The organism is Brevundimonas sp. Root608, assembly GCF_001427825.1.
In the GTDB taxonomy this organism is placed as follows: domain Bacteria; phylum Pseudomonadota; class Alphaproteobacteria; order Caulobacterales; family Caulobacteraceae; genus Brevundimonas.
Window position 1 is genome coordinate 53,592 of sequence record NZ_LMGT01000005.1, and the last position, 55,298, is coordinate 108,889.

General features: G+C 69.4%; 57 protein-coding genes (2 of these 57 cut by a window edge). 24 read left to right on the plus strand and 33 right to left on the minus strand.

Features of this window, described 5'->3' with window-relative positions:
- Together ASD59_RS08535 and ASD59_RS08540 are read left to right on the plus strand one after the other, a co-directional pair.
- Positions 1-80: the end of an extensin-like domain-containing protein gene (locus ASD59_RS08535; protein ID WP_055830851.1), read on the plus strand. The gene continues 679 nt to the left of window position 1, outside the view; the window shows 80 of its 759 coding nt (coding positions 680-759); its start codon lies off the left edge, out of view; its stop codon occupies positions 78-80.
- A 191-nt stretch (positions 81-271) separates the two neighbouring features.
- On the plus strand, positions 272-475 hold the full coding sequence (locus ASD59_RS08540) for a cold-shock protein (protein WP_055830853.1): 204 nt from the start codon (positions 272-274) through the stop codon (positions 473-475).
- A gap of 16 nt (positions 476-491) precedes the next feature.
- Here ASD59_RS08540 and ASD59_RS08545 read toward each other — a convergent pair whose 3' ends face one another.
- The 8 genes from ASD59_RS08545 to uvrB form a co-directional block, all read right to left on the minus strand.
- Positions 492-1,391: a DMT family transporter gene (locus tag ASD59_RS08545; RefSeq protein WP_055830855.1), complete on the minus strand. Its 900-nt coding sequence runs from the start codon at positions 1,389-1,391 to the stop codon at positions 492-494.
- A 174-nt stretch (positions 1,392-1,565) separates the two neighbouring features.
- Positions 1,566-1,760 (minus strand): KGG domain-containing protein, encoded by a 195-nt coding sequence (locus ASD59_RS08550; RefSeq protein ID WP_055830857.1) that lies wholly within the window; start codon positions 1,758-1,760, stop codon positions 1,566-1,568.
- 147 nt (positions 1,761-1,907) lie between these two features.
- Positions 1,908-2,552, minus strand: coding sequence for a hypothetical protein (locus ASD59_RS08555; protein WP_055830859.1), 645 nt, complete (start codon positions 2,550-2,552; stop codon positions 1,908-1,910).
- A 330-nt stretch (positions 2,553-2,882) separates the two neighbouring features.
- The gene (locus ASD59_RS14430) at positions 2,883-3,536 is read right to left on the minus strand and encodes an HNH endonuclease (RefSeq protein WP_200947907.1); all 654 of its coding nucleotides are present in this window, start codon (positions 3,534-3,536) and stop codon (positions 2,883-2,885) included.
- Between the two features lie 139 nt (positions 3,537-3,675).
- Entirely contained in the window at positions 3,676-3,894 is a 219-nt protein-coding gene (locus ASD59_RS08565) for a hypothetical protein (protein WP_055830863.1), read from the minus strand.
- A gap of 61 nt (positions 3,895-3,955) precedes the next feature.
- A complete protein-coding gene (locus ASD59_RS14240; RefSeq protein ID WP_156376981.1) occupies positions 3,956-4,615 on the minus strand; it encodes a hypothetical protein in 660 nt (219 codons plus the stop codon).
- A complete protein-coding gene (locus ASD59_RS14245) occupies positions 4,599-5,546 on the minus strand; it encodes a hypothetical protein (protein WP_156376982.1) in 948 nt (315 codons plus the stop codon). Before ASD59_RS14245 ends, ASD59_RS14240 begins: the two co-directional genes overlap by 17 nt.
- Before the next feature lie 182 nt (positions 5,547-5,728).
- Positions 5,729-7,957 (minus strand): excinuclease ABC subunit UvrB, encoded by a 2,229-nt coding sequence (uvrB, locus tag ASD59_RS08580; protein ID WP_156376994.1) that lies wholly within the window; start codon positions 7,955-7,957, stop codon positions 5,729-5,731.
- Between the two features lie 359 nt (positions 7,958-8,316).
- Here uvrB and ASD59_RS08585 point away from each other — a divergent pair, with 359 nt between their 5' ends.
- Entirely contained in the window at positions 8,317-11,589 is a 3,273-nt protein-coding gene (locus ASD59_RS08585) for a TonB-dependent receptor domain-containing protein (RefSeq protein ID WP_055830871.1), read from the plus strand.
- Positions 11,590-11,658: 69 nt separating this feature from the next.
- Here ASD59_RS08585 and ASD59_RS08590 read toward each other — a convergent pair whose 3' ends face one another.
- Positions 11,659-11,856, minus strand: coding sequence for a hypothetical protein (locus ASD59_RS08590; RefSeq protein ID WP_055830873.1), 198 nt, complete (start codon positions 11,854-11,856; stop codon positions 11,659-11,661).
- A gap of 152 nt (positions 11,857-12,008) precedes the next feature.
- On the opposite strand from ASD59_RS08590, the gene ASD59_RS08595 reads away from it, so the two are divergent.
- The 3 genes from ASD59_RS08595 (at position 12,009) to ASD59_RS08605 (ending at position 14,162) form a co-directional block, all read left to right on the plus strand.
- Entirely contained in the window at positions 12,009-12,788 is a 780-nt protein-coding gene (locus tag ASD59_RS08595) for a hypothetical protein (protein ID WP_055830876.1), read from the plus strand.
- A gap of 70 nt (positions 12,789-12,858) precedes the next feature.
- Positions 12,859-13,647: an isocitrate lyase/PEP mutase family protein gene (locus ASD59_RS08600; RefSeq protein ID WP_055830878.1), complete on the plus strand. Its 789-nt coding sequence runs from the start codon at positions 12,859-12,861 to the stop codon at positions 13,645-13,647.
- The gene (locus tag ASD59_RS08605) at positions 13,644-14,162 is read left to right on the plus strand and encodes a methylated-DNA--[protein]-cysteine S-methyltransferase (protein WP_055830880.1); all 519 of its coding nucleotides are present in this window, start codon (positions 13,644-13,646) and stop codon (positions 14,160-14,162) included. Before ASD59_RS08600 ends, ASD59_RS08605 begins: the two co-directional genes overlap by 4 nt.
- Before the next feature lie 20 nt (positions 14,163-14,182).
- Here the strand turns inward: ASD59_RS08605 and ASD59_RS08610 are convergent, their stop codons facing one another.
- A complete protein-coding gene (locus tag ASD59_RS08610) occupies positions 14,183-15,049 on the minus strand; it encodes a hypothetical protein (RefSeq protein ID WP_055830882.1) in 867 nt (288 codons plus the stop codon).
- Positions 15,050-15,161: 112 nt separating this feature from the next.
- On the opposite strand from ASD59_RS08610, the gene ASD59_RS08615 reads away from it, so the two are divergent.
- Entirely contained in the window at positions 15,162-15,986 is an 825-nt protein-coding gene (locus ASD59_RS08615; protein WP_055830884.1) for a sulfite exporter TauE/SafE family protein, read from the plus strand.
- On the opposite strand, the gene ASD59_RS08620 is transcribed toward ASD59_RS08615, so the two are convergent.
- Both ASD59_RS08620 and ASD59_RS08625 read right to left on the minus strand, forming a co-directional pair.
- A complete protein-coding gene (locus ASD59_RS08620) occupies positions 15,983-16,498 on the minus strand; it encodes a retropepsin-like aspartic protease family protein (protein ID WP_055830886.1) in 516 nt (171 codons plus the stop codon). The two genes, ASD59_RS08615 and ASD59_RS08620, sit on opposite strands and share 4 nt — an antisense overlap.
- Positions 16,499-16,602: 104 nt before the next feature.
- Positions 16,603-16,833 carry a DUF1289 domain-containing protein gene (locus ASD59_RS08625; protein ID WP_055830888.1) on the minus strand — a complete coding sequence of 77 codons (231 nt, stop codon included), beginning with the start codon at positions 16,831-16,833 and terminating at the stop codon, positions 16,603-16,605.
- Between the two features lie 154 nt (positions 16,834-16,987).
- Here ASD59_RS08625 and ASD59_RS14435 point away from each other — a divergent pair, with 154 nt between their 5' ends.
- The 3 genes from ASD59_RS14435 (at position 16,988) to ASD59_RS08640 (ending at position 18,438) form a co-directional block, all read left to right on the plus strand.
- The gene (locus ASD59_RS14435) at positions 16,988-17,143 is read left to right on the plus strand and encodes a hypothetical protein (RefSeq protein WP_200943601.1); all 156 of its coding nucleotides are present in this window, start codon (positions 16,988-16,990) and stop codon (positions 17,141-17,143) included.
- A gap of 127 nt (positions 17,144-17,270) precedes the next feature.
- On the plus strand, positions 17,271-17,603 hold the full coding sequence (locus tag ASD59_RS08635; RefSeq protein WP_055830894.1) for a hypothetical protein: 333 nt from the start codon (positions 17,271-17,273) through the stop codon (positions 17,601-17,603).
- 37 nt (positions 17,604-17,640) lie between these two features.
- The gene (locus ASD59_RS08640; RefSeq protein WP_055830895.1) at positions 17,641-18,438 is read left to right on the plus strand and encodes a crotonase/enoyl-CoA hydratase family protein; all 798 of its coding nucleotides are present in this window, start codon (positions 17,641-17,643) and stop codon (positions 18,436-18,438) included.
- A 9-nt stretch (positions 18,439-18,447) separates the two neighbouring features.
- Here the strand turns inward: ASD59_RS08640 and ASD59_RS08645 are convergent, their stop codons facing one another.
- The 3 genes from ASD59_RS08645 to ASD59_RS08655 are packed head-to-tail and all read right to left on the minus strand — an operon-like array spanning position 18,448 to position 21,409.
- Positions 18,448-19,467 carry an HlyD family secretion protein gene (locus ASD59_RS08645; protein ID WP_055830899.1) on the minus strand — a complete coding sequence of 340 codons (1,020 nt, stop codon included), beginning with the start codon at positions 19,465-19,467 and terminating at the stop codon, positions 18,448-18,450.
- 20 nt (positions 19,468-19,487) lie between these two features.
- Positions 19,488-20,240: an ABC transporter ATP-binding protein gene (locus tag ASD59_RS08650; protein ID WP_055830902.1), complete on the minus strand. Its 753-nt coding sequence runs from the start codon at positions 20,238-20,240 to the stop codon at positions 19,488-19,490.
- Positions 20,237-21,409, minus strand: coding sequence for an ABC transporter permease (locus tag ASD59_RS08655; protein WP_055830904.1), 1,173 nt, complete (start codon positions 21,407-21,409; stop codon positions 20,237-20,239). The genes ASD59_RS08650 and ASD59_RS08655 overlap by 4 nt, the downstream gene beginning before the upstream one ends.
- 193 nt (positions 21,410-21,602) lie before the next feature.
- Between ASD59_RS08655 and ASD59_RS08660 the strand changes: the two genes are divergently transcribed.
- On the plus strand, positions 21,603-23,672 hold the full coding sequence (locus tag ASD59_RS08660; protein WP_055830906.1) for a S46 family peptidase: 2,070 nt from the start codon (positions 21,603-21,605) through the stop codon (positions 23,670-23,672).
- Positions 23,673-23,889: 217 nt separating this feature from the next.
- Positions 23,890-25,968: a S46 family peptidase gene (locus tag ASD59_RS08665; protein ID WP_055830908.1), complete on the plus strand. Its 2,079-nt coding sequence runs from the start codon at positions 23,890-23,892 to the stop codon at positions 25,966-25,968.
- 63 nt (positions 25,969-26,031) lie between these two features.
- On the opposite strand, the gene pgsA is transcribed toward ASD59_RS08665, so the two are convergent.
- The 5 genes from pgsA to ASD59_RS08690 all read right to left on the minus strand — a co-directional run bounded on the left by pgsA (position 26,032) and on the right by ASD59_RS08690 (position 30,660).
- Positions 26,032-26,667 (minus strand): CDP-diacylglycerol--glycerol-3-phosphate 3-phosphatidyltransferase, encoded by a 636-nt coding sequence (gene pgsA, locus ASD59_RS08670; RefSeq protein ID WP_055830909.1) that lies wholly within the window; start codon positions 26,665-26,667, stop codon positions 26,032-26,034.
- A gap of 71 nt (positions 26,668-26,738) precedes the next feature.
- Positions 26,739-27,362: a carbonic anhydrase gene (locus tag ASD59_RS08675; protein ID WP_055830911.1), complete on the minus strand. Its 624-nt coding sequence runs from the start codon at positions 27,360-27,362 to the stop codon at positions 26,739-26,741.
- 64 nt (positions 27,363-27,426) lie between these two features.
- Positions 27,427-28,239 carry a class I SAM-dependent methyltransferase gene (locus ASD59_RS08680; protein ID WP_055830912.1) on the minus strand — a complete coding sequence of 271 codons (813 nt, stop codon included), beginning with the start codon at positions 28,237-28,239 and terminating at the stop codon, positions 27,427-27,429.
- A 65-nt stretch (positions 28,240-28,304) separates the two neighbouring features.
- Positions 28,305-30,197 (minus strand): excinuclease ABC subunit UvrC, encoded by a 1,893-nt coding sequence (gene uvrC / locus ASD59_RS08685; protein ID WP_156376983.1) that lies wholly within the window; start codon positions 30,195-30,197, stop codon positions 28,305-28,307.
- A 16-nt stretch (positions 30,198-30,213) separates the two neighbouring features.
- On the minus strand, positions 30,214-30,660 hold the full coding sequence (locus ASD59_RS08690) for a DMT family transporter (RefSeq protein WP_055830915.1): 447 nt from the start codon (positions 30,658-30,660) through the stop codon (positions 30,214-30,216).
- A 205-nt stretch (positions 30,661-30,865) separates the two neighbouring features.
- On the opposite strand from ASD59_RS08690, the gene ASD59_RS08695 reads away from it, so the two are divergent.
- The 6 genes from ASD59_RS08695 to ASD59_RS08720 all read left to right on the plus strand — a co-directional run bounded on the left by ASD59_RS08695 (position 30,866) and on the right by ASD59_RS08720 (position 34,447).
- Complete coding sequence (locus ASD59_RS08695; RefSeq protein WP_055830917.1) at positions 30,866-31,624, plus strand: SDR family oxidoreductase; 759 nt, start codon at positions 30,866-30,868, stop codon at positions 31,622-31,624.
- A 3-nt stretch (positions 31,625-31,627) separates the two neighbouring features.
- Positions 31,628-32,020 carry a dihydroneopterin aldolase gene (folB, locus tag ASD59_RS08700; protein ID WP_235561776.1) on the plus strand — a complete coding sequence of 131 codons (393 nt, stop codon included), beginning with the start codon at positions 31,628-31,630 and terminating at the stop codon, positions 32,018-32,020.
- A 66-nt stretch (positions 32,021-32,086) separates the two neighbouring features.
- Positions 32,087-32,857, plus strand: a complete 771-nt coding sequence (locus tag ASD59_RS14580) for a hypothetical protein (RefSeq protein ID WP_235561777.1) — start codon at positions 32,087-32,089, stop codon at positions 32,855-32,857.
- Positions 32,858-32,871: 14 nt separating this feature from the next.
- The gene (locus ASD59_RS08710; RefSeq protein WP_200943603.1) at positions 32,872-33,291 is read left to right on the plus strand and encodes a hypothetical protein; all 420 of its coding nucleotides are present in this window, start codon (positions 32,872-32,874) and stop codon (positions 33,289-33,291) included.
- A gap of 85 nt (positions 33,292-33,376) precedes the next feature.
- Complete coding sequence (locus ASD59_RS08715) at positions 33,377-33,664, plus strand: GNAT family N-acetyltransferase (protein ID WP_055830919.1); 288 nt, start codon at positions 33,377-33,379, stop codon at positions 33,662-33,664.
- Positions 33,665-33,820: 156 nt separating this feature from the next.
- Complete coding sequence (locus ASD59_RS08720; protein ID WP_200943604.1) at positions 33,821-34,447, plus strand: DUF4126 domain-containing protein; 627 nt, start codon at positions 33,821-33,823, stop codon at positions 34,445-34,447.
- Here the strand turns inward: ASD59_RS08720 and ASD59_RS08725 are convergent.
- Positions 34,444-34,758, minus strand: a complete 315-nt coding sequence (locus tag ASD59_RS08725; RefSeq protein WP_055830921.1) for a hypothetical protein — start codon at positions 34,756-34,758, stop codon at positions 34,444-34,446. The genes ASD59_RS08720 and ASD59_RS08725 overlap by 4 nt on opposite strands.
- A gap of 101 nt (positions 34,759-34,859) precedes the next feature.
- Entirely contained in the window at positions 34,860-35,876 is a 1,017-nt protein-coding gene (gene dusA / locus ASD59_RS08730) for a tRNA dihydrouridine(20/20a) synthase DusA (protein ID WP_055830923.1), read from the minus strand.
- Between the two features lie 91 nt (positions 35,877-35,967).
- Here dusA and ASD59_RS08735 point away from each other — a divergent pair, with 91 nt between their 5' ends.
- Entirely contained in the window at positions 35,968-36,537 is a 570-nt protein-coding gene (locus ASD59_RS08735) for a DUF4142 domain-containing protein (RefSeq protein WP_055831264.1), read from the plus strand.
- A gap of 42 nt (positions 36,538-36,579) precedes the next feature.
- On the opposite strand, the gene ASD59_RS08740 is transcribed toward ASD59_RS08735, so the two are convergent.
- Complete coding sequence (locus ASD59_RS08740) at positions 36,580-38,436, minus strand: monovalent cation:proton antiporter-2 (CPA2) family protein (RefSeq protein WP_055830925.1); 1,857 nt, start codon at positions 38,434-38,436, stop codon at positions 36,580-36,582.
- A 152-nt stretch (positions 38,437-38,588) separates the two neighbouring features.
- On the opposite strand from ASD59_RS08740, the gene ASD59_RS08745 reads away from it, so the two are divergent.
- On the plus strand, positions 38,589-40,424 hold the full coding sequence (locus tag ASD59_RS08745; RefSeq protein WP_055830927.1) for a vWA domain-containing protein: 1,836 nt from the start codon (positions 38,589-38,591) through the stop codon (positions 40,422-40,424).
- A gap of 68 nt (positions 40,425-40,492) precedes the next feature.
- Positions 40,493-41,689, plus strand: a complete 1,197-nt coding sequence (locus ASD59_RS08750; protein WP_055830929.1) for a winged helix-turn-helix domain-containing protein — start codon at positions 40,493-40,495, stop codon at positions 41,687-41,689.
- 234 nt (positions 41,690-41,923) lie between these two features.
- On the opposite strand, the gene amaB is transcribed toward ASD59_RS08750, so the two are convergent.
- Both amaB and ASD59_RS14440 read right to left on the minus strand, forming a co-directional pair.
- On the minus strand, positions 41,924-43,435 hold the full coding sequence (gene amaB, locus ASD59_RS08755; RefSeq protein WP_055830931.1) for an L-piperidine-6-carboxylate dehydrogenase: 1,512 nt from the start codon (positions 43,433-43,435) through the stop codon (positions 41,924-41,926).
- A 97-nt stretch (positions 43,436-43,532) separates the two neighbouring features.
- Positions 43,533-43,961: a hypothetical protein gene (locus tag ASD59_RS14440; RefSeq protein ID WP_055830933.1), complete on the minus strand. Its 429-nt coding sequence runs from the start codon at positions 43,959-43,961 to the stop codon at positions 43,533-43,535.
- A gap of 168 nt (positions 43,962-44,129) precedes the next feature.
- Here ASD59_RS14440 and ASD59_RS08765 point away from each other — a divergent pair, with 168 nt between their 5' ends.
- The 3 genes from ASD59_RS08765 (at position 44,130) to ASD59_RS08775 (ending at position 47,725) form a co-directional block, all read left to right on the plus strand.
- Entirely contained in the window at positions 44,130-44,540 is a 411-nt protein-coding gene (locus ASD59_RS08765) for a CBS domain-containing protein (protein ID WP_055830936.1), read from the plus strand.
- 103 nt (positions 44,541-44,643) lie between these two features.
- Complete coding sequence (locus ASD59_RS08770) at positions 44,644-45,222, plus strand: hypothetical protein (RefSeq protein ID WP_055830938.1); 579 nt, start codon at positions 44,644-44,646, stop codon at positions 45,220-45,222.
- A gap of 91 nt (positions 45,223-45,313) precedes the next feature.
- Positions 45,314-47,725, plus strand: coding sequence for a PAS domain-containing sensor histidine kinase (locus ASD59_RS08775; protein ID WP_055830940.1), 2,412 nt, complete (start codon positions 45,314-45,316; stop codon positions 47,723-47,725).
- Positions 47,726-47,727: 2 nt separating this feature from the next.
- Here ASD59_RS08775 and ASD59_RS08780 read toward each other — a convergent pair whose 3' ends face one another.
- The 8 genes from ASD59_RS08780 to ASD59_RS08815 form a co-directional block, all read right to left on the minus strand.
- Positions 47,728-48,240, minus strand: a complete 513-nt coding sequence (locus tag ASD59_RS08780; protein WP_055830942.1) for a periplasmic heavy metal sensor — start codon at positions 48,238-48,240, stop codon at positions 47,728-47,730.
- Positions 48,237-48,665 (minus strand): hypothetical protein, encoded by a 429-nt coding sequence (locus ASD59_RS08785; protein ID WP_055831266.1) that lies wholly within the window; start codon positions 48,663-48,665, stop codon positions 48,237-48,239. Before ASD59_RS08785 ends, ASD59_RS08780 begins: the two co-directional genes overlap by 4 nt.
- A 5-nt stretch (positions 48,666-48,670) precedes the next feature.
- The gene (locus ASD59_RS08790) at positions 48,671-49,234 is read right to left on the minus strand and encodes an RNA polymerase sigma factor (RefSeq protein WP_156376984.1); all 564 of its coding nucleotides are present in this window, start codon (positions 49,232-49,234) and stop codon (positions 48,671-48,673) included.
- A 66-nt stretch (positions 49,235-49,300) separates the two neighbouring features.
- On the minus strand, positions 49,301-49,924 hold the full coding sequence (locus ASD59_RS08795; RefSeq protein ID WP_055830945.1) for an EF-hand domain-containing protein: 624 nt from the start codon (positions 49,922-49,924) through the stop codon (positions 49,301-49,303).
- Positions 49,925-49,992: 68 nt separating this feature from the next.
- Positions 49,993-52,881 carry a bifunctional [glutamine synthetase] adenylyltransferase/[glutamine synthetase]-adenylyl-L-tyrosine phosphorylase gene (locus ASD59_RS08800; protein ID WP_055830947.1) on the minus strand — a complete coding sequence of 963 codons (2,889 nt, stop codon included), beginning with the start codon at positions 52,879-52,881 and terminating at the stop codon, positions 49,993-49,995.
- On the minus strand, positions 52,878-54,284 hold the full coding sequence (locus tag ASD59_RS08805) for a sensor histidine kinase (protein WP_055830949.1): 1,407 nt from the start codon (positions 54,282-54,284) through the stop codon (positions 52,878-52,880). The genes ASD59_RS08800 and ASD59_RS08805 overlap by 4 nt, the downstream gene beginning before the upstream one ends.
- Before the next feature lie 9 nt (positions 54,285-54,293).
- Positions 54,294-54,965 carry a response regulator transcription factor gene (locus tag ASD59_RS08810; protein ID WP_055830951.1) on the minus strand — a complete coding sequence of 224 codons (672 nt, stop codon included), beginning with the start codon at positions 54,963-54,965 and terminating at the stop codon, positions 54,294-54,296.
- 85 nt (positions 54,966-55,050) lie between these two features.
- On the minus strand, positions 55,051-55,298 hold the end of the coding sequence (locus ASD59_RS08815; RefSeq protein WP_055830954.1) for a Do family serine endopeptidase. It continues 1,315 nt past the right edge of the window; the window shows 248 of its 1,563 coding nt (coding positions 1,316-1,563); the start codon falls outside the window, past its right edge — the gene reads right to left on this strand; the stop codon is at positions 55,051-55,053.

A 55,298-nucleotide genomic window follows, 5' to 3' on the forward strand; every position in this document is an offset into this window, starting at 1 on the left:
CGGTCCTGACGCCGGACTACAACGAGGCGCACCGCAACCACCTGCATCTGGACGGGGCCCCGCGCAGTCTTTGCGCCTGATCCGCCGAACCGCGTTCGCGAAACAGGCGGTTGACCGGCCCGGTTTTGCGGGAGAAAAAGTCGCCGCAGTCCGGATTTCGCGCGGCCTCCACACCCGTGCCCGCTCCTTCGCTGAATGAGCTCGTCCAGATGGGCTGACGGGCGCTCCCCCGGGGGCGTCTGCCTGGCAAGCGCGTTCACGGAGACGCAACATGGCGACCGGTACGGTCAAGTGGTTCAACCCGACCAAGGGTTTCGGCTTCATCCAGCCTGACGGCGGCGGACAGGACGTTTTCGTCCACATCACCGCGGTCCAGAAGGCGGGCCTGCAAGGCCTGGATGAGAACGCCAAGGTCGAATACGAGCTGGAATCCCAGCGCGGCAAGACGTCAGCGATCGATCTGAAAATCCTCTGATCCCGGACTGACAGCATCACGGGACGGGCGCGGCGGCTTCGGCCTCCGCGCCTTTCTTTTGCGCGCTCGACCACTGCGCCAGCACGATGGCGACCAGCACCACGGCGCCGCCGATCATCTGCACCGGCGTCATGGTCTCGTGGAAGATCAGCCAGCCGAGGCCCGAGGCCACCACCGGCTGGATCAATATGGTCACCGCCGTCAGCGAGGCCGGCAGCCGGCCCAGCGACCAGGCCACGCCCCCCTGCCCCAGCACATGCATCACCCCCATGGCGGCGCAGGCGGCCCAGCCCGCCGCCGTCGCCGGCCACAGGTCCTCGCCCAACCCCACGGCCACGCCGAGCAGCAGCGGCGTCCCCAGGGCCGTCGACCACAGCATGATCCGCATCGCCCCCGCCGTCGCCCGCGCCGCCTTCACGGCGAGGAAATAGCCCGCGTACCAGAGCGCCACCGACAGGGAGAACAGGTCCCCCAGCGGCGGATTGGTCCCCTGCCGCCCGTCCGCCCCCGCCGACATGGCCAAGGCCCCGCCCATGGCCAGGCCGATCGCCGCCACGAACAGCCGCCGCGGCCGGTCCCGGAACACGATCCAGCCGAACAGGGTGACCACGACCGGCGTCAGGTTGCACAGCACGGTGGCGTTGGCGACCGAGGTCATGACGATGCCGTAGTGCCAGAACGACAGGTCCAGCACGAAGAACAGCGCCGCCAGCGCCATCCATTTCGACGGCCGGCCGACGCCCTCCGCGCCAGGCCGGGCGGTGAGCAACAGCAGCAGCGGCAGGGCGAAGGCGAAGCGCCAGAAGCCGGCGGCGGCGGGCCCCGTCTCGGTCAGCCGCACGAGGATGGGCGCGAACGCCAGCACGCAGGCCGAGGCGATCAGGACCATCAGGGCGGAGGCGCGGGAGGCGGGCATGGAAGGGGTATAGCGGATTCGCGGTCTCCCTCCCCCTTGTGGGGAGGGTGGCCGAGCCGAAGGCGAGGACGGGTGGGGAACCGCCGCACGGTCCTGCGCGGCCCTGACATGCCCCACCCTGTCGTCGCTTCGCGCCGACATCCCTCCCCATGAAGGGGAGGGAGAACGGGGGCGTCAGTCGCCCCTGCTCTTCTCCACCCGGCGCAGGCCGCCCTTCTGGCCCGCGGCGCGGGCGAGGTCGGCGTTCTTCGAGAAGGTGCGCTGCTCGGGACTGACGCTGGTCCCGCCCTTGGAGGCAATGGCGCGCCGCTGCTCCGGCGACATGGCCGCGAAGCCGCGCGGGCGGCCGGTGGGTTTCACTTCGGTCATGGGCTGTCCTCTCTCGCAGGTTGAACGCGAGAGAGCCGGGTTTCCGTCGCCGGAAGAGTTGCGGATCGGCGGCGCGCGGCCGGACGGGGCGAATGTCCCCGGCCCGCGCAAAAATGCGAATTCCGCCCATGTGGAGACATTCGACCCTCATGCCGGGTCCTCCGGCGCCGTGTCGAATTCGTCGTATTCGGGCGGCAGGGGGCGGCCGAGGGCGAGGTCGCGGGCCAGTCCCAGCGCGCGTTCGCGCAGGAAGCGGCGGGCCATCAGCTGGCCCTCGGCGCTGCGGGCCTCCTCCTCGGCGGGGTCCAGTTCGACCCATTCGAACAGGGCGTCGAGACGGGCGATCTCGGACGCCGCCCGGGCCAGCCGCAGGGCCGTCAGGCCGCGCCCCGCCCGCACCGCCTCGGCGGCCGAGGCCAGCGCCCGCCGCGCGAGGTCGCCGGGCCGGATCTGGATCGGCGCGGTCCATGCGGCGACGATGTCGTCCTCGGTCAGGGGCGCGTCGGCCTCGCCCGCCGTCGCCGCAGACGGCGCAGCCGAGCCGGCCGATCCGGCCATGGCCGCCGTCCGGGGCCGTTCGGGCGCGCCGGGCCAGGGCGTGGCGCGGGCGGCGAAGGCGCGCTTGGTCCAGCCCTCGCGCGCGGCCCGCTTGCGCAACGCCCCCTCGGACACGCCGAACCGCCCGGCGACCGTCCGCGCCGACAGGCCGGACAGGTAGGCGCCGCGGATCAGGCTCCAGGTGTCGGGGCTGACGGTGACGTAGCGGGTGTCGGGCGTCGGCGGTGTTCGCATGATGTTGCAGTCCCCCTTCCGTGCGTGAGCGCGGATTATGGGGGCGTGGTGCGTCAGGAACGGACGTATCGGGGGCGGAAGGGGCGGGTTGTGGGAGCGGGAGGGGTGGAGGGGGGAGGTGTGGGAGTCTTGCCCCGATGAGCGCCCCCTACCTTTCGTCATCCTCCGGCGAGCGTAGCGAGACCGGGGGACCCAGCGACGCCGAAGGCGACCTTTTCACGCACGATGTTGGCGGCGGAGTCCGCGACAGCTTCGCGCTCTCGCGCGCCACTGGGTCCCCCGGTCTGCGCCGCGAAGGCGCGGCTTGCCGGAGGATGACGAAAGAGGGGGTTAGTCGTCCTGAACCGGTGGGTCGTGCAGCCATTCGCCGTTGCGAGCCTCAGCCGCGATGGCGAATGGTGGCCGCCGCGCACGCATGTGCGCCGCCAATGCTTCAACCGACATGAGGCCATTTCGATGGATCATGCGATGACAGTTGGCGCAGAGCGCCGCCAAGTCGGAGAGCTTGGTCGCCTCGCCCTCTTCGATCAAGGCGACCGGCACCTTGTGGTGGGCCTCGACATAGCCGAGACCCAACTCGCCGTAGATGGCTTCCATATCATCGCCGCAGGCCTCGCAGGCGAAGCTGGTCAGAGAGGCTTTGAAGTCATTGATGAGCTTTCGCGACCGCTCGCGCCTCATATGAACACGGAGGGTGGCGCGGCCTTCCTGAGCCTCGATATCGGCCTCGGCTCCGTCCAGAACGCTATCCGGGTTTCCGGGCGCGAGAAGATCAGACTTGAGGCGCCAGACGCCCGCCCGGGCGGCGGGGCCATAGACGTTCTCGAACAGGTCGTTGCCCTTGAAGTGTGCCGAACCAGCCCAGTTCTCTTGGAGACGCGCGCGGACGCGGGCTGCGGGACTCGCGGCCTTATGGTCCGGGACGATCTCCACGACCTTTGGCACGAGCTGATCGAGGTGCGCTTCTCCTCCCAGCTGGGACAAAGCCTCGACAATATGTTCGGGTCGTATCGGCACCGGCTAAACCACCCGCCGGATGGCGGACCGCGCGCGATGCGACGACTCCCACTTGTGGTTGGTAACGCTCCCCATCCACCCACCGTAGCGGGTGGATCGTCAGAGGTCAGCCCTTGCCGCGCGAGTAGCTCTCGATCTCGTCGCCGTTCGCGTCGAGCGCCACGACATGGCGGGCGTCGAATTCGACCACGCCCTGCTCCTTCCATTTGATGGATGGGTCGCCGTCATAGGCCAGGTCGACGGCCTCCTCGAGGGAGTCGGCTTCGACTTCGGTGGTGTAGTCGACGTAGGCATCGACGCGGGAGAGGATGGTGAACTTCGGCATGGCGCGCTCCTTTCGAAGGAGCATGCCGGAGCCAAACGTCAGCGGCTACCAACTGGAGATTCTAAGGTCCAGAACTGTTCTGTGGATCAAAGAAAATGGCGAAAACGATAGCTTGATACAGGTTCCAGACAAAACTTTTTAATAGAAGAATACAAAAGAATACATATGACACGAAGGCAGAGGCAAAGAAGCCGGCAATCATGTCGATGTCCACCACCGGATTGGGATCTAGCTTGTCTGCTATAAACCAAATCGGCGACTGCTTCGTGGTGGAAAACACAACGAATATGCCGAAAGCAAGCAATATCATGTAGTGTACGAATATGTACAAGAAGTTATAGAATACGAACTTAAACTCCGATATAGAACGACCACCCGATTTGTACATTGCAAGCAGCCGGAATATACTAGGTTTCGTCATTGTCGCAAAAATCGAGAATCCCGCGATCAAAAAACCCAGTATAGAAACTGCAACATTTGAAACTAGACCTGCCCATGAGTTAAGAGAGGCAGCGATAATTGGCGCGTCGGCCACCAGGTCATTGTGTTGAGCAAATGCGAAACCGATTAAGAGCGCGACACATATAGCGACCGATAAAATGATGTCCGATTTGTTTCCGACCGTGCCCCAAGCCGCCTTGGCTACGCCAAGGAGGTTCTGATCGTTGGTGGCATCAGCGCGCCAGCCATCGATGGGCTCGATTTTAGGCTTGCTGGTCATCTTCTCTCACTGCCGCCGCTGCTCTCGCAGCGGCCTGTTGGGGCACATCGGGACGCTTGAGCTCTCCACGGGCTATGATGGCGTTGAAACGGTCAAGCAATGCGTTCGCCTTTTGTTTGACGGTTCCGACGAGATTTTCGATAATAGTCGTCACAGAGAAATCTTCGTTCTCGCCCTTTAGTCGATCGCCGTTATGGTCAAGGCCTGAGAAGCGCACGGTTTCATTTGCGCCGTCAGTCGTCTCTTGGAGCGCGGCGATTGTGCCCTCCTTGTCTAGGCCCTCATTGTCCGTGGTTGTCACCCGCGTTTGCTTGCCTTTCAGCATTTCATTGAATGCCTCGGCGCTTGCGATAAGTGAAGCTGCGGTAGGCTCATCGTTTTTCCGATGAATAATCAAATCTACGCGTTGAAGCTTCGCGAAGCGTTGAACGAACTCTGAAAGACGTTCGCCGTTCGTAATCTGAACGATCTCTAGCGTCGGAACTGGAATCCCTTCTTTCAAAACTCGCTTGTAAACTCGTTCTCCGCGCTCTGCTCCCTCATCATGAAGTTTATCGATATAGTCGCGATGCTTTCTGATAAGAAAACGCTGCATCGTGGACTGGAATGATGCTAGGCTCGGTGCAAACCGGGTCTCAGCAAAATATATCAACCTATGATCTTTCAGTAGAAGAACGAAGAAGGCTGACGGAGAGGTGTCTAGCTTAGCCTCATCGCTTATAAGTTGAGAAGTTGCGGGATCGAAAACCTGATCACGAACTAGCGTGGTGTCCTGAACGAACTGGCCAGCAATTGCCGGTTCGCTTACGTCATTAGTTAGTGAGTCGAATAGGCAAACGTCCAACAGGTGGAATGTCGATCCACGGGCTTCACGATACAGCTTGTCGTCAGTGAAAGCAGGCAGGACAACCTCTCGAAGCAGGTCGATCATGTTCCGATCGCCGAACTTGCAAATGAAATTTGCAAAAAGCGTTTGGTGCTGGCGCATCTTCCCCCTCGATTGATCGACATTGCGATGACAACCAGTGACTGCAAAACGGACCAGCTTGCAATAGTGAAGCTAAGCCGACTTTGGTCGTAGCCTGATCCTATCGCACCCTGATGGTCCGCCCCCTACAGCCTGCTCTTCCGGAACGCCTCCGCCTTCTCCGCCGCCGCATCGGCCCGCCAGCGTTTCGGCGCCGACTTGTCGACCGCCTCGCCCTCGGCGGTCAGGACCTCGTTGGCGAACTCCAGGTCCATCAGCTTCATGCGCTTGATCTCGTCGCGCAGGCGGGCGGCCTCCTCGAACTCGAGGTTGGCGGCGGCGTTGCGCATGCGGCCTTCGAGGTCCTTGAGGGCGGCCTGGAAGTTGGAGCCGGTGAAGGGCTTGGACGCCTCGGCCACGCCGGGGGCGGTCAGCTTGTCGAGGGCGCGGGACTCATAGGGGCTGGCCATGATCTCGCGGATGTCGCGCTTGACCGATTCCGGGGTGATGCCGTGTTCGGCGTTGTACTCTTCCTGCTTGGCGCGGCGGCGGTTGGTCTCGGCGATGGCGCGCTCCATCGAGCCGGTCATGCGGTCGGCGTAGAGGATGACGCGGCCGTCGACGTTGCGGGCGGCGCGGCCGATGGTCTGGATCAGCGAGGTCTCGGAGCGCAGGAAACCCTCCTTGTCCGCGTCGAGGATGGCGACCAGGCCGCACTCGGGGATGTCGAGGCCCTCGCGCAAAAGGTTGATGCCGATCAGGACGTCGAAGGCGCCCATGCGCAGGTCGCGCAGGATCTCGATCCGCTCGAGGGTGTCGACGTCGGAGTGCATGTAGCGGACGCGGACGCCCTGTTCGTGCATGTATTCCGTCAGGTCCTCGGCCATCTTCTTGGTCAGGACGGTGACCAGCGAGCGGTAACCGGCGCGGGCGACGGATTTCACCTCGTCGATGACGTCGTCGACCTGGTTGCGGGTGGTTCCGCTGACCGGGCGGATCTCGACCGGGGGGTCGATCAGGCCGGTGGGGCGGATGACCTGTTCGGTGAAGACGCCGCCGGTGCGCTCCATCTCCCACGGGCCGGGGGTGGCGGTGACGAAGACCGTCTGGGGCCGCATGGCGTCCCATTCGTCGAACTTCAGCGGGCGGTTGTCGATGCAGCTGGGCAGGCGGAAGCCGTACTCGGCCAGGGTCGACTTGCGGCGGTAGTCGCCGCGGTACATGCCGCTGATCTGGCCGACGGTGACGTGGCTCTCGTCGACGAACAGCAGGGCGTTGTCGGGGATGTATTCGAAGAAGGTGGGCGGCGGCTCGCCCGGGGCGCGGCCGGTCAGCCAGCGGCTGTAGTTCTCGATGCCGGCGCAGGAGCCGGTGGCCTCCATCATCTCGAGGTCGAAGCGCACGCGCTGCTCCAGCCGCTGGGCCTCCAGCAGCTTGCCGTTCTCGACCATCCAGTCGAGCGTCTCCTTGAGCTCGGCCTTGATGCCGGTGATGGCCTGGTTGAGCGACGGGCGCGGGGTGACGTAGTGGCTGGCGGCGTAGACGGTGATCTCGGTCAGGTCGGCGGTCTTCCTGCCGGTCAGGGGGTCGAACTCCTGGATGGATTCGAGCTCGTCCCCGAACAGCTGGATGCGCCAGGCGCGGTCCTCCATGTGGACGGGGAAGATCTCCAGCACGTCGCCGCGCTTGCGGAACATGCCGCGCTCGAAGGCGGCGTCGTTGCGCTTGTACTGCAGCGCGATCAGGTCGGCGCGCAGCTTGGATTCGTCGATCTGGTCCCCGACCTTCAGGGTGAAGGTCATGGCGGTATAGGTCTCGACCGAGCCGATGCCGTAGATGCAGCTGACCGAGGCGACGACGATGACGTCGTCCCGCTCCAGGATCGCCCGCGTCGCCGAGTGGCGCATGCGGTCGATCTGCTCGTTTATGGACGAGTCCTTCTCGATGTAGGTGTCGGACTTCGGGACGTAGGCCTCGGGCTGGTAGTAGTCGTAGTAGCTGACGAAATACTCGACGGCGTTGTCGGGGAAGAAGCTCCTGAACTCGGAATAGAGCTGGGCGGCGAGGGTCTTGTTGGGGGCCAGGATCAGGGCCGGGCGCTGGGTCTGTTCGATGACCTTGGCCATGGTGAAGGTCTTGCCCGAACCGGTGACGCCGAGCAGGACCTGGTCGCGCTCGCCCGTGTTCGCCGTGGCGACAAGCTCGGCGATGGCGGCGGGCTGGTCGCCGGCGGGGGTGTATTTCGTCTCCAGCCGGAAGGGGATGTGCTTGCGGCCCGCCGGGCGGTCGGGGCGGTGCGGGGTCCAGTCGGAGGGCTTGCCGGGGGCCTCCTCCGGCGTCAGGCGCGGGCCGGACACGGGGGCGAACATCGGCATGCGATTGGTCGCCGTCGCCGGGTCGAAGATGAAGGGGGCGCGGGCCTCGGACAGGCCGGCGGACATCTCGGCCGACTGGCCCGGAACGTGGACGGGCTTGCCGGACTTGCCGTGGGACGCGGAGGGGGAACGGGCCATGAACGGAAGGTAGGGCGCGCGGCCGCCCGCGGCTAGGGGTCGGAGGGCGCGCCGCCCCGGGCGGAGGCACGGACGCCGCGCCCGCCCGGCCCGACTGTGGTGGGCGCAACACGCCTGTGTCGAAGCCGTGGCGGGTTTGTGTCTATTCGGTTGCAAAACCGGCGGGGCCCCCTCCTAACTGCAACGCTGACGTCTTGTTCTCATCATTCGGGGTCCTCCACATGCGCACCAGGCCGTTCCTGATGACTTCCTCCCTGCTGGCCGGCCTTTCGGCCGTGACGCTCGCGGCCGCCATCCCGGCGGCGGCCAGCGCCCAGACCGCCCCGGCCCAGGATCCCGAGGCCTCCGATCTGGGCGAGGTGGTCGTCACCGGCTCGCGCATCCGCCGCGACCCGACCAATTCGCCGACGCCGCTGATCCAGATCGGGCAGGAGGAGCTGCAGCAGTCGGGCGAGGTCAACGTCATCGACTTCCTCGCCGACATCCCGGCCCTGTCGACCTCGGTGGTGCCGGAAGACACCACGGGCGCGAACCTGAACGACGGCGGCCTGTCGCTGCTGAGCCTGCGCGCCCTGGGCGCGGTGCGGACGCTGACCCTGGTCGACGGACGCCGCCATGTGGGATCGAGCCCCGGCACGCTGTCGGTCGACGTCGACACCATTCCGCGCCTGCTGGTCAACAACGTCGAGGTGGTGACGGGCGGCAACGCGGCCGTCTACGGCGCCGACGCCGTGACCGGCGTGGTCAATTTCGTGCTCAAGAAGGATTTCGAGGGCCTGGAGATCGACGCCTCGGTCGCCGAGATCAACGACGACCATCAGCTGAGCCAGCGCCTGTCGGTGCTGTGGGGCCAGAACCTGCTGGACGACCGGCTGAACGTCTATGTCTCGGGCGAATACCAGCGCAATGACGAGGTGCTGGACACCGACATCGACTGGAAGCGGGAATCGTGGGGCCTGCTGGCCAACGACTCCGACCCGGCCTCCGCGCCCAGCGACGGCGTGCCGGACCTGATCCTGGTCCGCGATCTGCGCACCTATATCCGCGGCACCAATTTCGGCGGCGTGACCATCCTGTCGACCGGCGTGCGGCCGAGCCCCGCCGCCGACCCCGATGTGCCGTTCCAGAGCTGCTCCGCGACCACCTTCTCGGCCAACTGCTTCTCGCTGGCGCCGTCCAACCGCCTGGACAACGGCTTCCTTTACGACAACACCGGCGCGTCCCAGCCGGTCACCTTCGGCTCGATCCGGCAAGGCGCCGGCTTCACCCGCAACTCGAGCAACGGCGGGCAGGGCATGGTGCAGAACACCGAACAGGCCCAGGGCAGCCGCCTGCCGGAATCCACCAACTACCGCTTCCAGACCGGCTTCAACTTCGATGTGACGGACAGGATCGAGGTCTTCGGCGAGGCCAAATACGTCGAGGAAGAAACCTTCGACGCGGGCCAGCGGGTCTTCCACGACTTCAACATCCGCCAGTTCGCCCCCGGCACCGTCGGCGCCATCACCGCGACCTCGGCGTTCGAGATCGGCCTGGACAACGCCTATCTGCCGACCAATGTCCGCACCGCCATCCAGACCAACCGCCGCGACATCTATAATTCGGCGGGGGTGGTGACGAGCAACGTCGCGGACCCGCGCGCCCAGCACAAACTGTACGGGCCGCCGCGGACCCAGACCAACAACCGCGACCTGCAGCGCTACGTTCTCGGACTGCGCGGCGACGCGGGCGATCTGGGCTTCTATCGGAATGTGACCTGGGAAGCCGGCTACACCTACGGCGAGATGAACAACGCCAACACCGAGCTGGGCGTCGACGTCGTTCGCTACCAGGCGGCCGCCGACGCGGTGGTCGACACCGCGGGCATCGTCAACGGCCGGCCGGGCGAGATCGTCTGCCGCGTGAAGCTGTTGACGGCCCAGGGCGTGGCCGTGCCGAACGCCGTCGTGGGCGGCGTGACCTATTCCCGGCAGGGCGCGGTGATCAACGACTGTTCGCCGGTGCGCGTGTTCGGGCCGGACGGTTTCACCCAGCAAGGCCTGGACTATCTGCAGGCGGCGATCACCGTCACCGACCAGAACAAGCAACACGACTTCCTGGCCTTCACCACCGGCGACCTGTGGGACTTCTGGGGCGCCGGCCCGATCGGCGTCGCCCTGGGCTATGAGTACCGCGAGGAGATCACCAGCGGCGTGGGACGCGATTCCGACACCGCCGGCCGCCTGCTGTTCCTGAACACCGGACCGGACTTCGCCGAGGCCAGCTACGACACCAACGACTATTTCGCCGAGCTGAGGCTGCCGCTCTTCACCGACACCTTCCTGGGCTCTTCCGAGATCAGCGGCGCCTATCGCGTGTCCGACTATTCGCACGTCGGCAAGCAGGACACCTACAGCGCCCAGTTCCAGTGGCGGCCAACGGACCAGTTCCTGTTCCGGGCGACGACGGCGACGGCGATCCGCGTGCCCAACCTGTCGGAGACCAACGAGCCCTACGGCCAGACCTTCGCCAACGGCTTCTCCGACCCCTGCAGCGCGACGGTGATCAACAACCTGGCCGACCGGACGATCGCCAACAACCGCATCGCCAACTGCGCCGCCCTGGCCACGGCCGCAGGCCTGACCTTCACCTTCAGCGATCCGTCAGCGCCGAACGCCTATCTGCCCAACTACGGCAGCGGCTCGGTGCCGGGTCTGGCCGGAGGCAACCCCTTCCTGCAGCCGGAGACGTCGGAGAGCTTCACCATCGGCGGGGTCTGGACGCCCGACTATCTGCTCCCGAACCTGTCGATCGTGCTGGACTACTATGACATCGAGATCAGCGATGCGATCGCCTCGGTGTCCGCGCAGTCGGCCGCCAACCAGTGCGTCAGCGGCAACCAGGTGAACACCGGCGCCTGCGCCACCATCACCCGCAACCCGGGCACCTTCCTGGTCAGCAGCTTCATCCAGGGATCGCTGAACTACGCCGCCCTGACCGCCAAGGGCGTGGACTTCACCGCGCGCTATGGCTTCGACCTGCCGGAGTGGGCCGGTCACAACTGGGGCCGGTTCAGCCATTCGATCCGTGGCAACTGGCTGATCGAACAGCATGATTTCGTCAACATCGTCGATCCGACGGACTCCAGCGACTTCGAGGACACCGTCGGCATGCCGCGCGTGCGCTTCCTGTCCACGGTGACCTGGGAGCCGACGGACACCCTCGCCTTCACCTGGGACTGGGACTGGCAGGTCAGCCAGGAGATCGAGGACGTCGACAATATCGGCTACGGCAATTTCGACCGTTACGAGACGCTGGAATACCTGGAGACGGGCGACTTCTCCCAGCACGACTTCTCGGTGCGCTGGAACATGCGGGAGGACACCACCGTCCGGGCCGGGGTGGTCAACGCCTTCGACGCGGAGCCGGCCCGCTGGCTGGGCAACACCAGCGCGGACAATTTCGACCTGTTCGGACGGCGCTTCTTCCTGAGCCTGAACTACCGGCCCTTCTAGGGCCGGGGCCGGATGCCCGGGGGCGGCGGCGAGCCGCTCCCGGCGATCGGATCTCCCGCGCCTTCCGCCTCACGCGTTGCGCAGCAGAACCCCGGCGGTGAGGACGGCGAAGGCGATGGCCAGGGTGTTGAACACATGGTCGCTGACCACAGGGATGGCGACGCCGCCGTACTGCACCAGCATGGCCAGGACGGCCAGCACCACGGCGATGGCGAACAGGGGCACGGACGGGGCCGTGAGGGGAAGGCCGGCGCGACGATTGACCATGGGGCGGTGTCCTGACGCCCGACGCGGCGGGAGGCCGGCCGGAGCTTCACCGTAACGCCGCGCCGGTGCGCCTGTTCCGGCCGCGGACCGGTGGTTGCCGCAGGGACAATCGTCGGCGAAGCTGGCTTCTCAACGGGGGCTACGGGATGCGAATGGCGACGAGGACGGCGGCGCTGGCGCTGGCGCTGCTGCAGGGGGCTGCGGCGGGCCGAGCGGGGGCGCAGGCTCCGACGCCGGAGGCGCAGTCGCAGCGGCCGCCGCAGGCGCAATGCGAGGCGGTGCGCGACGTCGACTTCCGCACGCTCGAGCGCGAGCGGGCCCGGCTGCCGACCGCCGCGGGGTCGCCGGTCGCTGACATGCTGGACGTGGTGAGAATCCCGGCCTGGGCGGCGCGGCGGCCGCCGGAGGACGCGTCGGTGGTGATCCGCGCGCGGATGCCCCCGGGCGGGGGCTACAGTTCGGACCACCGCTCGGTCGTGTGGCGCGAGGCGGACGGGTCCTGGTGGTTCTGGCGGCACAGCGTCAACGAGGGGCCGCCGGCCCCGCCTCCGCCACTGCCGCAGGGGCTGAGCCGCCAGGAGATCGACGCCTGGTACGCAAACTGGAACGACAGCCGCACGGCCGATGAGCGATACTGGCCGCCCCACGAGGGCCGGTTGTCGGCGCAGAAGACGGCGCAGATGGAGGCGGCATGGAGCGATCCCTGCCGCGCCTGGGATCCGGACTGGTGGCCGCACGACCTGCCGCTGAACCGGCGCATCGACGGCTCGCGCCGGCGGCTGTGCCCGCAGGACAGTTCGGCCATCATCGCCGACATGGCGGAGGCCGGGCGACCGCGCCGCAGCGTCGGAGGCGCGTGCATCAACGGCACGCCGACCTACCGGATGATCCAGAACGCCGCCTACGCCGCCGCCGACCCCGCCCCCCGGTGAGCGCGTCCGAAAACCGCCGGACAATCCCGCGGCATCGGCGTGAGGTCGGCGGCCCTGACGGAGACACGCCATGACCGCCTTTCACGACCTGCACCGTTCCGGCCTGCTGATCCTGCCCAACGCCTGGGACGGGGGTTCTGCGGCCCTGATGCGGGCCAAGGGGGCGAAGGCGATCGCCACGACCAGCGCGGGCGTGGCCTGGGCCCTGGGCTGGCCGGACGGGGACGCCCTGCCGGTCGATCGGGTGGTTCAGGTCTGCGCGGACGTCGTACGGGCGGCGCAGGGCCTGCCGGTGTCGATCGACTTCGAGGGCGGCTATTCCGACGATCCGGCCATGGTCGCGGCGGAGGCCCGGCGGCTGGTCGAGGCCGGAGCGGCGGGGATCAATATCGAGGACGGCGGCGGCGCGCCGGAGCTGCTGGCGGCCAAGATCGCCGCGATCCGGGCGGCGGTCGGGCGCGACCTGTTCATCAACGCCCGCTGCGACGTGTGGCTGAGGGGCGTGGGCGAGCCCGGGACGCGTGTGGCCGAGGCGGCGCGGCGCGGGGCGATCTATGCGGCGGCGGGCGCGGACGGCCTGTTCACGCCGGGGCTGACGGACGCGGCCGACATCGCGGCGATGGTCAGGGCGACGCCCCTGCCGCTGAACCTGCTGGCCTATCCGGGCCTGCCCGACGCCAGGACGCTGGAAGGTCTGGGGGTGCGGCGGTTGAGCGCCGGCTCGGGCATCGTCGGCGCGACCTGGGGCCGGGCGGCCGCCCTGACAGAGGCCTTCCTGGCCGACGGCCGGTCCGAGCCGCTGGGCGAAGGCGCCCTGGGCTGGGCCGAGGTCAACGCCCTGATGCCGGCGGTGGAATGAGCGCGCCGGATCGCCTGATCCTGTCGTGGATCGACAGCCCCATCGGGCCGCTGGCCCTCGCCTGCGACGGGGCGGGCGTCGTGCGCGGCGTGTCGTTCGGCGACGGGCTGATCAAGGCGATGCGGCGGGAATATCCGGCGGCGACCCTGTCGGAGGGCGAGGCGCCGTCGGCGGTGGCGCGGGAACTGGCGGCCTATTTCGACGGGGACCGCGAGGCCCTGAACCGCGTGCCCTGGTCGCTGGACGGCGCGGCGTCCGACGGCTTTCAGCCGCGCGTGTGGAAGGCCCTGGCCGAGGTCCCGGCGGGCGTGACCATCAGCTATGGCGAGATGGCCAGACGGGCCGGCGAGCCCGGGGCGGCCCAGGCCGCGGGGGTGGCGCTGAACCGCAATCCGATCCCGCTGATCCTCGCCTGCCATCGGGTGGTCGGCGCGGACGGCTCTCTGACCGGGTTCGGCGGGGGGCTGGAGCGCAAGGGGTGGCTGCTGCGGCACGAGGGGGCGCTGCTGATCTGAGCGACGCCCCCTTCCGCGGTTTAGCGGCGGGCCAGATCGACGCGGGTTTCCAGCTCGGTCCAGCGACGCATCAGGTCGCGCAGCTCCAGCCGCAGGCTGGCGGCCTCGGTCCGGCTGATCGAACCGTTGCGCTCGCCGGCGGCGATGCGAGCCTCGATCTGCGCGCCGCGCGGATCGGAGCCCCAGTTGTCGCCCGAGTTGTAACCGTCGTCATAGCCGTCGCCCACGCGGCGGTTCAGATCGGCCCAGCGGGCTTCCAGATCCTGACGCTCGCGGGCGTCGATGCCGTTGCGCTCATAGCTGGTCTCGAGCCGGACGAGGGCGTCGAAGTCGGTCGACAGGCGGGTGGCCTGCGCGCGGGTCAGGGTGCGGTTGCGAACGCCGGCGTTGACGCGGGCGTCGAACGCGGCGCGGCTCTCGGCCAGCGGGCGCCAGCCGTCATAGTCGTCGTCATAACCGCTCTGGCCGCCGGCCTGGTAGCGCGTGGCGAAGGCGCGATAGCGTTCGCTCAGGTCGGCGCGTTCCTGGCTCGTGACCCGGCCGTCGGCGGTGTAGCGGGCCTCCAGGGCGACCAGATCGCCGTATTCGGCGCTCAGGCTGCTGGCGGCCGAGGACGAAATGGCGCCCGAGCGCACGTCGGCGTCCAGCCGGCTTTCGAACTGGGCGCGCTGGGTGTTGAGCGGACGGCGTCCGCGCGACCATTCGCTGTCCAGGGTGGTCGAGACGCCGAGCCGGTCGCCGAACAGGGCGCCGAGGATGGCGCCGATCGGATCGGACTGGGTCTGCTGCCCGTACGGCGTCTGGCTGTAGGGGGTCTGGGCGGAGGCCGCGCCTGCCGCCAGGGTGAGGGCGGCGACGGAGGCCGCGAGAAGCTTGATGGAGGTCATGGGGGGTGTCTTTCCGGGTGGGTGCGTCCCTGTGCGGAAAGAACGGTGTGCGGCGGCGAAGGTTGCGCGGCGGCGCGGTCCCCTTCGTCGCGAGTCAGACTAGACAGGACCCATGACCGCCCTCCCCCTTGCCGAACTGCTTGTGCTGCTCGCCGCCCTGGTCGCGGCGGGACTGGCGGGCGGGATCGTGGCCGGGCTGTTCGGCGTGGGCGGAGGCACGGTGATCGTGCCGGCGGTGTTCTACGCCTTCGAGGTGCTGGGCGTGGGCGGCGAGGGCAATCTGCACACGGCGATCGGGACCTCGCTGCTGACCATCGTGGCGACCAGCTGGCGGTCGCTGAAGGCGCATCGGTCGCACGGGGCGGTGGACGAGGGAGTATTGAGGACCTGGACGCCCTGGGTCGCGGTCGGGGCGCTGATCGGGGCGGCGGTGGCGGGCGTGACCTCGATGGAGGGACTGGCCATCGTCTATGGCGTCTGCCTGGCCCTGATCGCGGCGCAGCTGGGGCTGATGCCCGAGCGGTTCACGCTGAGGTCGGACCTTCCGACCGGCTGGGGGCGGCGCGGGCTGGGAAGCCTGATCGGCGGACTGTCGGCGATGATGGGGATCGGCGGCGGCAGTTTCGGGGGGATGCTGATGACCCTGTGTGGACGGCCCATCCATCAGGCGGTCGCGACCGCATCGGGTTTCGGGGTGGCGATCGGAGCGGCGGCGACCCTGGGCTTCGTGGTGGCTGGCTGGCAGGCCGAGGGCCGGCCGCCCTGGTCGATGGGCTATGTCAACGTGCCCGGGGCGATCGTGATGGCGGTGCTGACCACGGCGGTGGCGCCGTGGGGGGCGCGGCTGGCGCATTCGCTGAACAAACGGGTCCTGCGCAAGGCGTTCGCGGTCTATCTGCTGGCCACGGCGCTGTCGGTGGTGGCGAAGGCGTTCTAGGGCCGCAGGGTCAGGCTGGCGGGCGTGGCGGTGAAGGCCGAGAGGCGGCCCAGATAGCTCATGCCCAGCAGGGAATGCGGCAGACCGCGCTCGACCACCAGGGCCTGGACGCGTTCGATGCGGGCGCCGGCGACGGCGACGGCCTGAAGCTCCACCGGCGCGGCGCGGACCGGGCCCGAGGCGGTGATCAGTGTTCCGGAGAAGTCCTCCGGGGTGAGCTTCAGGCCCAGACGGGCGGCGTCGTTGCGGGTCAGGGCGACCACGCTGGCGCCGGTGTCGACCATGACGCGGACAGCGTGGCCCTCGATCAGGGCGTCAGCCCAGTAGTGGCCGTCGAGACCCTTCAGCACACGCGCCGGCGTCCCCTCGGCGGGCGCGAAGGCGCGGACGGCGGGGACGGTCGCGGCCTGGGCCTGACCCCGCAGACCGGCGTGATCCATCCACCAGACGGTGGTGAGCGCCGAACCAACGGCGGCGGCCATGATGCCGAGAGAGGAAAGGTCGAAACGCATGCGTTACTCGTCCTGAGGCGCCGCTTCTGCGACGGCCCGGTATCGCACGCGCCCGTTTGGATGCGGTGAAGGGGGATGGTTTGCACGGCCTTAACGCGGTCGGCTCAGGCGGGGCCCAGCAGGGCCGGATCGATCCGGGTCCGCCGCGCCGGCAAGCCCGCCATGACCGCGGCGCGCTGATCCTCGGTCAAACCGCTCCAGCCGCCGATCTCCGACAGGGTGCGGAAACAGCCGAGGCAGAGGCCGGACGCGCCGTCGACGACGCACAGCTTGATGCACGGCGTGACGACGGCGCGCGGCGGGGTCTGTGGATTTTCGGCGACAGTCGATGACATGAATACGAAATATGGTCCGGTGTCGGAGTAAAAACTATTGCATTTTTCGCCGGTCGGAATTAGCTTGACCATGACGCGAAACGACTATGACGGTGAGATTCCCGAAAAGCACGACGTGTCTCTTTTCATCGTTCCATCGAAAGGAGACGCCAGGATGAACGACAGAGACCGCAATCTCCAGCACGCCATGATGTCCTTCGCCCTCTGGGGCGGGATGCTGGTCAATACGAAGAACAACAACGGGGCAGGCGACCGCGTGGTCAGCCATCCGTCGAACTTCGTGCCGATCAAGATCGAGAAGCGCCGCTAGGGCGAGTTCGATCGACTGAAAAAGCCCCGGTCCGAAAGGCCCGGGGCTTTTTCAATTCTTCTGTCGCGCGAGTGATACGCGCGCCGGAATGAAATCCGTGCCAGTCTTCTGTCGGAGGGGCGCGCATATGCTGAAGCTTGAGGCGACGCTGGTCGCGACCACGGCCGTCCGGCCGTCGCGAGACGGCTGGTCGCCGGATCGCGGGGTCGACTTCGTCGTCTGGACGCCGATGCAGCAGACGATCGCCGCCACGTCCGCCGCGCCGGCGCCGATCGTGACGCCGGAGCGGGCGAGTTTCCTCGAAGCCGACGACATTCTGCCCCCTGGAATGGCGGTCGTCCGGCGCTATGTCAGCCTCGCCGCCCAGGCGGCCGAAGCCGAAGCCGCGGCCAGGGAGAACGCCGACCTTCCCCTGACCCGGGCCTGGTCGTCGGTGGCGCGCAAGGTCCCCCGCTGCTGACGTTGCGGCGGGGCCGCGGTTGCGGCACAGCGGAGCCATGACCCTGATCCGTCGAGAACGCCGCGCGCACATCGAAATCTGGACGCTGGACCGGCCCGACCGGCTGAACGCCCTGCCCGACCTCGAGGACGGCGAAGCCTTCGCCGCCGCCTGCGAGGCGGTGAACGCGGACCCGGCGGTGCGCTGCGTGGTGCTGACCGGGGCCGGGCGCGCGTTTTCGGCGGGGGGCGACCTGAAGGCGATGAAGGACCGGCGAGACCTGTTCGCCGGCTCAGGCGCGGATATCCGCGAACGCTACCGCCGCGTGGTGCACCGGATCGTGCGGTCGCTGTACGGGCTTGAGGTTCCGCTGGTCGCGGCGATCAACGGTCCGGCCATGGGGCTGGGCTGCGACATCGCGGGGCTGGCCGACATCCGCATCGCCTCGGAGACGGCGACCTTCGGCGTGCCCTTCCTGAAGCTGGGCATATTGCCGGGCGACGGCGGGGCCTGGCTGATGCCGCGCAACATCGGCTATGCGCGCGCCGCCGAGATGCTGTTCACCGCCCGGGTGCTGGACGCGCGGACGGCGATGGAATGGGGGCTGGTCAGCCGGGTGGTCGCGCCGTACCGGCTGATGGACGAGGCCATGGCGACCGCCGGGGAGATCGCCGCCCGCGCCCCCCAGGCCCTGCGCATGACCAAGGCCCTGCTGCGCCAGGGCCGCGACGCGACTTTCGACCAGATCCTGGAGATGACGGCGTCGATGCAGGCGCTGGCGCACCTCGGCGACGATCACCTGGAAGGGGTCACGGCGGCGCTGGAGAAGCGGCCGGCGGATTTCACCGGCCGCTAGCTCAAGGGATCAGCCCGCCGCCGCGGGGGCGCGCATGGCGCGGGCGGCGGGGACGCCGGCGGCGACGGCGCGCGGGGCGCCGGCGGTCTGCCCGGGCTTCATGAATTTGACCAGCACGCGCTGGCCGATCAGCAGGGGCGCGTCTCCGGCGGTGACCACCACCTCGACCACCCGCTCGTCCGAGCGTTGCGAGGGGTCGTCCGAGGCCAGCTTGCGGGCGCCGAAGACGGCGGCGCGGCGCAGGACGGCGCCGACATAGACCTTGGACGGATCGCCCTCGGGGGTGATCTCGACAGCCTGGCCGGGGGTGATGTTGGGGATGTCGCTCTCGACGATCTCGGCGCGGGCGATGCGGGGCGCATCAGGCTCAAGGTCGAACATGTTGGATACGTTCAGGGTCGAGGCGCCGGCGCCGGGGTTGGCGTAGCGGCGCACGATGCGGCCCGACTGGGGCGCACGGATCACCGTCAGCTCGACATTGTAGGCGGCCTGGTCGCGGCGGGCGCGGGCGGTCTGGACCGCCGCCTGCTGCGAGCCGAGCCGGGCCTGGGCCTGGGCGATGGCGTCGCGCGCCGCATCCATGCGCGAGGCGGCGACGAAGTTGGAGTCGACCAGCCGGGCGAGGCGGTCGTGCTCGCGCTGGGCGGTGCGGATGTCGACCTGGATCAGACGCAGCTGGCTCTCGGCCTGGGCCACGTCGGCGTTGGCGCTCTGCAGGGCCAGGCGCGGCTCTTCGTCTTCCTGACGGGCGAGGATCTGGCCGGCGACGACGCGGTCGCCTTCCTGCACCAGCACTTCACGGACGACGCCGCCGCGGCGGGCCGCGATCTGGATGATGCCGCCCTCGACATCGACCTTGCCGTTGGCGATGGCCGCATAGGGGCTTTCGACCTTCTTCTGGGCGTTGGCCTTCTCTTCCTCGGCCTTCTTCGCCCTGCTCGCGCCCTGCATGACGTTGAAGCCGACAACGAGCACGACGATCAGCACCAGACCGATCCAGAGCCATTTGTTCTTGAGGAAGGCGGGCATGTCGATGGTCCTTGGGGTCGTCAGTGCGAGGCCAGGGTGGCGTCGGGATTGGGGATGCGGCGTTGGTCGTCGATGATGACGCCGTCTTCGATCTTGATGACGCGGTCGGCCCATTCCTCGAGGCGCGGGTCGTGGGTCACGCAGATCACGGCGGCGCCGTGTTCGGTGGCGGCGCGGCGCAGCAGGCGGATGACCACCTGGCCGTTCTCGCCGTCCAGCGCCGATGTCGGTTCATCGGCGAACAGGATCTGGGGGTTCTTGGCCAGGCAGCGGGCGATGGCGACGCGCTGCTTCTCGCCGCCGGACAGGGCCGAAGGCCTCTGGTGCAGGCGCGGGCCAAGGCCGACCTCCTCCAGCGTCGCGGTCGCCTGGCGTTTGGCGTCGCCCTTGGACAGGCCCTGGAATTTCAGCACCACCTCGACCTGCTGCAGGGCCGTCAGGGCGGGGAACAGGTTGAAGCCCTGGAAGATGAAGCCGCAGTTGTCGAGGCGGAAGCGGTCGATCCGCCCGGCGGAGAGTTTCCACAGGTCGTCGATGTCGAGCGTGTCGACGCGACCGGCCTCGGGCCGAAGCAGGCCGGACAGGGCGGCGATCAGGGTCGACTTGCCCGAGCCCGACGGGCCCATGACCATGGTCAGGTCCCCGTGGCGGGCGTCGAAATCCACGCCCTTCAGCACCTCGACGAAGCCCTTGCCGGACTTGAAGCGCTTGACCAGGCCCCGGGCCTCGATGGCGAAGTCGCCGTGCTTGCCGTGCGTTCGGGTCTTGCTCATCGCAGCAGGTCCGCCGGCTGGCTGTTCTTGAGGATGCCGAGGGACAGCAGGCCCGACAGCATGGCGATGACGACGAGCCCGCCGCCGACGACGACCAGCAGGATGGGCGGCAGGGCGATGATGACGGCATTGGCCGCCGCCAGCATCTGCACCAGCAGGGTCAGGCCGATGGCGGCGCCGACGCCGACGAGGCCGACCCAGAAGCTGAGCTCCATGACGATCCGGTTCAGCGATCCCATGCCGACGCCCAGGGCCCGCAGCGAGGCGAACTCCTTGATGTTGGCCATGATGGCGCCGCGCAGGGTCTGCCAGGTGATGGCCACGCCGATGATGGTGCCCAGCACCACGCAGCCGCCGATGATGATCACGAGGATGCCTTCCTCGAACATGGCCGAGGCGTTGGCGTCGGCCAGTTCCTGACGGGTCCAGGCCTTCCACTGACCGTCGCCCTGTTCGTTCAGCTCGACCGCCACGCGCTCGGCCTGGGCCGGATCGCGCAGCTTGATCATCAGGGGGCCGACGCGGGGTCCGGTGTCGGCCTGGCCCAGCATGCGCAGGGTGTCGCGCGACATGACGATGGTGGCCTGCATCATGTTGGGATAGCCGCGGGTGATGCCGACCACGGTCACGGTCTGGCCGTTGTACAGGGCCTTGTCGCCCAGCTTGACGCCCAGCTTGGCCACGGCCGTCTCGTCGATGGCGACGGTGTAGGGCTGGCGCAGGGCGTCGACCAGTTCCTGCGAATAGTCGGTGGGAATGGTGACCGCGCCGGGCGTGGTGTCGATGATGCTGGCCTGGACGAATTCCTGCCGCGGGGCGCCCATCTTGGCGCGCTCGGCCTGGGACATGGTCGGGTCGACGTTCTTGACCGACTGGAACGAGCCCCCCGCGCCGTCCAGCGGCTGGACCTCGATCACCGCCGGGTTGCGATAGGCGAGGGGAATGAAGCGGCGCGGCACGCCCGAGGGTCCGCCCATCAGGCTCTTGGCCCCGGGCTGCATGATGATGATGTCGGCGCTGGAACGCTCGATGGTCGCGGTGAAGCCCTTGCCGATGCCGATGAAGACGCCGGTCATGGCCAGCACCAGCAGGCCCGACAGGGCCAGCGCCATCACGGCGGCCATATAGCGCCGCCACTCATACAGCAGCGTGGAAAGTGCGAGCGACATTGGTAAGGACAGACCCCCGAGGCGTTACCGCTATGTGACGACGGTGTTCGCTGGAACCAAGTTAAATCGGGGTAAGGCCACCGGCGTTACGCTTTCGTGAGGCGGATCGAGAGGCGATGGACGGGATCGGTTCATCGGGTTTAGGTAGCGGCAACAGTCGGCGATCAACGCCGCACTTGGGAGATTTCGCAGAATGCAGCTTCGTTCGCTTCGCGCCGCCGTCTCGGCGACCGCCTCGATCGCCGCGGTCGCCGGCTTCATGGCCGTCATGGCCGCACCCTCGTCGGCCCGCGCCGATGAAGGCATGTGGACGTTCGACAATTTCCCGATCCAGACGGTGAACGACAAATACGGCACGCGGATCGACCAGGCGTGGCTGGACCGTGTTCGCAACGCCGCCGTCCGCATCCAGGGCTGTTCGGCCTCGTTCGTCTCGGACGAGGGGCTGATCCTGACCAACTGGCACTGCGTCGTCGGCTGCGCGCAGGAGCTGTCGTCGCCCGAGCAGGACTATGTGAAGAACGGCTTCCTGACCGCCAACCGCGAAGAGGAAAAGCGCTGCCCCGGCCAGACCGCCGAGGTTCTGGTCGACATCGTCGACGTGACCGACCGGGTGCTGGGCGCCGGGGCCGGACTGGAGGGCGCGGCCTTCAACGCCGCCCGTACGGCCGAGACCAACGCGATCCAGACCGAGGCCTGCGCCGGCGATCCGAAATTCAGCTGCCAGGTGATCAGCTTCTACCGCGGCGGCCGCTACGCCATGTACAAGTTCCGCAAATACGACGACGTGCGGCTGGTGTTCGCGCCGGAGAACCAGGCGGCCTTCTTCGGTGGGGACCCCGACAATTTCAACTTCCCGCGCTACGCCCTCGATGCCGGATTCCTGCGCGCCTATGAGGACGGCCAGCCGGTCGCGACGCCCAACTTCCTGAAATGGAATCCCAACGCGCCCAAGGAAGGCGACGTGACCTTCGTGGCCGGCAACCCCGGCTCGACCTCGCGCCTGCTGACCATGAGCCAGCTGGAGCGGCTGCGGGACCAGCAGCTGCCGCTGACCCTGATCCAGAACTCGGAACTGCGCGGCCGCCTGCTGGAATATTCGCTGACCGGCGACGAGGCCAAGCGTCTGTCGTTCGACCCGATCTTCGGCCTGGAGAACAGCTTCAAGGCCCAGTACGGCCAGCATCAGTCGCTGCTCGATCCGGCCTTCCTCGGCGCCCGGCGTGACGCCGAGACGGACCTGCGCGCCCGGGTGGCCGCCGACCCCGCACTGGTGCAGCGGATCGGCGATCCGTGGGGCGACCTGGAGCGGGTGCAGGCGACGGCCCGCGAGCTGTACCTGCCCTATCGCCAGCTGGAACAGGCCGCCGGCGGCGGCTCGACCCTGTACGCCATGGCCCGCACCCTGGTGCGCGCCTCGAAGAACACGGCGATGACCGACGCCCAGCGCGCGCGCCTGGTCGCGGCGGTCGGCGCCGAGACGCCGATCGCGACCGACATGGAAGAGATCCGCCTGCGTTACTGGCTGTCCAAGACGCGGGAGTATCTGACCGTCGACAATCCGCAGGTTAAGGGTCTGCTGGGCCGCGAAAGCCCCGAAGGCCTGGCCGACCGGCTGATCGCCAACACCCGGATGGGCGACGCCGCCTTCCGCGCCCAGGCCGCGGCCATGACCACGGCGCAGCTGGCCGAGGCTGATCCCCTGCTCGCCTTCGTCGTGGCCAATGACGACGCCGCCAAGGCGATCAGCGACCGCTGGGCCGCCGAGGTCAACGCCCCGACCGCCGTCGCCGCGGAGAAGGTCGCACAGGCCCGGTTCGCGGCCTACGGCACCAATCAGTATCCCGACGCCACCTTCTCGCTGCGCCTGTCCTATGGCCAGGTTGCGGGCTGGACCTATCGCGGCGTGACCGTGCCGGCCTTCACCTACATGGGCGGCCTGTATGAGCGGGCCACGGGGGCCGAGCCGTTCAACGCGGCCCAGGCCTTCATCGACAACGAAAGCCGGGTGAACAAGGAGACGGTGTTCGACTTCACCTCGACCAACGACATCATCGGCGGCAACTCGGGCTCGCCCGTGATCAACGCCGAGGGCGAGGTGATCGGCGCGGCCTTTGACGGCAACATCCACTCGCTGGGCGGCGCCTATGGCTATGACGGCGAACTGAACCGGACGGTGAGCGTGTCGACCGCGGCCATCACCGAGGCGCTGCGCAACATCTATCCGCAGCCGCGCCTGCTGGAAGAGCTGGGCGTGGAGTAACGGTCCTTCTCCCCTTGCAGGAGAAGGTGTCAGGCGAAGCCTGACGGATGAGGGGTCGCTCCGGTCTTGCCGGGCGACCCCTTCGTCATTCATGGTCCGGCCGTCCAATCGGGTCCCCTCAGCGCGACCCCTCATCCGACCCGCTGCGCGGGCCACCCGTCGTCGGCTCGCCGTGCGAGCCTCCTCCACCCGCAAGGGGAGAGGACAGGAGTTTTCGATGCGTCACCTCACCCCCGCCCTCGCCGCCGCCCTTCTGACCCTCGCCGCCGGCGCCGCCCGCGCCGAGGAAGGCATGTGGACCTTCGACAACTTCCCGATCGCCCGGGCCAACGCGACGCTGGGCACCAACATCGACCAGGCCTTTCTCGACCGGGTGCGGCTGAGTTCGGTCAAGTTCGGCGGCTGTTCGGCCGGGATCGTCTCGGGCGAGGGCCTGGTGATGACCAACAACCACTGCGTCGCCACCTGCGTGGCCAATCTGTCGACCCAGGCGGTCAACTACGCCGAGACGGGCTTCACCCCGCGCAGCCGCGAGGAAGAGCTGAAATGCCCCGGCGGCACGGCGGAAATCCTGACCGACATCAGCGACGTCACCGAGCGGATGCACGCGGCCGGCGCCGGTCTGGAGGGCCAGGCCTTCACCCGGGCGCGCGACGCAGAAGCGGGACGGATCGAGCAGGAAGCCTGCGGCGCCGCGACCGACAAGCGCTGTCAGGTCGTGAGCCTGTACCGGGGCGGGCAGTTCAAGCTCTACACCTACAAGAAATACTCCGACGTCCGGCTGGCCTGGGCGCCGGAGGACCGGGCGGCGACGTTCGGCGGCGATCTGGACAATTTCAGCTTCCCCCGCTTCGCCATCGATGCGGCCTTCATCCGGCTGTACGAGAACGGCGCCCCGGCCGCGACGCCGACCCATTTCAGGTGGAACGCCGACAAGCCGGTCGAGGGCACGCCGGTGTTCGTCTCGGGCAGTCCCGGCGCGACGCAGCGGCTGCTGACCCAGGAGCAGCTGTTCACCATCCGCGACGTGGTCCTGCCGATGGACCAGCTATTGGCCTCGGAACTGCGCGGGCGGTTGATCCGGTTCTCGGAAGAGAGCGAGGAGAACGCCTTCATCGCCATGGATCCGATCGTGGGGCTGGAGAACACCTACAAGCGCGGGCTGGGCCGGATGCGGGCCCTGGTCGATCCCGGCTTCATGGCGACGCGGGCGGCCAATGAGGCGGACTTCCGCGCACGCTACGCCGCCCGGTCGGACACGACGGGCGCCGATCCGTGGGCTGAACTGGCGGCCGTCCAGCCGATCATGCGCGAGACCTATGCGGCCATGGCCCTGCTGGAAGGCGGGACCGGCGCGGGCACGACGCCCGTGGCCGGCGGGTCGCAGCTGTTCAACTGGGCCCGGACCATCGTGCGCGGCGCCCAGGAGCGGGAGAAGGCCTCGGCCGAGCGCCTGCCCGAGTTCGCCGACAGCCGGCTGGCCGCGGTCCAGTCGGGGCTGTTCGCCGAGCGCCCCGTCTACCCGTCGCTGGAACAGGTCCGCATGGAATGGTGGCTGTCCAAGACCCGCGAGTGGCTGACCGTGGACAATCCGGCGGTCCGCGGCCTGCTGGGCAGGGAGTCGCCGGAAGCCCTGTCGGCGCGGCTGGTCAGCGGCACGACCCTGGCCGATCCGGCCGTGCGGCGGGCGCTGTGGGAGGGCGGCCTGGCCGCCGTCGAGGCCTCGGACGATCCCATGATCCAGTATCTGCTGTCGATCCAGGACGAGACCCGCGCCGCGCGTTCGGACTGGGAGGCCCGGGTCCAGGCCCCGACCGACCGGGCCTCGGAACGGCTGGCCGCCGCCCGCTTCGCCGCCTATGGCGACGCCGTCTATCCGGATGCGACCGGCACGCTGCGTCTAACCTACGGCCGGATCGAGGGCACGGACGTTCCCGGCCAGAGGTTCGGCCCCTTCACCACCTTCAACGGCCTGTGGGACCGGGCGACGGGCGCGGCGCCGTTCGACGTGGCGCCCAAGCTGCTGGCCGCGCGCGAGCGGATCGACGGCGACACGGTGCTGAACATGGCGGTGTCGTCCGACACCATCGGCGGCTCGTCGGGCTCGCCGGTGGTCAATGCGGCCGGCGAGATCGTCGGGGCCAATTTCGACTCCACCGTCCTGACCCAGCGCAACGCCTATGGCTATGACCGCAACGTCAACCGGTCAGTGATCGTGACCACCGGCGCCGTGACGGCGGCGCTGCGGGATGTCTACGGGATGGAACGGCTGGTGGCGGAGCTGGGGGTCGAATAGGTTTCAGGGGCCAGGGGCCAGGGGCTAGATCAGACAACCTAACCCCTGGCCCCCGGAACCTACCTACAGCTGGCTCATCTTCTGCTGGGCCTTGGCGAAATACTGCCAGCCGGTCCACAGGGTGACGATGGCGGCGAGCCAGATCAGGACGTAGGCGAAGGTCTGGAAATTCGGCTGCCATTCCAGCGGCAGGCCGAAGCCGTCCCACAGCAGCACCAGCTGGAGCGCGCCCAGGGCGACCATCTGCAGGGTGGTCTTCCACTTGGCCAGCAGGGTGACCGGCAGCTTGACCTTGCCGGCGACGGTTTCGCGCAGGGCCGAGACGGCGAACTCGCGGAACAGGATCAGGCCGCAGGGGATGGCGATCTGCGGCAGGGCTCCCCAGGCGAGGACGCCGAGGATGGCGCCGGTGACCAGGATCTTGTCGGCGATCGGATCGAGGATGGCGCCCCAGCGCGTGGTGGCGTGCCAGCGTCGGGCCAGATAGCCGTCGACCCAGTCGGTCGAGGCCGCGACCACGAAGATGACGAAGGCGGTGCGGCCGAAGCGGAACTGGTCGTCCGGGCTCAGATACTCCGACAGGAAGGGAATGCCCTGGGGCGCCGCCCCCGCCAGGATCAGGAACATGATGACCCCCGCGATGAGGCGCAGGCCGGTCAGGATGTTCGGAATGGGATTGGCGTGGGGATTGGGTGTCATGGGGCGCTCCGATACCTCAACGCGATCTGCCACGCTTCGCTGCATGAAGCGAGGCGGTTGGCCCGTCGGCCCTAGGCCAGGGACACGAACTCGCCGCTGCGCAGGGAGCGCAGGACGCCGTCGGCGATGCCGAAATGGACGCCGCTGAGCGCCAGGGTCCCCGCCGCCTCGCGTTCGGCGATCCAGGGGAAGGTGCGCAGATTGTCCAGCGAGAGACGGACCACCGCCTCCTCGGCCTTCTGCATGAGGTCCTCGGGCGGGCATTCCTCGCAGACGCGGCGGACAGCGGCCGTCCCTTGCGCCACCCAGGGGGCGACGAAGTCCTGACAATCGCCGGGCGCGCCGTGGATCATGGCGTTCACCCCGCCGCAGAGCGCATGGCCCATGACCATGATGCGCGAGACGTTCAGCACCTTGACCCCGAACTCCAGCGCGGCGGAGACGCCGTGCAGATGGCCGTCGGGCTCATAGGGCGGGACCAGGTTGGCGACGTTGCGGACGACGAACAGCTGGCCCGGCGCGGCGTCGAAGATCAGGGCCGGGTCGGCGCGGCTGTCGGAACAGGCGACCACGAGGGTGTGGGGCCTCTGCCCCTTTTCGGCGAGGGCCTCGTATTCCGCCTTCGCCTCGGCCCAGTGGCCTTCACGGAATCGGCGGTAACCGGAGAGCAGGGCGTCGCGGGATTCGTCGGTCATGGGACCGGTATAGGCAATCCGTTCGGCTTGGGGGAGAGGGCGCGCGAATCCTCGGGGCGCCCGTCTAGGGCTTCATCACTACGACCTTGAGGAAGGTCGCCGGTATCTCGGTGGTGTCCGGGCCGCCGCGATTATGCGTCTCGAATATTGCACTCAGTTCCGTCTCCAGTTCATCAGCCCTGCCATCGTTCGACGCCGCCTCGAACGCGTTCATCGTCGGGCCGTAGTAGTGTTTGAAGGTCTGAAGCAGGGCGCGCGGCGGCGCGGGAGAGAGGAAGACGTAGGTCGCACGCTCGCAGACGATGTTCTCTGTCGGGACGCCTGCCGCTTCGAAGCGTTCCCGGACATTCGCCTCGACGCCCCATGTCACCGGGCTGACGAAGCCTTCGGGCGGCGGCGGAGCATAGGCCGCGCTTGTCTTCAGAATCTGGGCCACCAGGGTTGGATCGCCGGGAATCCAGTTCCCCATCACAATGCGGCCCCCGCTCCGCGTCACCCGCGTCATCTCCCGGGCCACGTCGAACGGACGCGGCGCGAACATCGCGCCGAAGATGCTCACCACCAGATCGAAGCTCTCGTCGGCGACGTCTCGCAGATCCGATGCATCCCCTTGCTGGAAGCGAAGATTGTGCAATCCCGCCTCGGCCGCGCGCCGGTTGCCGGCGGCCACCAGGTTTTCGGCGATGTCGATCCCGAGCACCTCCGCGCCGCGCCGCGCCGCCGGAACGGCCGTGGTGCCATCGCCGCAGCCGAGATCAAGAACGTCCAGACCCGGCGTCAAGCCGAGGCCGTCGACCAGCGCCTCTCCGCTCTCCCGCATCGCCGCGGCGATGCGGGTGAAGTCGCCCTTTTCCCAAAGCGCCTTGTTCGGGTTCATGTGCTCGCCTCGCTTTCGGTAACATCGTTATCACCTTGAGCGAGACTCAGCCACGGAGGGCGGAACTAGCGCCGTGTGGCCGCCGGATGGAAAAACGCGTGGATGCGTTCGGCCATGGGCTGGTTGATGCCCTCGACCTTGACCAGGTCGGCCACCGAGGCGCGGCCGACGCCCTTGGCGGAGCCGAAGGCGTGCAGCAGGGCCTTTTTGCGGCCGGGACCGACGCCCTCGATCTCGTCCAGCGGGTTCTTCTTGATGTCCATCGAGCGGCGGGTGCGGTGGGCGCCGTTGGCGAAGCGGTGGGCCTCGTCGCGCAGGCGCTGGATGTAGTAGAGCGCCGGCGACTTCAGCGGCAGCATGAAGGGCGGCCGGCCCGGCATGAAGAACCGCTCCATGCCGGCGTCGCGGTCGGGACCCTTGGCCACGCCGACGGCGGTGATGTCGTCCAGGCCCAGATCGGCCAGCACGGCCAGCACCTCGGCCAGCTGGCCGGCGCCGCCGTCGATCAGCAGCAGGTCGGGACGGACCACCTCCTCCCCCGCGTCCTCGTCCTTCACGAGGCGGGAGAAGCGGCGGCGCATGACCTCGCGCATCATGCCGTAGTCGTCGCCGGGGGTCAGGTCCTCGCCGCGGATGTTGAACTTGCGGTACTGGGACTTCTGGAAGCCCTCGGGCCCGGCCACGACCATGCCGCCGACGGCGTTGGTCCCCTGGATGTGGGCGTTGTCGTAGATCTCGATCCGCTCGGGGCGGCTGTCGAGACCGAAGGCCTCGCAGACCTCGTCGAGGATTTTGCCCTGGGCCGAGCCCTCGGCCATCTTGCGGCCCAGCGCCTCGCGGGCGTTGGTCAGGGCGTGATCGACGAGGGCCAGTTTCTCGCCACGCCGGGGGTTGGCGATCTCGACCTTGCGTTCGGCCTTCATCGAGAAGGCCTCTTCCAGCAGCTCCAGCTCGTGGGGGCGGACGTTGGACAGGATCAGGCGCGGGATCGGCTTGTCCTCGTAGAACTGGCCGAGGAAGGCGGCGAGGATTTCCGGGTCCGTGTCGGTCCGGTCGACGCGCGGGAAATAGGCGCGGCCGCCCCAGTTCTGGCCGCCGCGGTAGAAAAAGACCTGGACGCAGGCCTGACCGCCCTCGGAGAACAGGGCGAAGACATCGGCCTCGGCCACGCCGTCGGCGCTGACGGAATTCTCCATCGAGATGGCCGACAGGGCGCGGATGCGGTCGCGGACGCGGGCGGCCTGTTCGTAGTCCATCGCCTCGGCGGCGGCGCTCATCTCTTCGGACAGGCGGCCGATCACGGCCCGCGACTTGCCCTTGAGGAAGGCCGAGGCCTCGTCGACCAGACCGGCGTAGTCCTCGAGCGAGATCAGGCCGGTGCAGGGCGCTGAACAGCGCTTGATCTGGTGCAGCATGCAGGGCCGGGTGCGGGTTTCGTAGACGCTGTCGGAGCAGGAGCGCAGCAGGAAGGCCTTCTGCAGGGTGTTGAGCGTCCGGTTGACGGCCCAGGTCGAGGCGAAGGGGCCGAAATAGTCGCCGGGCGTGGTGTGGGCTCCGCGATGCTTGCGCACCTGGGGGGCGCGGTGGTCCTTGCGGATCATCAGCTCGGCGAACGACTTGTCGTCGCGCAGCACGACGTTGAAGCGCGGCTTCAGCTGTTTGATGAAGCTGGATTCGAGCAGCAGGGCCTCGGTCTCGGAGGCGGTGATGACCAGCTCCATCGAGCGGGTCAGGGACACCATCAGGCCGATGCGCTGGGTGTGGAACCGGCCCTGGGCGTACTGGAGGATGCGCTTCTTGATGGAGCGCGCCTTGCCGACATAGAGGCAGGTCCCGTCCTCGCCGTACATGCGGTAGACGCCCGGCTTGTCCGGGGCCCGCCGCGCCTCGTCGCGGATCAGGTCGGCCGCGATCAGGGCGGTCGGCGGCGAATCGGCGGGCACAGGCTCCTCGGTCATCGGGACCGATATAGGCCTAGAAGCGGCGGACCATAAGCACGCCGGCCAGAACCAGGGCGACGCCCGCGGCGCGGCCGAGGCTGATCGGATGCTGCGGCGCGCCGAAGGCGCCGAAATGATCGAGGATCAGGCCGACCAGCAGCTGTCCGGCGACCATCAGGGTGATGGTCAGGGCGACGCCGAGACGCGGCACGCCCCAAGCGGCGGCGACGACGAAGACCGCGCCGTACAGGCCGCCGATCCAGACGTACCACGGCAGGGCGCGGGTGGCCGCGACATCCGGTCGGGCCTGCAGGATCACGGCGACGATTCCCAGCGCCGCCGTGCCGATGGCGAAGGAGACGAAGGCGGCGTTCACCGGCGAGCCGACGGCCCCCATCAGCCGGGCGTTGGTCGGGGCCTGAAGCGCGGTGGCGCCGCCCGCGAGGACGACGGCGATCATGGAGAAGAGGGCGGGGTTCATGGGAGCGCCTGTACCATCCCGGCGCCGCCGCCGCACAGCCGAAGATTTCGCCGGGGCGCGACGATCCGCTTCCCGCCGTCCTTGAACAGTGGGGCGCGGCGCTTTATTGGCACCCCAACAACGGAGCTTTCCATGCTGGCCCTCTACATCATCCTCGGCTTCGTCGCCGTCCTGGCCGCCATCAACTTCATCGAGTTCGGCCGGGTTGACTGACCATCCCGTCCGTTCCGGCGCCGCCCTCGTCACCGGCGGCGGCAAGCGGATCGGGCGTGCGATCTGTCTCGAGCTGGCGTCGGCCGGATTCGACGTCGCCATCCACCATCGGAACTCGGACGATGAGGCCGCCGAAGTCGCCCGGGCGGTCGAGGCGCTCGGCCGCCGCGCCGTGACCCTGTCCGCGGACCTGGCCGACGCGGTCGCGACCCACGACCTGGTCGGGCGCGCAGCGGAGGCGCTGGGGCCGCTGTCGGTGCTGGTCAACAACGCCTCGGTCTTCGCCGACGACCGGCTGGACACGATCACCGGCGAAACCTGGTCCGCCCATCTGGACGTCAACCTTCGCGCCCCGGTGCTGCTGGCGCAGGTCTTCGCCCGCGAGGCGCCGGACGGCTCGGCCATCGTCAATATTCTCGATCAGCGGGTGTTGAAGCCCGATCCCCGATTCTTCTCCTATGGTCTGTCCAAGTCGGCCCTGTGGTTCGCCACGCGGACCATGGCCCAGGCGCTCGCGCCACGCATCCGGGTCAACGGCGTCGGGCCGGGACCGACCCTGCCCTCGGTGCACCAGACCCCGGACGATTTCGCCGCCGAGGCCGGGGCGACCCTGCTGGAACGACCGGGGAGTCCGGAAGCGGTGGCCCGGACCGTGCGCTGGCTGGTGGACGCGGAGCTGGTGACGGGTCAGATGATCGCCGTCGACGGAGGCCAGCATCTGGCCTGGCGCACCCCGGATATCGTGGAGTAGGCCGTGAGCGTAACCCCCCTGCCCCTTACCGGCGCCGGCGCACCCCGACTCGAAGGGCTGACGGTGTTCGTGCGCGGACTGACGCTCGAGGCCGGGATCGGCGTCCATGATCATGAACTGGGGCGGCTGCAGCGGCTGGTCATCGACGTGACGCTGGAACTGACGCCCGCGCCGGTCGAACGGCTGGGCGACACGGTCAACTATGAGACGGTCGCCGCGGCCGCCCGGGCCATCGTCGCCGAGGGCCATGTAGGACTGGTCGAGACCTTCGCCCAGCGGCTGGCCGCGGCCTGCCTGGACGACCCGCGGGTGCGGCGCTGCGCCGTGCGGATCGAGAAGCCCGGCGCGCTCGAAGGCGCGGCGGCGGCGGGCTGCGAGGTCGCGCTCTCGCGCTGACGCCCTGACGGTTGCGCGGCGAGCGAGGGGCCGTCATACCTTGGGCCAGAAGACAAGGACCCGTTGATGGCCGAACCGGGCGATCCCTCCAATGCCGACGATCACGACGACCTGATCGGCTTCGCCTCGCCGGCGTCGCTGCAAGGCCGCATGCGCGAGCCGGAGGCGGACGCCGGGGAGACGCCGGAAGCGGCGATCGCGATCGAGCCCGAGCTTCGCCCCGCGCCGGAGCCCAAGCCTCAGCCGGAGCCGGAGCCGGAGCTCGCGCCCGAGCCCGAGGTTCAGCCGGAGTCCGGGCTGGACCTGTTCGCGACGCGCACGGTCTGGACCTCCGCCGCCGCGCCCGCCGGACAGGAACCCGTCCCCACCCCTCCGGAGCCGACCCCCGTCGCGGCCGCGCCGTCCGAAGGAACGCGGAAGCCGGTCGAGGCGGAGTCCGTGTTCGAGCGATCCCCGGAGCCGCCCATGCGCCGCCGCCGCCGCGATCCGGTGACCGACCTGCCGAACGGAGGGATGGGGCTCTACGCCGTCTACGCCCTGATCCTGTTCGCGGTGCCGACCATGGGCGTGTCGGCGATCATCGGCCTGCTGGCCGTGACCGGCCGCGCCGGGCCCGAGGACGCGCTGTCGTCCTCGCACTTCATCTATCAGCAGCGGACCCTGTGGACGGCCGCGGTCGCCGCCGTCGCGGGGCTGATCCTGCTGGCCGCGCCGTTCGCCCTGGGGGTGCCGATCCTGTTCCTTCTGGCGCTGTGGCTGGTGCTTCGCGGCGCCTCGGGCGTTTGGACCCTGAAGTCCGGCCGCCCGATCGCTGATCCGCGCGGCTGGGGGATCTGACGGAGAGACGATCGATGGCCGATGCGACGCGCCCCGCCGGCAAGGCGATAGAACCCCGCGCGGGCCATGAGTCCGAGGGCAAGCCGGCGGCCCTGATCGCCTGGGGCCTGTACATCCTGTCCCTGCCCAGCGCCAACCTGCTGGTGATCGTCGGCCTGATCGTCGCCTATGCGGGACGGAGCGGCGCGACCGGCCTGGCCCGGGCCCATATCGACGCCCAGATCGGCCTGTTCTGGTCGGTGTTCTGGTGGACGATCCTGTTGTGGGTCGTGATCGGGATTTGCGTCGTCAGCGTCCTGGCGGCTCCGGTCACGGGCATCATGCTGGTCCCGGCGGCGCTCCTCGTCGGACTGGGGCTGTTGCTGCTGACGGTGTGGTTCACGATCAAGAGCATCATCGGCCTGATGAACCTGCTCGGCGACAAGGCTCCCTGAGGCCCGGATTTCTCCGGTCGGTCGGGAACAGCGTACGGGGCGACCGGGTTGGCCTTGTGTCCCTGCTGCCATGAGAGGCTTCCCCATGACCGAGTTCCGCGATGTTCGAGACGAACACAGATTCGAACAGGGCTTCACGGACGCCGAGGGTCGACTGCGGACCGTCTTCGCCGACTATGCCGTACAGGGATCGACGCGGGCCATCCTGCATGTCGAGGCCGATCCGGCCCTGCGCGGCTCGGGCGCGGCGGGACAGTTCATGCAGGCTCTGGCCGAGCATGCGCGGGCGGAGAAACTCAAACTGCAGCCGCGCTGCAGCTACGCCGTCGCCTGGCTGAAACGCCATCGCGAGTTCGATGACGTCGTCGCCTGACAGTCTGATTGACCGCGGGTCGGCCCCGGAGGGCGAGGCCCCGCCCACGCCCTGGCCGCCGACCTGGACGGCCTGTCTGTCCGGATCGACGGAAAAGCCGATGGAGCGGGCGGGCGTTCCCGCGCATTGTCATGTTCGACGATATGGAGCCGACCCATGCCCGACCTCGACCTGTCTTCCGTCAGCGCCGTCGCCGGGCCGTTGCAGACCTGGGTCCTGCCCGCGCTGCTGGGGCTCGGCCTCGCGTCGGCGACGGGATTGCGAACCTTCCTGCCGCTGCTGATGCTGGCGCTGGCGGCGCGGTTCGAGATGTTCGGGGTTCGTCTGATCGACCAGATGGACTGGCTGGTCTCCTGGCCCGCCATCGCCGCCCTGGCCACCGCCACTGTCGCCGAGTTCGCGGGCGACAAGGTGCCGGCCATCGATCACGCGCTGAACGCGGTCGGCTACGTCACCCGGCCCGTGGCGGGCGCTGTGGCGGCGGGCAGCGTCTTCTGGGGCGTGGACCCGGCGGCGGCCGCCATCGCGGGGATCATCGTCGGGGCGCCAGCGGCCCTGGCCTTCAACGCGGCGCAGACCGGCGTGCGCGTCGGATCCACCGCCACGACCGCGGGCCTGGGCAATCCGGTGGTGTCGCTGGTGGAGGATTTCCTCGCCTTCATGACGGTGCTGATCGCCTTCGTGGCGCCGATCCTCATCCCGATCGTGATGGTCGTCTTCGCGGTGCTGGTGTTCCGGCTGGCGCGGCGCATCCGCGACCGGAACGATCCCCGTCCGGCCTAGCCGATCGTGCGGCCGACGATGGCTTTCAGCGTTTGCGCCTTTGCCGGCAGGTCAGACGCCAGTCGGCCCGCCAGTTCGCGGGCGCCGACGGGATAGGCCTCGCCGCCCTGGGCGATTTCCTCGGCCATGGCCGAGGCCTGCATCAGGACCTTCTCCAGCGCCTCGACCTGTTCGACGGCCAACGCCCGGGCTTCCATCTGCAGGCGTTTGACGCGGTCCGAGGTCGTCTGCGGCCCGCGCATCAGGTCGTAGATTTCAGCCTCGGCAGCGACCAGGCGAAGGTCGGGTTTGGCGTTCGGGGTCTTGCTCATGGATACCGTCTCCTGACCCATCCAAATGCAAAGCGGCGCCGTGGCGTTCCGTCGTTAACCCCGCCCCGGGTCATATCCGCGCGGGATGTGACTCCGATGCATCAGGCGGCCTCGCCACGACGCTCCAGGCGGGATTCGGCGTCCCGCACGGCGTCCACAGCCTTGTCCACAACCTCGAGCCCGGCCCCCGGGCCAATGGCCTCGACGGTCAGGATGCGACGGAAGGCGCGGGCTCCCGCCCGGCCGTGCATCAGGCCCAGCATGTGCCGGGTCATCGCCGCCAGATGCACGCCCTCCGCCAGGCGGGCCGCCATATAGGGGCGATAGCGGTCGATGGCGGCGAAGGCGTCGACGTCGGGCGTGGCCGCGCCGTAGAGGCGGCGGTCGGCCTGACCGAGGATGGCGGGCTCATGATAGGCGGCCCGGCCCAGCATGACGCCGTCCAGCCGCACGCCATCGCCAAGGTCGTCGAGGTGCGCCTCGGCCTCGTCCAGCGAGGCGATCCCGCCGTTGATCGAGATCGACAGCTGCGGCCGCTCGCGCTTCAGCCGGCGCACCAGCGCATAGTCCAGCGGCGGCACGTCGCGGTTCTCTTTCGGCGACAACCCCTTCAGCCAGGCCATGCGGGCGTGGACGATGAAGACGCCGATCCCGACGGCCGCGCAGGCGTCGACGGTTTCGAACAGCGAAATTCGCGGCTCCTGGTCGTCGACGCCGATGCGGCATTTGACCGTGGCCGGCACCGCGACCGCTTCCCTGATGGCCGCCATGCAGTCGGCGACCAGTTGCGGCTCGCGCATCAGGCAGGCGCCGAAGCGGCCCGACTGGACCCGGTCGGACGGGCAGCCGACGTTCAGATTGATCTCGTCATAGCCGAAGGCCTCGCCGATCCGGGCGGCCTCGGCCAGCTGATCGGGATCGGAGCCGCCCAGTTGCAGCGCCACCGGATGTTCGACCGCGTCGAAACCCAGCAGCCGCTGATGATCGCCGTGCAGGATGGCCGGCGCCGTGACCATCTCGGTATACAGCAGGGCGCGGGTCGTGAGGGCGCGATGGAACGCCCGGCAGTGCCGGTCGGTCCAGTCCATCATGGGCGCGATCGAGAGGCGGCGGTTCATGGCGGGCGCCTCCTACACCAAAGCGGGCCCGGTGGCGAACCGGGAACCCCGGGGCTCCCGGCCGGTTTTCCCCGGATCAGAGGAGGAAACCATGATCAGACCTATTCTCGCGGGCGCAGCCTGCCTGGCCCTGCTGGCCGCCTGCAACGCCGAACAGAGCCCCGAGGCCGTGGACAAGGCCCAGGACATGGCGTCCGTCCCGGTCGGCCAGACCTCGGCGGCGACCGTGGGCTCCAACCTGCAGTCCGCCTACATCCCCAACGCGGCGATGGGCGACATGTACGAAATCCAGGCCGCCGACATCGCCTTGCAGCGGTCGCAGAACGCCCGGGTCAAGGAACTGGCGCAGATGATCCGGACCGATCATGCGGCCGCCTCCAACGCCATGAAGGCCATGCTTCCGCAGGCCGCGCCGGGGACGACGCCCCCGACCGCCCTGGACGAACGCCGGCAGGGCTTGATCGACAATCTGCGCTCGGCCTCGGCGGCCAATTTCGACGCGACCTTCATCGACCAGCAGATCGCCGCCCACAACGAGGCCCTGACCCTGCATCGCGGCTTCTCGAACGCGGACTCGCCGCTGGCGGCTCATGCCAGCAGCGTCGTGCCGAAGATCGAGGGCCACCTGCGCATGGCCGAACAGATCAAGGCCGCCCTGTAGGCCTTCCGGCTTCCGGGTTGGAACGAGAGAAAGCCGGCGCCGTCAGGTGTCGGCTTTTTCTTGCGGCCCGTCCTCCTCGAGGGCGTCGGCGGCCTCCTCGTTCAGCGCCTGACCCTCGCGGCGCGGCTTGACGTAGGGTTCCGGCCGGGTCGTGGCGATGTTGCCGCGCATCAGGGCGCGGCCGGCCTGGATTCCCTCGGCGAGCTGCAGGGTGAACCGCTTCTCGTCACGTCGGCGGACGTCGGCGATGGTCTCGCGCGCCTCCTCGTCCGAAAAGCCCAGGTCGATCAGCACCTGATGGCCGAACACCAGGGCGCTCTCGAAGGTCTCGCGGATCTGGTACTCGACCCCCGCATTGACCAGCCGGATCGAATGGCCGCGGTCGAAGGCGCGCACGAACAGCTTGGTCAGGGGGAATTCGGCCTTGACCAGTTCGACGATCCGGTCCGCCACCTCGGGCTTGTCGACGCACACCAGAACGGTTTCGGCGCTTTCCGCGCCAGACGCGCGCAGCACATCGAGGCGCGAGCCGTCGCCGTAATAGACCTTGAAGCCGAAATTGCCGGCGGCCTGGATCATCTCGACGTCCATGTCGATGATCGAGACGTCGACGTCGCGGGCCAGCAGGGGCTGGGACACGACCTGGGCGAACCGGCCGAAGCCGATGATCAGGACGCGTTCGCGCAGGTTGCGGGCGTGGTCGACGCCGTCGGCGTCATCCGCCGACAGGGCCTCGTCCGGACGCAGCCGGTCCGCCAGCATGACCCTGAGCGGCGTCAGGGCCATGGAGAGGATCACCACCGCCGACAGGATGGCGGCGGTGCGGGCGTCGAACAGACCCATGGCGAAGGCGGTGGAATAGAGGACGAAGGCGAACTCCCCGCCCTCGCCCATCAGGGCCGCGCGCAGCAGGCCCTCGCCGTGCTTCTGCCGCAGCCGGGCGACGGCGTAGACGGCGACCATCTTGGCGGTCATGAAGGCGGCCAGCCCGCCCAGCACCCAGACCCAGTCGGCGGCCACGACGCGCAGGTCCAGCGACATGCCGACGCTCAGGAAGAACAGGCCCAGCAGCAGGCCGCGGAACGGCTCGACGTCGGCTTCCAGCTGGTGACGGAAGGTCGATTCCGACAGCAGGACCCCGGCCAGAAAGGCCCCCATGGCCATCGACAGCCCGCCCAGGTTCATCGCGTAGGCCGCGCCCAGAACCACGAACAGGGCGCCCATGGTCATGACCTCGCGGCCGCCGTAGCGGGCCAGCAGACGGAAGAAGGGGTTCACCACCCAGCGCCCGGCGACATAGACCAGGGCGACGGCGCCGATGGCCAGGCCGACCGTCGTCCAGATGGGATGGCCGGTCTCGACCGCCGAGCCATACGTCCCCGCCAGGATGGCGACCAGGGCCAGCAGCGGCACGATGGCCAGGTCCTCAAACAGCAGGACGGAGACCACGCGCTGGCCCGCCGGTTCGGCGTTCTCGTTGCGCTCTTCCAGCAGCTGCATGACGATGGCGGTGGACGACAGGGCGAAGCCGAAGCCCGCGATGAGCGCGGCGTGCCAGGCCAGTCCGGCCAGCATGGCGAGACCGGTCAGCAGAATGGCGCAGGCCAGGACCTGGACCGCGCCGAGGCCGAAGATCTCCTTGCGCAGGCTCCACAGGCGGGCGGGCCGCATCTCCAGGCCGATGATGAACAGGAACATGACGACGCCGAACTCGGCGACGTGCAGCACCGACTCGGGGTCGTCGACCACGCCCAGCACCGACGGGCCGATCAGCAGGCCGGCGGCGAGATAGCCCAGCACGGCGCCGAGGCCGAAGCGGCGGAACAGGGTGGCGGCCACGACCATGGCGGCCAGCAGGGCCACCGCGTGGCCCAGACCCATGCTGGTCGTCTCGTGCATGCGGGTCCCCTGTGACGCGAGGCTGGATAGTGGGGGGTGATGCGCGGTTGCGCCACCCCGCGATTGTCGAACGCGGTCCGGTGAAACCGCCACAGTTTCGCCCGAGACGGGTCCGCCTCATGCGCGTCTGACAACCCAAGGGAGATGCGCCGATGACCGTCCTTCCGTTGAAACAGGCCATGGCCGGCGCGATGAGCCTGGCGCTGGCGTCTCCCGTCGCCCCGGGCGCCCTGACCCAGGCCGGCGGCCGGCCGATCGATCCCGACAAGCCGTCGGATGGCGTGGTTTCGGCGGCGGCCTGCGCGCCCTTCGGTTTCATCCTGCCCGACCGGACCTTGCCGGATCACGTGGTCGTCACCGGCAGCCGGGTCACCGCCGGCGCGCCCGCGGGCGGACCGCCTCCGCCCCCGCCCCCGCCAATGGCCCCGCCCCCTCCCCCGCCGCCCGCGCCGGCCTATGTCCCGGCGAACGAAGTGCTCGCGATAGCGCCGGCCCGGCGCCAGGACCGGCCCGCCTATGTCCCGCCTCCCGTCATCGGCCGGATCCCGCAGGCCGACACCGAACGCTATCCCGACGCCACGCCCAATCCGGTCCGGCGGGTGGCCGACGAGCCGGTCTCAACCTTCTCGATCGATGTCGACACGGCCAGCTATTCCAACGTCCGCCGCTTCATCGACGAGGGCCGCGCCCCGCCCGCCGACGCGGTGCGGGTCGAGGAGATGATCAATTATTTCGACTATGGCTATGACCGCCCGACCACGGCGACCCAGCCGTTCGCGATCAGCACCGCCGTCGCCGCCTCGCCGTGGTCGCCCGGCCGTCAGATCGTGCACGTGGGCCTGCAGGGCTACGAACTGCCCGAGGGCGAGCGGCGGCCGCTGAACCTGACCTTCATGGTCGATGTGTCGGGCTCGATGCAGACGGCCGACAAGCTGGCGCTGGCGAAGAAGTCGATGAACCTGATCATCGACCGGCTGAGGCCGCAGGACCGGGTCGCGGTGACCTTCTACGCCTCCGACGTCGGCACGGCCGTGGGGCCGACGCCGGGCGACCAGAAGCTGAAGCTGCGCTGCGCCGTCGAGACGCTGAACGCCGGCGGCTCGACCGCCGGGGCGCAGGGGATGGTCAACGCCTACAGCCAGGCCGAGGCCGCCTTCGGCCGCGACAAGGTCAACCGCATCCTGATGTTCACCGACGGCGACTTCAACGTCGGCGTCACCGACGACCAGCGGCTCGAGGACTATGTCGCCGCCAAACGCGGGACCGGCATCTATCTGTCGGTCTACGGCTTCGGGCGCGGCAACTACCAGGACGCGCGGATGCAGACGATCGCCCAGGCGGGCAACGGCGTGGCGGCCTATGTCGATGATCTGAACGAGGCCCGCCGCCTGTTCGGTCCGGCCTTCGACCGGGGCGCCTTCCCCATCGCCGACGACGTCAAGATCCAGGTCGAGTTCAATCCGGGGCGGGTCAGCGAGTATCGGCTGATCGGATACGAGACCCGGCTGCTGAACGAGGAGGACTTCAATAACGACCGCATCGACGCGGGCGAGGTCGGGTCCGGCGCCTCGGTGACGGCCCTTTACGAGATCACGCCGGTGGGCGGCCCGAGCCAGATTCCCGGGCGCCGCTATGATCAGAACCGGGTCGGCGTCGGCGGCGGCGATCCGGACGGCGAGGTCGGCTTCGTCCAGGTGCGCTACAAGCTTCCGGGCGAGCGGGACTCGCGGCTGATGCAGCGGGTCGTGTCCAACGCCGGCGGCGACCGGGTCAGCGCCCAGCCGCCGGAAAGCACCCGCTGGGCCATGGCGGTGGCGGCGTTCGGCCAGAAGCTGCGCGGCGATCCATGGATGGCCGAGGGCTATGGCTGGAACGACATTCTCGAACAGGCGCAGGGCGCGCGGGGTCAGGATCCCTACGGCGAGCGGGCGGAATTCGTGCAGCTGGTCCGCGCGGCGCAGGGGCTGCCGGCGCGGGCGAGACCGTAGGGACGACGTTTCGGACTTGATGATAGGTCCCTCTCCCAATGGGAGAGGGAGCGGGGCATGGTGACCCCGTGACGGAAACCCTCTCCCTCAAGACCGCCCGCCGCATCGCCCTGGCCGCCCAGGGGTTCGGCCGCGCCCGCCCCGCCGCGCCGGGCCGGAGCCATGTCCGCGACGTCGCGCGCCGTCTGGGCGTGATCCAGGTCGACAGCGTCAATGTGGTGACGCGGACCCACTATCTGCCGGCCTTCTCGCGGCTGGGCGACTATCCGCGCGAGGCGCTGGAGGCCGAGGCCTGGGGGCCGCGGCGCAGCCTGTTCGAATACTGGGGTCACGAGGCGTCGCTGCTGCCGCTGGAGACCCAGCCCCTGTTGCGGTGGCGTATGGAGCGGGCGCGCGGCGGGGCGATGTGGACCGGGCTGTCGCGGTTCGGCCGCGAGAAGCGGGACTATATCGACGGGGTTCTGGCCGAGATCGAACGGCGGGGGCCGGTCACCGGCGCGGACTTCGCCGAAGGACCGCGTGGCGCGCCCGGCTGGTGGTCATGGTCGGACGGCAAGCGGGCGCTGGAATGGCTGTTCTGGGCCGGGCTGATCACCACGAGGACGCGCAACGGCTTCGAGCGGGTCTATGACCTGACCGAACGCGCCCTGCCCGCCCGCATCATCAACCTGCCGACGCCCCACGAGGCGGACGCCCAGCGCGACCTGGTCCGCATCGCGGCGCGGGCGACCGGCGTGGCGACGGCCGCGGACCTGCGGGACTATTTCCGGCTGCCGCTGGCCGATGCGCGCGAGCGCGTGGCGGAGCTGGTGGAGGCGGGCGAGCTGACGCCGGTCACGGTCAAGGGCTGGCGGCAGCCAGCGTATCTGGCCGCAGGCGCGCGTACGCCGCGCAAGGTGGCCGGCGCGGCCCTGCTGTCGCCCTTCGACAATCTGATCTGGACCCGCGACCGGACCGAGCGGCTGTTCGGGACGCGTGTGCGGCTGGAGATCTACACCCCGGCCCACAAGCGGACCCACGGCTATTATGTGCTGCCCTTCCTGGAGGACGAGGCGATCACGGCGCGGGTCGACCTGAAGTCGGACCGCAAGGGCGGGACGCTGCTGGTCCAGGCGGCGTGGCGGGAGCCGGACGCGACGGCCGACACGGCCGCCAGGCTGGCGGGCGAGCTGAGCCGGATGACGGGATGGCTGGGGCTGGAGCGCGTGGAAATCGTCGGAAAAGGCGACCTCGCCGCGGCCCTGGAGGCGGCGGTGAGAGGCTGAGGAATTCGACGACGGAATCGTGGGGATTTCGACGACGGCCGACAACGACGTCGAAGACTGTGAAGATCACGGGGATTTCGGCGACGCCGCCGCTCTCCCTCCCCTTCATGGGGAGGGACGATGGCGAAGCCATCCGGGTGGGGTCCGAAAGGGCCGGAGCGCGGACTGGCGTACCCCACCCTGTCGTCGCTGCGCGCCGACATCCCTCCCCACAAGGGGGAGGGAGAAACCGCCTCACACCTCGAACTTCACGCCCTGCGCCAGCGGCAGTTCGCGGCTGAAATTCACCGTCTGGGTCTGGCGGCGCATATAGGCCTTCCAGGCGTCGGAGCCGGATTCGCGGCCGCCGCCGGTGTCCTTCTCGCCGCCGAAGGCCCCGCCGATCTCGGCGCCCGAGGGGCCGATGTTGACGTTGGCGATGCCGCAGTCCGAGCCCCAGGCGGACAGGAAAGCCTCTGCCTCGCGCACGCTGTCGGTGAAGACGCAGGAGCTCAAACCCTGCGGCACGGCGTTCTGCATCGCCACGGCCTCGTCGAAGTCGGACCAGGTCAGGACGTAGAGGATGGGAGCGAAGGTCTCGTGCTGGACCACCGCGCTCTGGGCCGGCATGCGGACAATCGCCGGGCGGACGTAGACGCCGTCCCGGTCAACGCGGTCGCCGCCGACGACGATCCGGCCGCCCTGTTCGACGGCGTGGGCCAGGGCCGTGTCGAAGCCGTGCGCCGCGGCCTCATCGATCAGGGGACCGATAAGGACGCCGGCCTCGCGCGGATCGCCGACGGGCAGGGTTTCATAGGCCGCCTTGAGGCGCGCGATCAGGCCGTCGGCGACGCTTTCATGCACCAGCAGGCGGCGCAGGGTAGTGCAGCGCTGGCCGCAGGTGCCCACGGCCGAGAAGGCGATGGCGCGCACGGCCATGTCGAGGTCGGCGCTTGGCGTCACGATCATGGCGTTGTTGCCGCCGAGCTCGAGCAGGGAGCGGCCGAGACGGGCGGCGACCGTTTGCGCCACCGCGCGGCCCATGCGGGTCGAGCCGGTGGCGGAGACCAGCGCGATGCGCGGATCGGCGGCGAGGGCTTCGCCGGCTTCGCGGCCGCCGATGACGAGCTGGCACAGGCCTTCGGGCGCGTCGCCGAAGCGGGCGATGGCGCGGTCGAAGACGGCCTGGGTGGCGAGGGCGGTCAGCGGCGTCTTCTCCGACGGCTTCCAGATCACCGGATCGCCGCAGATGAGGGCCAGACAGGCGTTCCAGGCCCAGACGGCGACCGGGAAGTTGAAGGCCGAGATCACCAGCACCGGCCCCAGCGGCTGCCACGTCTCGCGCATGTGGTGGCCGGGCCGCTCGCTGGCGAGCGTCAGGCCGTAGAGCTGGCGCGACAGGCCGACGGCGAAGTCGCAGATGTCGATCATCTCCTGAACCTCGCCGAGGCCTTCGGAGACGATCTTGCCGGCTTCCAGGGTGACGAGACGGGCCAGGTCGTCCTTCGAGGCCCGCAGCTCCTCGCCCAGCAGTCGGACCAGTTCGCCGCGGCGGGGCGCGGGAAGCCGTTTCCACTGATGAAAGGCCGCGACCGACCGGGCGGAGACGGCGTCGAGGTCCGGCGTTTCGGCGACCCGGCCGGCGACCGAGCCGTCGATCGGCGAGCGGGCCTCGAAGCCGTCGGAACTCCAGACGGCTGCGGCGACGCCCAGGCGGGCCAGAATCTCGCGGCTTTCGGCGGCGGCGGCGGTGGTGGCGACGGTCATGGACGGGCTCCGGATGGCCCGCGCGGCTTAGCCGGGCCGCGACCAAAGCGAAAGGGCCGCCCCGTCGCCGGGGCGGCCCTCGGTTCGCGCCGACCGCCTACCAGCGGTCGCGGCGATCCATCCGGAGCATGGCTTGGATACGGTCCAGACGGTAGCTCAGCTCCGCGTATTCCCGCTGGCTCAGTCGGCCGTCGCGGGCGTAGCGCCATTCCAGGCTGCGGTATTGCTGCATCTCCCAGCTCAGGCGCTGGGCCTCGCCCCGGCTGACGCGGCCGTTGTAGGCGACGCGGTTGATCTGCTGTGCCAGGCGCTGGGCGCGGTACTGCAGGTCGTTGCCGTAGCCGCGGTTGTAACCGTAGCCCTGGTCGTAGCCGTAGCCCCGGTCGTAGCCGTAGCCCCGGTCATACCCGGGCGAGCCCACGCCCACGGAGAAGGTGACGTTCTGGGCCAGCACCGGCGTGGCCGTCATGACCGCCGACGCCGCCAGCGTGGAAAGCAGGGCCTTCCGAATCATGGCGGTTTTCATAGTCGTATTCCTCAATCGTTCCGATCCGTTGCGGACCGTAGAGGCAGAAAACCATGCGGGGGCTGACGCGACCCTGAGGCGCTCGTTGTCTGACAGTCATGTAGCTGACCGGAACCGGCGACGGGCGCGGGGGTTCTGACGGCAGCCTCATCTCAAGGAGAGACCCCGATGAAAGTTCGCGACGTAATGAGCAAGGACGTTCAGGTCGCCCGTCCCGGCGACACGGTCCAGGAGGTCGCCTCGCGCATGGCGGCCGGTGATTTCGGCTTCATGCCCGTGGCCGACGGCGACACGCTGATCGGCACGATCACCGACCGGGACCTGACCATTCGCGCCCTCGCCCAGGGCGCGGCGGCCAGCGCGCCGGTGGTGGAATACATCACCCGTGATCCGCATACGGCCAATGCCGACGATGAGCTGAAGACCGTGCTCGACGCCATGGGCACGAAGCAGATCCGCCGCCTGCCCGTGCTGGACAAGGACAGCCGCCTGGTCGGCGTCGTCTCGCTGGGCGACCTGTCGACCCGGGTGAAGGAAAAGTACGCCGGCGAGGCGCTGGAAGACATTTCGCGGGCCTGAGCCAGGCCGGGGTGAAGCCGGCGTTTACGTCTGCTTCACCCTTTCGCGGAACCGGCTGTTCACCCGCGGCGGCGCATTCTCGCCGTTCAGATCGGGAGTCACGATGGCGCGCGCGCAGTTCCAGAAGGGCCAGAAGGTCTGGGTCGAATGCGTCGGCGCATGGGCCCAGATCGAAAAGGTTCAGCCCGTCTGGGCCAAGGGCTTCGAGGAACCCGTCCGCGTCACCTATGACGTCGGTCTGGGTCGCGAATTCCTGGGCCACGAACTGCTGCTGCCGACCGAGGATCCCGCCGCCAACACCGGCGAGTCGTGGCGGCTGATGCGGGCGCGCAACAAGTGGCAGACCGCCGACGACTGTCCCCATCACCCCTTCCCGGGCACCTATCCCGTGGTCGTGACCGACAAGGCCGACTGGGGCGGCTGGCGCGTGCCCGGCGCGGAATATGACCGCGACCCCGACCAGATCGAATTCCAGGCGCGTCTGATCGCGGCCTCGCCGAAGCTGCTGGCCCTCGCCGAACGTCTGGTGGCTTCGGTGGACGAGGCGCCGGATGACGCCCCCCCGGAAATGCAGGAACTGGCCCGTGCGGCCCGTGCGGTCCTGAAGACGGTCACGGACGTGCTGGTTTCGCCGACCGAGGCCGGAGGCGGCGCAAGCCACCGGGAAACGCAGGCGGCCTGAAACCGTTGATGGTTCCGAACCAAGGCTCGACAGGAATCCGCGACGCAGCCTAGATTCTTCTGATCGACGTCGATTTCTCGGGGAGAGCGCCTTGCGGGGCAACGAGCGCCGCATAACCAGCGAGGGACGGCGTTGGGCGGACCGGCGCAAGGGGCCGCCGGCGTGGCTTCGCATCGCCCTGCTGACCGTCACCCTGGCCGTCGCGGCCTATGTCCTGCTGTTCGCCCGTGAAATGGCCCGGCCGGGACTGGAGGCGGACGCCCTGCGCCTGAGCGCAGTGGACCGCGAGGCCCGCCTTCTGGCCCTCGACCTCGAAACCCGCATCGCTCCCGTGCAGGCCGCCGTCCGCGCCGCCGCCATCGGCGCCGATTCCTCCGCCGAGATCCTGCAGCGCGCCCGGGCCGTCGCGCCCGGTGCGGCCTTCGCCGTCCTGGACGGGATCGACCGCCCCGTCGCTGTCGCGGGCGGGGACGCCCGGATGTTCGCCGCCGCCCCGGGCCGGTCGCGCCTGAGCGCAGACGGTCGCGCCATACTGATCTCCAACCCTCTGGTCGGCGGAGGCCGACTGGTCGGCCGCGCAACCCTGCCGCCGCTCGCGCCGCAAGACGGCGTCGAGCGCTCGATCCTGTCCGCGCCGGACACCATCCTGACCAGTTCCCGAATGAACGCCGCCGCCCTGGGCCTGGCGACCGCGCCGGTGGCCCCCAACGGCCGGGGCGTCACCCTGCGCAGCGACGGGCGCGCCATCCGCCGGACGGGCTCCGCTGTCGGCGACACCGGCCTGATCGCCGTCGCCTCCACCCCCGTCACCGTCGGCGCCGACGCCCTGCTGGACGATGTCTGGGTGCTGACGGCGCCGGTCGGCATCGGCGCATTCGTCGTCCTGCTGGCTCTGCTGCTGCAACGCCGCCAGCAAGGCATCAGCCAGGAATGGGCGGCGTCCGAACAGCGGTTCCGCGGCGCGGTCGAGGCGGCCCGGTGTGGGGTCTGGGAATGGGACACCGAAAGCGAGACGGTCACCATCTCGGACTATATGGCCCAGCTGATGGGACTGGAGCAGCGCGGCGCGGTCACGGCCGACGAGATGCTGGCCCGGATTCACCCACGCTATCACGAGGCTGTCCTGCACGCCTTGCGGCAGGCCCAGACCTTCGGCGCCTTCGACGTCAGCTTCCCGGTGTCCGACAGCCAGGGCAAGGCGCGCTGGATCGACGCGCGCGGCCAGGCGCGCGGCGACCGCGGCGAGGACGGCTTCACCAGCGTGTTGGGCGTGGCCCTGGACACGACCGAGGCCCGCCGCGCCAAGGCCCAGGCCCAGGCCGCCGAAAGCCGGCTGCGCGACGGGATCGAGAGCGTGTCCGACGCCTTCGTCCTGTTCGACAAACAGGGCCGGCTGATCCTGTCCAACCAGGCCTTCCAGGACGCCTTCGGCTTCGAGGCGGGGGTCGTCCGCCGTGGAGCCTTCAAACAGGACCTCAACCGGATCGCCGCCCTGGCCATCACCTCGGACCAGCCGGCGACAGGCGGGCGGGCCGGCGCGCGCGAGATCGAGCTGAACGACGGGCGCTGGCTGCAGCTGGTCGAGCGCTTCACCTCGGACGGCGGTTCGGTCGTGACGGCCGCGGACATCACCGCCATCAAGCGCAAGGAGGCCGAACGCCAGCGGGCCACCGAGCGGCTGCACGTGACCATCACCGAGCTGGAGGACCGCGAGGAGAAGCTGTCGCTGCTGGCCCGCAAATACGAGGTGGCGATGACCCGGGCCGAGGCGGCCAACCAGGCCAAGTCGGAATTCCTGGCCAATATGAGCCATGAGCTGCGCACCCCGCTGAACGCCATCAACGGCTTCTCGGAAATCATGGCCGGCGAGATGTTCGGACCCCTGGGCGACGCCCGGTACAAGGGCTACGCCGCCGACATCCTGAAGTCGGGCCAGCATCTGCTGAGCCTGATCAACGACATCCTCGACATGGCCAAGATCGAGGCCGGCAAGCTGACGCTCCACTATGAGAAGGTGTCGCTGAAGGAGGTGGTCGAGGACGCGACACGGTTGATGCGCGGCAAGATCCAGGAGGCGGGGCTGAACCTGCTGGTCGACGCCCCCGAGATGCCCGAGATCGACGCCGACTACCGCGGCCTGAAGCAGGTGGTCCTGAACCTGATCTCCAATGCCGTGAAATTCACGCCCGAGGGCGGCGACATCGTCGTCGCCCTGTCGCGCGAGGACGACGACCGGGTGCGGGTGGCCGTCACCGACACCGGCATCGGCATCGCGGAGAAGGATCTGGACCGGCTGGCGCGGCCGTTCGAACAGGTCGAGGGCCAGCACTCCAAGACCACCCAAGGAACGGGCCTGGGCCTGGCCCTGACCAAATCGCTGATCGAGCTGCACGGCGGGGTCCTGACCATCGCCAGCGAGCCCGGGCGGGGCACCACCGTGGGCTTCGTCCTGCCGATCCAACGGCCTGACGGCGTCCGCGCCGAACAGGCCCGCGCGGCCTGAGGTCAGTTGGCGGGGGCCGGCGCCTTTTCCGGGGGCGCGCCCTGCCTGTCCTGACGGACCACGACGCGGCCCCGGCGGGTCAGGATTTCCGACAAGGCCTTGCGGTCGGCAGGCTCCAGCGTATCCAGAACCTCGACGGCGTTCGCCTCCAGCCGGGCGCGGCCGCGCAACTCCGCCTGTCGCGACTCCGTCAGCAGGGCCGTGACCCGGGCGCTGTCGAAGCTGTCGGACGAGGCGATCCGGACGGCTTCGCGCCGCTTCTGGCGGGCTTCCTCGAAGTCGGGTCGGGCGGCGAGGGCCGAGGCGCGCAGGGTGTCCCGCACCCGGTCGCGAACGGCCGGATCCAGCTGGCCGATCAGCACCATGGGGGACCGCGTGCGGGGCGCGCGATGCTGCGCCTCCAGACGCTTTTCGACCTCGGCGCGGGTGACGAGCAGGCTGGCGCCCGCCGCCAGCGCGAAGAGATTGAGGGCCACCGAGGCGGCCAGGGCGATCTTCAGCGTCCGGGAGGTCATCCCAACACCTCGGTGTCATCCACGCCCATCAGCGACGCCTGATACAGGACCGCGTCGGCCTGGACGTCGGCGGTCAGGTGGGTGGTCATCATGACGCCGGCGGCCACGCCCGCGCAGGCGGCGGCGGCCCAGCCGGCGCCGAAGGCCAGGGTCAGGCGGTCCAGCCAGCGGCGGCCCTCGCGCCGCGCCTTCAGCCCGGCCCCGGCGGCCGAGGCGATGACGCGGTCGCGCAGCGCGATCGAGGGCGGGGCGGTGCGCGACAGGTGCAGCAGGGCGTCGACCGCGTCCGCCTCGGCGAGAGCCGCCCGCGCGATCTCCGGACGGGCCGCGGCGAATGCCTCGGCCGCCGCGCGCTCGTCTTCAGGCCAGCGCCGCGCGTCCGCGCCCCAGGCGGCGATCAGGGCCAGAAACCGTTCGGACGTCATCACACTCAAACTCCTTCAGCGCCCGGCCGGATATCGGCCAGGGCCTGTCTCAACGCCCGCCGTCCACGCGACAGCAGGCTCTCCAGCGCATCCACGCTGACCGACATCAGGGCCGCGGCCTCGATATTGGTCAGTTCCTGATAATGGCACAGCACGACCGCCTCGCGCTGACGATCCGGCAGGCGCGTCAGCGCCGCGTTCACGCGCGCGCCCACGTCCGCCGCCATCAGTCCCCGATCCGGGGAAGGCCCGTCGTCGGGCCGGTCCGGCGGGGCGTCGGTCGGAACCTCGCGCCGCCGGCGCAGCCGGTCGTAGCAGAGGTTCAGGGCGACCCGGTGCAGCCAGGTGTCGAACTTGGCCTGCCCCGGCGTCCAGCGCGGAGCCTGTTTCCAGGCCCGCAGCATGGCGTCCTGGGCCACGTCCTCGGCCTCGGCCGCATCGCCCAGCATGCGCTGCGCGAGCGCCAGCATCCGCGGCAGCTTGCGCGCCACCATGGTCTGGATGGCCGCGGGGTCGCCCTGACCCACGCGGCGCACCAGGTCCTCGTCGGGGTCGGCGATCAACGCCAATCCGGCCCTCTCCCATCGTTCGCGAAAGGGTCAGTCGGTCCATGACCGTCGCCCCGGACATCAACCCTACTCCGATGCGGGCGCCGGAGGCGACGCCTGCCTTTGGGCGTGACGTGCGGCGCGGCGTTCGGTCATGCGCTCGCGGCGCACGCCCTGCATTCCGGCCCGACGTTCGGCGGCGGTGATGAAGCCGTCCCGGTCGGCGTCCAGGCGGGTGAAGGCCTGTTCGGCCTTGGCCTGGGCCCCGGCGATCGAAATCGGGCCGTGCATGTTCGCTCCCTGGCCGTGGCGCGCCATCCGGCCCGCGCCCCGATGCATGCGGGCGGCGCGGTGCGGACGGGCCTCGGCCCGAGCGGCGCGGCGCATGTCGAATTCGGCGCGGCTGATGGAGCCGTCGCTGTTCGCGTCCAGACGCTGGAAGCGGGCGTCGGCGCGTTGGGCCATGCGCGCCTGGGCGACGGCGCGCATTTCCTCGGGCGTGACCGAGCCGTCGCGGTCAGCGTCGGCGGCGGTCAGGCGTTGCAGGCGCCGGCCGACGAACTCGGCCTGGCTGATGCGGCTGTCGCCATCGGCGTCGGCGCGCATCGCGCGGGGCGCTGCGGCCTGGGGCGCGGCCTGGGCGATGGCGACGCCCCCCGCGGCGGCGAGAGCCAAGGCGGCGAGAGCGCCGGCCAGAAGGGTCTTTTTCATCACATGATCTCCATGGCCGCTCGACGCGGCCGCTGTGTCCCTGTCCGGAGAGTGAAACGGCGACCGGGTCAGTCTCCGTCGCGGACCGCCGGCAGGGCGGTTTCGAAGGCGGCCCGCGCGGCCGCGCGCGTCTCGACGAGATGCGTCTTCAGGGTTTGGAAATCGGCCATGCCCGCCGCTTCAGCCAGCCGGCGCCGGAGCCCCTCTGGCTCGTGGTCGGGATCGGGCCTTTCGTCGAAGGCGGCGCCCAGAATCTGGTTCAGCGCCTGCTGCAGCCGCCAGGCCGAGGCGAGGGCCGGCTCATCCGCCAGGGCCTTGAGCGTCGACACTGTCAACGGCCCGCCGGCCGACGCCGCCGCCAGCTGGCCCGCCTGGGCGACGAATTCAGCGTCGACCTGGCCGCCGGGCGACAATTTCAGGTCCCAGAGCCCCTGACCCGGCCGCTCGCGGGCCATCAGATCGCGCATGCGCCGGGCGTCGGCGGCCACGTCCACGCCCGGACGCGGCCGGCGCAGGACGGCCTCGATCGCCGCCTCCACCCGGGCCCCGAACGCAGGGTCGTCGGTCCACACCACCCGCGCCCGCGTCAGGGCCATGAACTCCCAGGTGTCGGCCTCGGCGGCGTAATAGTCCTGGACCGCCTCCAGCCGCAGCGACACCGGCCCCTTGGCCGCGCCGGGGCGCAGCCGCATGTCGACCTCATACAGCCCGCCCTCCGCTGTATGCGCCGACAGGGCCGCGATCAGCCGCTGGGTGAAGCGGGAATAGAAGACGCCGGGGGCCCAGCCCTTTCCCTCGGACACGGCGTCGTCGGGCGCCGCATAGACCGTCATCAGGTCGAGGTCCGAGCTTGCCGTCATCTCCCGCGACCCGGCCTTGCCCAGGGCGATGACGGCGACCGCGCCACCCGGCAGGAGCCCGCCCTGGCGCACGGCCTCGGCCATGGCGGCAGGGGCCAGGGCGGCGATGACCGCGTCGGCCACGGCGGTGTAGGCGCGGCCCGCGGCCTCGGGATCGGCGCGCCCGGTCAGGGTCTGGACGCCGATGCGGAACATCTGCTCGCGATGCATCCGCCGCGCCACGTCGAGGGCGGACTCAAAGTCCGGCGCCGCGGCTGTGTCCGCCAGAAGTTGGGCGACGACGCCGGAATCCTCGTCGATGACCCGGGCGAAGCGGGCGTCGAGCATGCTGTCGAGCGCCGCCGGATACCGGCCCAGTGTGCGCGCCAGACGGGGGGCGAAGGCCATCACGCCGACGACCTGTTCGAACAGCTTCGGCTGGGCCAGGAACAGGGCCTGGACCTGCACCCCGGCGCTGAGTCCGGAGAAGAAGACCGCGAAACGGCGGAAGGCGGCGTCGGCCGCGCCGGTGTCGGCCAGCGCGGTCAGCAGGCGCGGGGCCAGACGCGTGAACAGCTCGCGCCCGCGCGCCGACCGGGTGGCGGGGATGCGGCCGTGGTGCCAGCTGCGGATCGTGTCGGCCACGCCGGCGGGTTCGGCGAAGCCCATGCGGGCCAAGGTCGAGAGGGTCTCCGGGTCGTTCTCGACTCCGGTGAAGACCAGCGAACCATAGGGGGACGACAGCGCCTCCTCGCCCTCGAACAGCTCGCCGTAGCGGCGGTTGACGCCGACCAGCAGGGCTTCGACCCGGGCGTCGAAGGCGGCCAGGTCGCCCTCCCCGGCCAGGGCGGCGACCGCGGCGCGCCGCGCCGGATCGACCGGAAGGGTGTGGCTCTGCTCGTCGTCGAGCATCTGCACCCGGTGCTCCAGCCGGCGCAGGCTCGCATAGGCCGCGGTCAGTTCGGCGCAGGCTTCGGGGCTCACATGGCCGGCGTCGCGCAGCAGGGCGAGGGCGTCGACGGTGCGCGGATTGCGCAGGGCGGGATCCCGGCCGCCGAGGATCAGCTGCTGGGTCTGGGCGAAGAATTCGATCTCGCGGATGCCGCCCCGGCCCAGCTTCAGATTGGCGCCCGCGGCGTCCAGCCCCTCGCCGGTCTTGTGAACGTGGATCTGCCGCTTGATCGACTGGATGTCGAGGATGGCCGGGTAGTCGAGGCTGCGTCGCCAGATGAAGGGCGTCAGGGCTGTCAGGAAGTCGCGTCCGGCGCCGATATCGCCGAGCATGGGCCGCGCCTTGATGAAGGCCGCCCGCTCCCAGTTCTGGCCGACGCCTTCGTAGTAGGACAGGGCGAACGGCACGGCGACGACCGGCGGGGTCGAGGAAGGGTCGGGCCGCAGCCTGAGGTCGACGCGGAAGACATAGCCGTCGCCGGTCCGCTCCTGCATCAGGGACGACAGGGCCTGGGCGGCGCGGTTCAGGAATTTCTGCGGCTCCACGCCCTCGGCCAGGGCGCTTTCCAGCGCCTCCGGCTCCCAGAACAGGCTGATGTCGATGTCCGAGGAATAGTTGAGCTCGAAGGCGCCGTGCTTGCCCATGGCCAGACCGAACAGGCCGGGGATCGGGCCGCGGGGATCCTCCGGCGCCGAAACCAGCTTGCCCCTTTCGCGCTGGTCGCTGGCGATGGCCCGCAGGGCGGCCCGGGTCGAGACGTCGGCGAAGCGGCTGAGCGCTGACGTGACCCCGTCGAGATCCCAGACCCCGCCGAGGTCGCACAGGGCGGTCAGCAGATGCAGTTCGCCCTTCAGCCGGCGCAGGGGCGCGCGAACGTCTTCGGCGCCCCCGGTCAGGGCTTCGGTCGCCGCGAGGATGGCGTCCAGCCGCTCGTCCGGTCTGTCTTCCAGCACGGCGCGCAACCGGTCGGGCCGGCGGCGGGCCAGGCCGAACAGATAGGGCGATGCGGCGAACACGGGGGCGAGGGCCGGCCAGGCCGTCTCCAGTTCCGCGGCCCAGCCGCCGTCGACGGCGGCTTCGGTCAGGCGCTCCCGGGCCCGCGCCGAGGCGTCCGGGTCGACGACGGGGCCGCAGGCGCCCAGGCGCCGGGCCAGGGCCCGGGTCATTCCGCCGCCGGCAGGATCAGCGCCACCCGCAGGCCCGGTCCGAAGCCGCCGTAGGCGCCCGGCCCCTCATCGAGGATGATTCGCCCGCCGTGCGCCTCCATCACCGCCCCCACCAGGGACAGGCCCAGACCCGAACCGGCCTCGGTGCGGCTGTTGTCCAGCCGCACGAACCGTTCGATGACGCGCTCGCGATCCTCTTCCGGCACGCCCGGACCGGTGTCGGTGACGGAGTATTCGATCTCGCCCGACGACCGCCGCCGGGCCCGCAGCATCACCGCGCCGCCGGTCGGGGTGTATTTGATGGCGTTGTCGATGATGTTGGCCAGGGCCTGGGCCAGGAAGGGCTGATTGCCCTCGATCATCAGGCCGCGTTCGATCTCGGCCGAGAACTCCAGCCCCTTGTCCTCCGAGGCCGGCTCGTACAACTCGGCCATGTCGGCGGCGAGATCGGCGGCGTCGAACACCCTGGGATCCGGGGTGCGGCCCGCCGCGGCCTGCAGCCGGGCGATGGCCAGGACGGTGTTGAAGGTCTTGAGCAGGCTGTCGGCCTCGTCCAGCGCCAGCTGCACCGCATCGACGCCGTCGATCTTGCCCGCCTCGGCGTCCATCAGCGCCACCTCCAGCCTGGCCCGCATCCGCGTCAGGGGCGAGCGCAGGTCATGGGCGATGGCGTCGCCGGCGTGGCGGATCGAGGCCATCGACCCTTCCAGCCGATCCAGCATGGTGTTCAGCCCCGCGCCCAGTTCGTCCAGCTCGTCGCCGGAGTTCCTGACCACCGCCCGCGCCTTGAGGTCGCCCTCCTGAACCGCGGTGACGACCTTGCCGAGCCGGCCCATGGCCCGTTCGAGATTGCGGCTGACCAGAATGCCGCCGGCCAGACCCAGCAGCAGAACGATGCCCATGGCCGCCCACAGGGCCTGGGTCAGGCGCGCCAGATAGGCCTCGGTCTCGCTGAGCGAAGCGCCGACGAGCAGCATTTCGCCGCCCGAGAGGCGTTGCTGCACCCCCCGCACCTGGGGCCGGGTCACACGGCCCTCGGCGTCTGTGTCCGTGAAGGGGAAGGTGATCCACTGCCGGTCGCCCTCCATCTTCTCGATCGGCGAGATGCTGAGGCTGCCGGTCACCCGGCTGCCGTCCGGGTTCATCAGAAGATAGACCAGTGAACTGCGGGTCAGCGACCGGTCGATCAACGCCCGGTTCAGGGCGTCGAAGCCGCGTTCATTGTAGATTCCCGTCAGGACCTGCATCTCGCCGCGCACGTCGCGCTCGGCCTTGGTCCGCGCCTCGGAGGCCGAGGCGAAATAGACCCAGGCCAGGATGGCGCTGGCCGCCGCGGCGAACAGGGCGAGGAACAGCAGCGTCAGCCGGAAGGGCGTGCGGCGAAGGAGGGAGGGGAGTTTCACGGGCGGCCGTCAGGGCTCCAGCCGGTAGCCCGCCCCGCGCACGGTCTGCAGCATGGCGTGATCGAACCCCTTGTCGATCTTGGCGCGCAGGCGGCTGATGTGGACGTCGATGACGTTGGTCTGCGGGTCGAAATGGTATTCCCAGACCTTCTCCAGCAGCATGGTGCGGGTCACCGACTGGCCGGCGTGGCGCATGAGGAATTCCAGCAGCTGGAACTCGCGCGGCTGCAGGTCGATCTCCTTGCCCGCGCGGTGCACCGAACGCGAGATCAGGTTCATCTCCAGATCGCCGACCTTCAGCATGGTGGCGACCGAGCCGGTCTCGCGGCGGCGCGACAGGGCCTCGACGCGGGCGATCAGTTCGGAGAAGGCGTAGGGCTTGACCAGATAGTCGTCGGCGCCGGCCTTCAGGCCCGTGACGCGATCCTCGACCTCGCCGAGGGCGGACAGGAACAGCACCGGCGTCTGGTCGCCGTCCTTGCGCAGGGTCTCGACCATGCCGATGCCGTCGAGGCGGGGCATCATCCGGTCGACCACATAGACGTCATAGCCGCCCTTCTGGGCCTCCAGCAGGCCGAAGGCGCCGTCGACGGCGTGGGTGGGCTCATGGCCCGCCTCGGTCAGCCCCCGGACCATCGCGGTCGCGGCCTCGGCGTCGTCCTCGACCACCAGAATGCGCATGGAATCAGCCCCTCGAACGTGAATCGCCGCCGATGTTAGCGCATCGGCGGCGATGGGGGCAGTTAAGGCTTGTTCAGACTTCCAGTCATTCGCCGTCGTCAAACTTCAGCGGAGCGACCACATTGCCTTGCGGGGTGCGGATGAAGAGCAGCACGCTGGGCCGGCCGGCCTGCTTCGCCGCCGCGACGGCCGCCCGGACGTCGGCGGCCGAGGTCACGTTCCGGGTATTCACACGCGTGATCACGAAACCGGCCTGCAAACCGAGGCGAGCGGCCGGCGTCGATCGAGCTACATTCGTTATCAGCACGCCGTTGACGTTATCCGGGAGATCGT

Coding starts and splice junctions, on each gene's coding strand:
- ASD59_RS08785 (WP_055831266.1), bottom strand. CDS start 48,665: ATGACGTCCGAACGGTTTCTGGCCCTGATCGCCGCCTGGGGCGCGGAC.
- ASD59_RS08585 (WP_055830871.1), top strand. CDS start 8,317: ATGCGCACCAGGCCGTTCCTGATGACTTCCTCCCTGCTGGCCGGCCTT.
- uvrC (WP_156376983.1), bottom strand. CDS start 30,197: ATGACCGAGGAGCCTGTGCCCGCCGATTCGCCGCCGACCGCCCTGATC.
- ASD59_RS08715 (WP_055830919.1), top strand. CDS start 33,377: ATGACCGAGTTCCGCGATGTTCGAGACGAACACAGATTCGAACAGGGC.
- ASD59_RS08675 (WP_055830911.1), bottom strand. CDS start 27,362: ATGACCGACGAATCCCGCGACGCCCTGCTCTCCGGTTACCGCCGATTC.
- ASD59_RS08540 (WP_055830853.1), top strand. CDS start 272: ATGGCGACCGGTACGGTCAAGTGGTTCAACCCGACCAAGGGTTTCGGC.
- ASD59_RS08615 (WP_055830884.1), top strand. CDS start 15,162: ATGACCGCCCTCCCCCTTGCCGAACTGCTTGTGCTGCTCGCCGCCCTG.
- ASD59_RS08725 (WP_055830921.1), bottom strand. CDS start 34,758: ATGAGCAAGACCCCGAACGCCAAACCCGACCTTCGCCTGGTCGCTGCC.
- ASD59_RS08665 (WP_055830908.1), top strand. CDS start 23,890: ATGCGTCACCTCACCCCCGCCCTCGCCGCCGCCCTTCTGACCCTCGCC.
- ASD59_RS08595 (WP_055830876.1), top strand. CDS start 12,009: ATGGCGACGAGGACGGCGGCGCTGGCGCTGGCGCTGCTGCAGGGGGCT.
- ASD59_RS14240 (WP_156376981.1), bottom strand. CDS start 4,615: ATGACCAGCAAGCCTAAAATCGAGCCCATCGATGGCTGGCGCGCTGAT.
- ASD59_RS14440 (WP_055830933.1), bottom strand. CDS start 43,961: ATGAAAACCGCCATGATTCGGAAGGCCCTGCTTTCCACGCTGGCGGCG.
- ASD59_RS08550 (WP_055830857.1), bottom strand. CDS start 1,760: ATGACCGAAGTGAAACCCACCGGCCGCCCGCGCGGCTTCGCGGCCATG.
- ASD59_RS08770 (WP_055830938.1), top strand. CDS start 44,644: ATGGCGCGCGCGCAGTTCCAGAAGGGCCAGAAGGTCTGGGTCGAATGC.
- ASD59_RS08710 (WP_200943603.1), top strand. CDS start 32,872: ATGGCCGATGCGACGCGCCCCGCCGGCAAGGCGATAGAACCCCGCGCG.
- ASD59_RS08660 (WP_055830906.1), top strand. CDS start 21,603: ATGCAGCTTCGTTCGCTTCGCGCCGCCGTCTCGGCGACCGCCTCGATC.
- ASD59_RS08655 (WP_055830904.1), bottom strand. CDS start 21,409: ATGTCGCTCGCACTTTCCACGCTGCTGTATGAGTGGCGGCGCTATATG.
- ASD59_RS14245 (WP_156376982.1), bottom strand. CDS start 5,546: ATGATCGACCTGCTTCGAGAGGTTGTCCTGCCTGCTTTCACTGACGAC.
- ASD59_RS08600 (WP_055830878.1), top strand. CDS start 12,859: ATGACCGCCTTTCACGACCTGCACCGTTCCGGCCTGCTGATCCTGCCC.
- ASD59_RS08800 (WP_055830947.1), bottom strand. CDS start 52,881: ATGACCCGGGCCCTGGCCCGGCGCCTGGGCGCCTGCGGCCCCGTCGTC.
- ASD59_RS08735 (WP_055831264.1), top strand. CDS start 35,968: ATGATCAGACCTATTCTCGCGGGCGCAGCCTGCCTGGCCCTGCTGGCC.
- ASD59_RS08690 (WP_055830915.1), bottom strand. CDS start 30,660: ATGAACCCCGCCCTCTTCTCCATGATCGCCGTCGTCCTCGCGGGCGGC.
- ASD59_RS14435 (WP_200943601.1), top strand. CDS start 16,988: ATGAACGACAGAGACCGCAATCTCCAGCACGCCATGATGTCCTTCGCC.
- ASD59_RS08795 (WP_055830945.1), bottom strand. CDS start 49,924: ATGAAAAAGACCCTTCTGGCCGGCGCTCTCGCCGCCTTGGCTCTCGCC.
- ASD59_RS08620 (WP_055830886.1), bottom strand. CDS start 16,498: ATGCGTTTCGACCTTTCCTCTCTCGGCATCATGGCCGCCGCCGTTGGT.
- ASD59_RS08650 (WP_055830902.1), bottom strand. CDS start 20,240: ATGAGCAAGACCCGAACGCACGGCAAGCACGGCGACTTCGCCATCGAG.
- dusA (WP_055830923.1), bottom strand. CDS start 35,876: ATGAACCGCCGCCTCTCGATCGCGCCCATGATGGACTGGACCGACCGG.
- ASD59_RS08645 (WP_055830899.1), bottom strand. CDS start 19,467: ATGCCCGCCTTCCTCAAGAACAAATGGCTCTGGATCGGTCTGGTGCTG.
- ASD59_RS08720 (WP_200943604.1), top strand. CDS start 33,821: ATGCCCGACCTCGACCTGTCTTCCGTCAGCGCCGTCGCCGGGCCGTTG.
- ASD59_RS08625 (WP_055830888.1), bottom strand. CDS start 16,833: ATGTCATCGACTGTCGCCGAAAATCCACAGACCCCGCCGCGCGCCGTC.
- ASD59_RS08605 (WP_055830880.1), top strand. CDS start 13,644: ATGAGCGCGCCGGATCGCCTGATCCTGTCGTGGATCGACAGCCCCATC.
- ASD59_RS08740 (WP_055830925.1), bottom strand. CDS start 38,436: ATGCACGAGACGACCAGCATGGGTCTGGGCCACGCGGTGGCCCTGCTG.
- ASD59_RS08565 (WP_055830863.1), bottom strand. CDS start 3,894: ATGCCGAAGTTCACCATCCTCTCCCGCGTCGATGCCTACGTCGACTAC.
- ASD59_RS14580 (WP_235561777.1), top strand. CDS start 32,087: ATGGCCGAACCGGGCGATCCCTCCAATGCCGACGATCACGACGACCTG.
- ASD59_RS08610 (WP_055830882.1), bottom strand. CDS start 15,049: ATGACCTCCATCAAGCTTCTCGCGGCCTCCGTCGCCGCCCTCACCCTG.
- ASD59_RS08555 (WP_055830859.1), bottom strand. CDS start 2,552: ATGCGAACACCGCCGACGCCCGACACCCGCTACGTCACCGTCAGCCCC.
- ASD59_RS08745 (WP_055830927.1), top strand. CDS start 38,589: ATGACCGTCCTTCCGTTGAAACAGGCCATGGCCGGCGCGATGAGCCTG.
- ASD59_RS08780 (WP_055830942.1), bottom strand. CDS start 48,240: ATGACCTCCCGGACGCTGAAGATCGCCCTGGCCGCCTCGGTGGCCCTC.
- amaB (WP_055830931.1), bottom strand. CDS start 43,435: ATGACCGTCGCCACCACCGCCGCCGCCGCCGAAAGCCGCGAGATTCTG.
- uvrB (WP_156376994.1), bottom strand. CDS start 7,957: ATGCCGATGTTCGCCCCCGTGTCCGGCCCGCGCCTGACGCCGGAGGAG.
- ASD59_RS08680 (WP_055830912.1), bottom strand. CDS start 28,239: ATGAACCCGAACAAGGCGCTTTGGGAAAAGGGCGACTTCACCCGCATC.
- ASD59_RS08640 (WP_055830895.1), top strand. CDS start 17,641: ATGACCCTGATCCGTCGAGAACGCCGCGCGCACATCGAAATCTGGACG.
- ASD59_RS08545 (WP_055830855.1), bottom strand. CDS start 1,391: ATGCCCGCCTCCCGCGCCTCCGCCCTGATGGTCCTGATCGCCTCGGCC.
- ASD59_RS08765 (WP_055830936.1), top strand. CDS start 44,130: ATGAAAGTTCGCGACGTAATGAGCAAGGACGTTCAGGTCGCCCGTCCC.
- pgsA (WP_055830909.1), bottom strand. CDS start 26,667: ATGACACCCAATCCCCACGCCAATCCCATTCCGAACATCCTGACCGGC.
- ASD59_RS08810 (WP_055830951.1), bottom strand. CDS start 54,965: ATGCGCATTCTGGTGGTCGAGGACGACGCCGAGGCCGCGACCGCGATG.
- ASD59_RS08635 (WP_055830894.1), top strand. CDS start 17,271: ATGCTGAAGCTTGAGGCGACGCTGGTCGCGACCACGGCCGTCCGGCCG.
- ASD59_RS08590 (WP_055830873.1), bottom strand. CDS start 11,856: ATGGTCAATCGTCGCGCCGGCCTTCCCCTCACGGCCCCGTCCGTGCCC.